Genomic DNA, 54,633 nt, shown 5'->3' with positions numbered 1-54,633 from the left:
TGTGAAAGGTGAGTTCGTGCCCGGTGCGCATTTGGATCTGCCGACGCACGGCTTCGGGCACCATGATCTGGTACTCGAACGGCCCGATCTGGAGCCGCACATCGTCCTCGTCGTGCCGGCAGCGGGTGAGGACGCCCGTCATCTTGGTGATCATGCGGATTCGCTCCGGGTGTCTTCTTCCGTCAACTCGTCGGGATCGGGTTCGGCGCCGAGCAGCGCTTTCATGTTCACGCCGGTGAAGGTCGCACCGCGGGCGCGGCCCATGACGCCGCTCCCGGTTGCGAAGTAATGGCACAGTGCGATCCCGAGGGCGTCGGCCACGTCGTGCGGCTCCGGCAGCTTCGCGAGGTTCAGTTCGCGCATCACCGCGTACTGCATCTGCTCCTTCACCGCGTGCCCGTGCCCCGTTACCAGTTTTTTCACCTTCGTTGGGGCGTAACTGGTCACCGGTATACTATGCTGCGCCGCAGCCAGTAGGTACACGCCGCGAGCATGGGCCATTAAGATCGCGGTTCGTGGGTGGTCGTAGTGGGCGTAGAGCTGCTCGATGGCGAGCGCGGACGGTTTCCACTCACCGAGTACTTCACTCAGGCCATCGTAAAGGGCTTTTACGCGGCGTGCCATGTCGGAAGAATCGCGCCCGTCGGCAGAACGGATAACACCGGCATCGACGACGCGCGGTCCCTTATCAGAGACCTCAAGGACGCCGTAGCCAGTTGTTTGCAACCCGGGGTCGATCCCCAGGATGCGGCGCGGCTCGGGTACGTCGGGAGGGGGCGTGAGCATTGGAACGCTTCCGGTGCGGGTGAGCTATTCCCGCAAATAGCCGAGAGAGCGAATCCCGGAAATGTCAGAGTACCGTATTCCGGCAGTGGGTGTCACGAGTTCGCCAGCGGAACCGCCCCGGTTCCTCCTGAAGCCAAGTGGGGGCGCCTGGAACGCCGGTTCCAGAGCGAAAAGAACACGCGAAGCGGAGACCCACCCCCGGCCCCTCCCTGAAGAGAGGGGAGGAAAGCACAGGCGAACGCGAAACGTAGCGTGTTCGTTTCGCACCGGGACCAACGTTCTCGGCGCCACCCCTCCCTTCAGGGAGGGGCCGGGGGTGGGTTGATTTGCCTACCCGACGCGCCACGTGGTTCCGCCGGCGCGGTCTTCGAGCGTGACGCCCAACTCGCCGAGGCGCTTGCGGATCAGGTCCGTCTGGTCGAACAGCGCCTTCTTGAGCGGGTTGTCCTTCGCGGCTTCCTTCGCGCTCGCGCGGAGATTCGCGCGCAGGTCGAGGAGCAGTTGCATCAGCCCGCCGACGAGTTCGTTCCCGCCATCGAGGGTTTTGGTTTCCGCGGTGAAGGTGAGTCCGAGGACCTGAGCGATTTCCTTAACGAGGGTCGCCCCCTCCGTGAACTCGGCTTTCGCTTGTGGGTTGTTGGTGGCGGGGTCTTCGAGTTTGGTTGTGTCAGCGAGCCGGTTCAAAGACGTGACCAACTCGAACAGTACCCCGGTGACGCCACCCGTATTGAGGTCGTCGTCCATGAAATCGCGGAAGCGTTGGGCGAACTCTGCGAGTGCCGGCTGTACGAACTTCCGGTTGGCGTCGAACAGAACTGGCGCGGGGAGGCTGGCGAACGGTTGCCCGGTGACGCGCTGAACTCGCTCCGCGAACCGAGCGAAGGTCTCATACGCCGTCTTAACAGAGAGCATACCGTCGGGCAGGGGGCGGATATGCTTCTTCGTTTGCTCGTCGATCGGCCAATCGCCCATCTCGATCGGCGAGCGGTAGTGTGTGCCGAGGAGGAAGAACCGGATCGCGTCGCCGGTGATGTGGGGGAGTGCTTCGGCCACGTTGACGACGTTTCCGACCGAGCCGGCCATCTTGTCCTTGCCGAGCCGGAGCAGCCCGTTGTGCATCCAGACGCGCGCGAAGGGCTTGCCGGTCCAGCTCTCGCTCTGGGCCAGTTCGTTCTCGTGGTGCGGGAACTGCAAATCCAGCCCGCCGCCGTGGATGTCGAGCGTCTCGCCGAGTTCCTTGATCGCCATGCAGGTGCATTCGATGTGCCACCCCGGGCGGCCCCGGCCGCACTTGAAGGGGCTGTCGAACTGCACTTCCGCGGGCTCGCCCGGCTTCGACTTCCACAGCGCGAAGTCGCCGGGGTTGCGCTTCTTGGGGTTCGGCTCCAGCCGCGCGCCGGCCTCCATCTGCTCGGGGTCGCGGTTCGTCAGCTTGCCGTAGTCCGCGTCCTTCGACACGTCGAAGTACACGCCGTCATCGACCTCGTAGGCGTGGTCCTTCTTGATGAGGTCCTGAATGACCTGGATCATCCCGCCGATGTGCTGCGTGGCGCGGGGGAACACGTCGATGCCGTCCGGCGAGCTGACGGCGATGTTCAGCGCCTTCAAGCACGCGAAGTAGTCCTCGGTCATCTTCGCGGCGAGCTCGGGGACCGTGGTCTTCTGCTCCTGAGCGCGGCCGATCAGCTTGTCGTCCACGTCTGTGATGTTGACGACCCACTTCACCTTGTATCCGAGGTAGGTGAGGTAGCGTTTCACGGTGTCGAAGATGACCGGACCGACCATGTGGCCGATGTGCGACGGCTTGTAGACCGTCGGGCCGCAGACGTACATCGTGACCGTGTCGCCGGGCTGCTTGTGGAACGGCTCCTTTTTACGGGTCAGCGTGCTGTACACTTGCAGAGCCATTCCAGAAATCCTTTCACCGCAAAGAACGCAGAGGGCGCAGGTGAAGACAGAAGGTGAGCGCTTCACGCTTCCCGATCTTCTTCGCGCCCGCTGCGGCGAATCATGCCTGTTCGATGAGAACGACCGCGTGGCACCCGATGGCCTCGCCGCGGCCGATGTGCCCGACCTTCTCGCCCGTTTTCGCTTTGACGTTGACGCGGTCGGCGGACAAGCCGAGCAGGTGCGCGAGGCCGTCCTTGATCGCCGCCTTCACGGGTCCGAGTTTCGGCTCCTGCGCGAAGACCGTCACGTCCAGGTTGACGGGTTTCCAACCCAACTGGTTCAGGCGCTTGAGCGTTTCGGTGAGGAAGAACTTCGAGTCCGCGTTCTTCCACTGGGCGTCGGTGTCGGGGTAGGCGTCGCCGATGTCGCCCAGACCGGCTGCGCCCAGAAGTGCGTCGGTGACGGCGTGCAGGACCGCGTCCGCGTCGGAGTGCCCGACAAGACCTTTGGTGTGCGGAATGACGACCCCGCCGAGGATCAGCGGGCGGTTTTCCGCGAGCCGGTGTGTGTCGTGACCGCTGCCGACGCGAATGTTCACCTGTCCGCCTCACCAACCCGGGTCCGTTCCGGAGAATTGTACCGCCGGGGCCGTTTTTCGCACAACCTTGACTGCCGGTCGGGGTTCGGACTTGGGGTGAAGAAAAAATGAGCAAGAGGTGTCAGGATTGTGCGACCCCGTTCGTGTGGGTGTTAGTGAGGCTCGCGGCATGTTGCTCGAAGCGGACGTCGTGGTTCAGGTGCTCCTGCGCGAGCGGTTGCGCATAACCGCACTCGCCGCGGGCGTGCTGCGCGACACCCACGGCGCCGACGACATTTTCCAGCAGGTGGTCCTGGCGGCCCTCGAACATCGTTCTGAGTTCCGTGACTCCGGGCACCTGCTCGCTTGGTCTTTGCGCGCCGCCCGCCACCGGGCCGTGGATGCCTGCCGTCTTCGGCAGACCCGCGTGTTGCCCGATGAGGTGCTCGATCTGCTCGAGTCCCCGGATACGGATGTGACGGACGGATCTTGGTCGGATCGGGTCGAGGCATTGCATCGGTGCCTCGCTGAGCTGACGCCGTCCGCCCGAGGGCTGTTGCAGTTGCGCTACGGTGAGGGGCTGTCGGCCGTCGATGTCGCGCGCCGGCTGAGTCGTACCGCGGACGCAGTGTATCAGTCGCTGTCGCGGCTGCATCGCGGGTTACGAGAGTGTGTTGAGAAGCGGCTGGTAGGAGGGGCTGTCCGGGGGACGTAATGAGTTCGTCACCAGAACCGCGCCTGACGGAGTTGTTTGTCCGCTATTGGGACGACACGCTGACGCCCGCCGAGGCCGACGAACTGGAGCGCCTGCTGGCGACCGACGCAGGCGCGCGAGACGGGTTCCAGTTCCTGTGCGTGCAAGCGGTGGCCGTTGCGGAGCTGCCGGCTGTTGGTCGTGTCGGGCAGGAACCGCCGGCCCGGCGCCGTCTGTCGCGGCGCGGGTTGCTGGCCGCGGGGCTGGCCGCCAGTGTCGCCGGTGCGGCTCTGGTCACTTGGGCGTGGGGCTACACCGGGTCCGGGGCTCGTCTCACAGCGGTTCAAGGTCGCGTTACTGTACTGACGGCGGACGGGTCCCGCGTGCCGGCGCTTGGCCGCGTGCCGGCCGGGGCGACTGTTTCGACCCAGGGTCCCGGCTCGCTTGCTGTGCTCTCGTTCTCCAACGGGACCACCGTCGCTCTGTTGGGCGACTCGGCGCTGACCGTGGGTGACGGCGAGCTGCGGCTCCATCAGGGCACCGCGAGTGCGGATCTGCGCCCCCAGTACCCAGGGGACGGTCTGCGGTTGGTCACGACTTTGGTGTCTCTGGTAGCGGTGGGCGGAACGGTCGTCACGCTCGGGCAAGGAGAGCGGGCCGCCGAGGTTGAGGTACACAAAGGCCGGGCGAGCGTGGCCGCCCCGAGCGGTGAGCCGCTCGCGGTGGTCGGCGGCGGCGAGATGCTCACCGTTGGCGCCAACGGGGCGACGCGGCAAGAGCCGATCCGTCGGCCCTCCGAGGAGTTCGCCTTAAATCTTGCGGAGCCGCTCCCGCTCGGCTGGCAGGTCGGGCACCGTGAAGTCGGCCCGGATGGCGCGGTGCTGCGCCCGGACGCTTGGCCCGACCCGTACCACGGCAACGCGGTTCTGTTTCAGATCCGCTCGGATCACCAGTGGGCCCGCGGGCTCTTTGCTGTGACCGGCGGGTCGGTGTTCGAGGTGCGGTACCGGACCCGCGGGGCGGCCCCGCGGGGGCAGGTGTGCGTGTGCGTCCGGACCGAGCATTCGCACGCGTCCGATACGGGCGTGCTCGAGTACAACGGCGGCTTCGAGGCGACCGACGGGCGGTGGCGCTGGCTCCGGGTTCGCGCCGGCGACATGTTGGACAACCGGCACGCGCCCCAGTTCGCCGCCCCGTGGATCGGGTTCCTGTTGATTGTGAACACGTTTGATACTGATGTCGGCCTCGAGATCGCGGAACTCCGGGTGACTCGCCCCGGGGGCCGCTGATCGGCCGGCTCCCGCGGCCCGGGTGACTCGCCCCGGGCCGCGGCTCGCTCGCCCGCGTCTGTTGTTTTGCTCGTCGGCTCATTCTCTCTCCACTCGCCGGAGGTCTCTCCCATGCGGCGCGTTCGTCCCGGTTTTACGCTCATTGAGTTGCTGGTCGTCATCGCGATCATCGCCATCCTGATCGGGCTCCTGCTGCCCGCGGTGCAAAAGGTGCGCGAGGCCGCCGCCCGCACCCAGTCCGCGAACAACCTCAAGCAGATCGGGTTGGCCCTCCACTCCGCTCACGACACCTTCGGGGCCTATCCTCCGGTGCTGGTGAACCAGTGGGCGTCGTTCAACAGCGGCCCCCCGGGCCAGGTCCACTACAGCGGCCCGTACGTGCCCGACAGCGCGAGCACCGCGGGGAGCGACAAGACCACCTTCTTCTACGCGCTGCTGCCGTACATCGAGCAGGCGGCGCTGCACAGCTCGATCAACGGCTACCAGTGGTTTTTGATGGGCACGCGAAAGGACGACGCGAGCAAGTTGGTCGGCTCCTCGACCCCGAAGACGTATATCGCGCCGGCCGACGTCAGCGCCTACCAGTACGTGAACTGGGCCTGGCCGTACACCGGCAACGGTACGACGTACCAGATGGGCTTGGTGAGTTACGCGCCGAACGTCCGCGTGTTCGGTCAGGCCACCGGCAACGGCGGGTTCAGCGTGTGGGACGTGGCCTGGAACAACGCGGGGGGCGGCACCCGGCGCGTGGGCGGCATCACCGACGGCACCTCCAACACCATCGCCGTCGTCGAGAAGCAGATGGTCTCCGGCAACACCCAAATGTCCTACAAGGACTGGGCGGTCAACGACAGCGGTGGGACCAGCAACGGCCCGTTCGGGGTCCAAATGTGGGCCACCACCGACTGCCCGCCCGAGGGGCTGCCGTTCTTCGGGTGCAACTGCAACGATCCGACCCAGAGTTGGGACGACAACTTCGGGCAGTGGTGGCTCGGCAACTGCCGCATGGTGAGCGGTGATTCGAACGAGTACTTCCAGACCCCGAGGAACCGGTTGGTTCCGGCCCAGCAGCAGGTCTACAACCTCTACCCGTTCTACGCGGGCGGGCTACAGGCCGTGATGTGCGACGGCAGCGTCCGCACCATTAACACTTCCGTGTCCGTGCAGTCTTGGAGCGCCGCGGTCACCCCGGCGGGCGGTGAGGCCATCAGCCTGCCCTGATGCACGCCGGCCCCGGCCGACCGGCCGTGGCCGTTCGCATCACGGGTCCCAACATCCGGAGGTTACCATGCGGCGGATCGTGCGGCTTGGGGCGGGAGTGCTGTTGGCCGCGTGCGGGGTGCTGATGACCTCGTGCGGCGGGTACGTGCGCGAGGAGCGGCTCCCGGAAACCGGGGCGACTCTCGAAGGGACGGTGACCTATGGGACCGAAAAGGTTCCGGCCGCCCTCGTCATCGTCGCGGGGGCTGGTGGGTCGGCCACCGGCCACGTCGATGAGGCGACCGGGCGGTACAAGGTCGAAAACGCTCCCCTCGGAGAGGTGAAACTGGCAGTTAACACGGCACCGGTTCGGGGTGAGATGCAGGGCAAACTGATGTCCGGCTACTACAAGGGACCGGAGGCCAAAGGCAAGGGTGTCACGGCCCCGCCCAAGATCGTTGACGTGCCGGCGAAGTTCGCGAACCCGGCGACATCCGGGCTCTCGACCACCATCAACGTTGGAGCGAACACTTACGAGATTAAGCTTCCCCGGTGAGTCTGCGGGTCGGTCCGTGCAGTCACCTGTCACCCGCTTCGCCCCAGATGCGGCGAAGCGGGTCGCGTCTTCTGGAGCACTTTATCCAACGAAGTAGGTGTACAGCGATAGGCTGAGAGAAGCGACGGCCATCAGCCACGCGACGAGGAGCAACTTTGTGTTGCGGCGTTGTCGGGCGCGGAGCAGTTTCGCCGCAGCTTCTATTTCTGCCTTCAGGGCCGCAGTCGTGAGGGACTCGGCCCGGAGCTCGCGGACGGTTGCCGCGAGCTGGTCCAATTGGGCTTCCAGGCGAACGACCTTTGCTCGGAGGTCGCGAATGACCGCGTCGGTCTCCTCCGGGCTGTCGAAGTCGTCGCCATCGTTTTCGTCGTCGAAACGGCTCATGGCTTGACTCTTTGGGCGTTCAGCCGCCGATGGCGTGCATGGTGCGGCCGGGCTTCACGAAGGTCGCGGTGTTGATCTCGTGGCCCCGCCATTTGGCCCACACGCTCGTGCGCAGGGCGTTTGCAATTCCCGACTCATCTATTGTAGCCTGCCGTAAAAATCCTTTCACGTCAGTTTCATCGAGCGCGAACAGACAGTTGCGTAACTTGCCGTCGGCGGTGAGCCGGAGGCGGTTGCACGACGCGCAGAACGGTCGCGATACCGACGCGATTATCCCCACCGTTCCACCGCCATCGCTGTAGGCGTAGTCCAGTGACGGGGAAGATGGGTCGTGATTCGCCGGTACTAACTCGCCCACCCCGCGCTGAACGCGATCGAGGATTTCGGACGCGAAGAGCACCTTCTCGCGCTCCCACGCCTCGGCCCCGATAGGCATGTACTCGATGAACCGCAACTCGAAGCCGTTGGCCCGGCAGTAACGGGCGAGCGGGACGACGTCGTGTTCCGCGAACCCGCGGACGGCCACCGCGTTCACCTTGATGGGAGAGAACCCCGCCCGTTTGGCTCCTTCGAGACCGGCGAGTACCCGTTCGAGCCCGTCACGCCGGGTCAGAGAGCGGAACCGCGCCGGATCGAGGGTGTCGAGCGAGACGTTGAGTCGCCGCAATCCCGCATCGAACAGCTCCTGGGAGTGCTCAGCGAGCAAAATGCCGTTGGTTGTGAGGCCAATGTCGGTGAGCCCGGGAACGGCCGTCAGCAGCCGCACGAGTTTGTAAAGCTCTTTCCGCATCAGGGGTTCGCCGCCAGTGAGCCGAACCTTGTTCACACCCAGCGGGACGGCCACGCGAACCAACGCCGCGATCTCTTCGAAGGTCAGTAGCTCCGAGCGGTCTTGGAACGTCACGTCCTCGGGCATGCAGTAGGTGCAGCGCAGGTTACACCGGTCCGTGACGGAAATGCGCAGGTTGTTATGGGTGCGGCCGAACGAGTCGCGAAGCGCGGAGCCCGGTGCGGGCGGTGTGGGGCGGGACACCGGCTCCGGATCGGAAGCGAGTCGTAACGGGTGTCGCGCGCTCACGTCTTCGTTCCGTTCTTGCTCTCGGTCCCGGGCTTCATGCCGAAGCCTAGCTGTTCCAAACCTGGATTGCGGGCTCGGCGAGGTTGTGGTGGTTGAAGCCCAGGACGCTCAGCGTGGCCGTGCCCAACAATATTGAGGTCGCGAGCGTCACCGGGTGTTCGATCCATCGCGCCGCGATCACGCGCAGAATATGCCCGTGTGCGAAGCAGATGACGTTGCCGTGAAGGCCCTTCAACTTGGTCACGAGGCGATCGACGCGGGCCTTAACCTCGTCGGGGCTTTCACCGCCGGGTGCGCCGTCGCGGAACAGGTTCCACCCGGGCCGGCGCGCGGCAATTTCCTTACTCTTTAGCCCTTCAAATTCCCCGTAATGCCACTCCAGCAAATCCGGGTCCGTGCTGGGCGAAAATCCCGCGAGTTCCGCGGTTCGGCGGGCGCGTGACAGAGGGCTTGTGAACTGGTGATCGAATGTGATGCCTCTGAGCCGTTCGCCGAGCTTCCGGGCCGATTCTTCGCCCGGACCGGTGAGCGGCAGGTCGGTGCGCCCGGTGTGCTGTCCGGACTTCGACCATTCGGTTTCGCCGTGGCGCGCGAGGTAGATCGTAGGCAGGTCGTTCATGGGGTGGCCGTCCGTCATTTTGATTGGTGGACCCATTCCCCGGTTCCGTCCGGCGCGTTCTCTTTCTTCCAGATCGGTACCAGTTCCTTCAGCGTATCGATTACGTAGCGGCAGGCGTCGAACGCGTCCCCGCGGTGCGGGCAGCTCGCCGCGACCGCCACGCTCACCTCTCCCACTTCGAGCCGGCCGAGCCGGTGGGTGATTGCGAGTTCGCCGATCGGCCACCGCTCTCGGGCCGCCGCTTCGATCTCGGCCAGTTTCTTTTCCGCCATCGGCGCGTAGGCTTCGTACTCCAGAAACACTGTGACCCGCGCACCGGTGAGGTCGCGCACGGTCCCGAGAAACAGCACGACCGCCCCGCAGTGCGGGCGGCGGACACTCTCGGTCAGTGCGTGGTAGTCGATCGGGTCGTGCGTGAGCCGGAACATATTGGAAGTGTAGCGTCTTACCGGCCCCCGATGAACGCATTCTTCGGGATGAACAGCTTGTGCCCGCTCGGCTCGATGATCGTGACTCCTTCTGGGTCCCAAACGGTCGTGCAGTGGGTGAAGTAGTTCGGGTCACTGGAAGGGTTGTGGAACTCGTACTCGGTCCAGTGTCCGTACAGTAGGTCACCGTGAAAGTGGGATACAACGCCGATGCCACAGTGCCGGAACCGGTTCGGTTCGTTCCACCACGACGAACGGTCAACGACGAACACCACGTATGGGTCGTTGCTTCCGAAATTCACGTGGCTCGGCTGTTCCCAGCGGGCACGGACGTGACTGATTGGGATCTGGAGTAGCGCCACGGATAAGAGGCATGCCGCCCCGAACAGCGGAACGAGGCAGCAGCGCCAACACGAGCGGCTTGTACGGCTCTCATCCGCCGCTGACGGGGGGGATGACGGCGCATTCGTCGGCTGGGGCGAGGACATGTTCGTCGTCCGTGGTGTCGTGGTTCACAGCGACGGCTGAGCGCGCGAGCAGGCTTCGCGCGAGCGGCAGCCGGTTCCCCAATTCGAGCCGGAGGGCACCAACAGTTGCCCCGTCCGGCAGGACCACCGTCACGGTGTCCGTGCCGGCAAGGTCGCGGAGGGCGGCAAACAGCTTTATCGTAAGTGTCATGGTGACGGCCCGTGCGCACCGTGGCTAATCGCTCACCAGCCCGCCGAGTGGTTTGCGGAACCGCTCTTCCAACTCGGGAAGCAAGCCGTAGGCGTAGGCGAGGTACTGGATCGGGTGCAGGGTGCGCTTACCGCTGCCCTGTTCCATCTGCATCCGGCAGGCGCTGCATTCGGTCGAGCCGAACAGGACGCGCGGGCGGTTCAACTCGGTCAGCATACCGGCTCCGGCCACGAGTGAGGTGTCGAAGTTCTCGGCCTTGAGCCCCCAGGTGCCGGCCATTCCGGAGCAGCCAGCGTCGATCGTATGCACTTTCACCCCGGGAATGAGTTCCAGCAGCCCCGGTCCGCGGACCGCTCCGCGCAGCGCTTTCATGTGGCACGGGATGTGATGCCCCAGTGTAACGTCGAGCGGTTGGAAGTCGGTGCGCAGTTTCTTCGCGGCGTGTAGCTCGCCCAGGTAGGTCGTGAGTTCGACCGTGTGTGCGGCCACGGCAATTGCATCGGGATCGTCGAGGATGTCCTGGTAGTCCTGGGTCAGCATGAGCGCGGAGGTCGGCTCCAGGCACACGATGCGGAACCCGTGTCGGGTGAGGTCCGCGAACACGCGAATGTTGCGCAGCGCGCGCTCGCGGGCGGTGTCGAGGTCCCCCTTTGCGAGCGGAGCGACCCCGCTTCCCACCTGGCGCGATGGCACGTGAACCTCGATCCCGTGGTGCTGTAGCACCCGGACGGCAGCCACGCCAATGAGGGGGTCGTTGTACGCCGCGAACACGTCCGCGAAGAGCGCCACGCGGGGCGTTCCGGGCCGCGCGGGAGTGACGCTCGGGCGGCGCATGAGCCCGAGCCCGCGGGCGCGACGGAAGAACGTTCTCAGGTGGAACGCCGGCAGCCGGCGCCGGCGCGAGACGCCGAGGAGCTTCTCCAGCAGCCACCGGGCGGAGCGGCGGCCGAGCAGGGCGTTGACGAGCGGGGCGAAGTTGCTGCCGAGGGCCGCGAGCACTTCGGTGCGGGCGAGCACCCAATCCCCGCGCTCCAGTCCGTGTTCCGCGTGGCGTTGGGCTTTGGCTTCGAGCATGAGTTTCGGAACGTTGACTTTGGCCGGGCACTCGTCGCGGCACATCTTGCAGTTGACGCACAACTCTGCGACGGTCCGCACCTCGTCGGGGGTGGCGGCGGTCGGGTCTCCCAGCACGCGGAGCATATTTGCCATGCCCCGTGGGGTCGCGTGCTCGTCGCCGGAGGAGCGGAACGCGGGGCACATGCGTTCCGGGGGCGTGCGGGTGCGACAGTCGCCGCACCCGTTGCACCGGGTCGCCTCGGCTTCTGGCGCGGCCGTCCAGAGGAGCAGCGGGGTGCGGGGCGGGGGCTCGGGGGCGAGGGGCACGGAACCGGTCTCGGCTTCCGGCTCGGCTCGTCCGTCTTGTGCCCCCTCTTCTTCTTGCCGTTCGTGCCGGTGCGGCTTTCGGAGGGGCCAGGCCTCGCGGCTCGGGTCCGGCCCGACGATCTTCCCCGGGTTGAGGATGCCTTTGGGGTCGAAGATCCGCTTGAGTTCACGGAACACCGGCATCAGTGTGCCGAACTGCCGCTCCACCCACGGGGTGCGGGCGATGCCGGTGCCGTGCTGCGAGCTGACGGTGCCGCCAAGCGCGAGCGCGAGCGCGTGAACCGATTCCGCGAGCGGCCAGAGCTTTGCCCGGTCGGTCGGTTCGCCGAGGTCGAGCAGCGGGCGCGTGTGAACTTGGCCGGTCAGCGCGTGGACCAAGAACGTGCCGCTTAGCTCGAATCGCTTCAGAATGTCCTGGACGCGGGTCAGGAATTCGGGCAACGCCTCGGCCGGTACGCCCACGTCTTCGATGCACGCGACCGGGTGGGGGCCGCTTTGGGAGCGCAGGCCCGAGACGGCCGCGTCGCGGATGTTTCGGATGTGAGCGACCCCTTCGGGGGCGCAGGTCGGTTCCGCGAGCACGCGGAGGATGTGCTCGCGTTGAAGCGATTCGATCGCACCCCACGCGCGCTCCGTGGCGCGGTGCTCGCTGTCGGCCTCGAATCCGACCAGTAGCGCCGCCCCGACGGTCGGAATGCCGTACCCGCGCGTCAGAGCGAGGAGGCGCCGCTCGAGTAGGTCGCACAGCACCGGGCTGTATTGGCGCAGGGCGAGGCCGGCGCGAACAGCGGCGTCGAGGGTCGGAAACCCGATGAGGCTGAGGCACGTGCCACCCGCGACCGGGACCGTGCGGAGGGTCGCTTCGGTAACGACCGCAAGTGTACCTTCCGATCCCACGAGCAACTTTGTGAGGTCCGGACCGGCCCCACCGAGCACCCCGTGAAGCTGATACGCGCACCGATCGAACGCCGTTCGCACTCGGGCCGTCGCAATGCGTTCGGCGTGCTGGGTGAGGAGTTCGGTTACGGCGCGGGAAATCGCTCGTTGGCGCAGTGGAGCGGTTTCTCCTGGGCTGCCTGTGGTGGGAGCGGGAAAGTGTGACTCTGGCGGTGATTGCGGTCCGGGTTCGCTGACGGGAGAACTTCCGATTTGGTCCCGTTCGCCGTTGTTCCACACCACACCCAGACCCGCAACGTGGTCCCGCGTGTATCCGTGAAGGAACGCGTTTGCGCCGCTCGCGTTCGTTGCGATCATGCCCCCGATGGTGCAGGTCGCGGCACTGGCAGGGTTGGGCGCGAACCGCCGGCCGACCTGTGCCAGCTCGGTGTTCAGGTCTGCAAGAACGGCACCGGCCTGAACGGTTACGGTGTCGGGGCCGATCGCGAGCACCTTGCGGAAGTGGCGGCTCAGGTCCAGCACCACTCCCCACGTCAGGGATTCGCCGCTCAATCCCGTTCCGGCGCCGCGTGGGGCGAGTGGGATCGCGTGCTCGTGACAGTACCGCACGAGGTTTGCGATGCTTTCCACGTCTTCCGGGACCGCGACGAGGGCCGGTTCTGTGTGGAACGGGCTGGCGTCGGTGGCGTAAAGGCCGCGCGTGAGCCGGTCGAAGTGGAGCCGTCCGCGGAACGAGCCGCGGAGGTCGTCAATGATCTGGGTTTCGTCGAGCACGGCGTGCGGTGGACCGTGAGAGTGGGCAGACACAGGGTAGCAGAATTTCCGACGGAGGGCTGCCCACTGCTGGGGGGCCGGCTCGCTATTTCCCGCCGAACACCAGTGACATCATTTCCGCGCGGGTGGCAGGGCTGTCGAGGAACCCGCCGCGCATCGAGCTGGTGATGGTCATCGCGCCGGGCTTCCGCACCCCGCGAATGGTCATGCACGAGTGGCTCGCCTCGATCACCACGCCCACGCCGCGGGCCTTCAGGTGCGTCATCACAAGGTCGGCAATGTTCTCGGTCATGCGCTCCTGAACCTGCGGGCGCCGCGCGACGGCGTCCACCACGCGGGCGAGTTTCGAGAGGCCGACGATCTGGCCGTTGGGGAGGTAGGCGATGTGGGCCTTCCCGAAGAACGGCAGCAGGTGGTGTTCGCAGCACGACGCGAATTCGATGTCTTTGACCAGCACCATCTCGTCGTGCTTCTGCGTGAACGTTTTCTGGAGGTAGACCGCGGGGTCGGTTTGCAGCCCCGCGAACACCTCGGCGTACATCCGGGCCACGCGGTCCGGGGTTTCGAGCAGCCCCTCACGGTCCGGGTCCTCGCCGACGGCGAGCAGGATCTCGCGCACCGCGCTGCGGAGCCGGGCGTGATCGACTTTCAGCGGCGTGATGGCGTTGGAGCTGCGCGGCGCCTCGTCGGCGTCGTCGGGCGGGGGCGTGTGTCGGCTGATCTTGCTCAAGCGGCGGCTCCGGGGAGGGCGAACCGTACCGATTCGCGGGAGTATTGTAGGTGGTTTTGGTGGGCGGCGAGGTGTCGGAAGGTGTGCGGGCGCGTCGCGGGCTGGCCGCGCGTGCCGTTTTCGTTCGGGCGAAATCGGCCGCCACTTCCGGTCGCAGCGCGGCAACGATTTCTTGACCCGGCGGGCGGTATAATACCGTATCGCACGATCCACCTCTCCAGGCCCTTCGGAACGAGGGTTTCAAACATGGCCCTAACCGCACAGCAGATCGCTGAGCAACGCAAGGACGTTGAAGAGCTCATTGCCGGTCCGGACGTCGGGTTTGCGAAGGCTCTCTTCTTTGGCAAGTTCAAGGCGAGTTTGCTTTACCCGTACCCCGTGCTCCCGCCCCACCATCGGGCGGCGGCGGACGAGATGGCCGCGAAGGTGCGCGTCTACGCCGAGTCGCACATCGATCACATGCGCATCGACCGCGAGGCGCGCATTCCGGATACCGTTGTTCAGGGGTTAGCGGACCTCGGCCTGTACAAGCTCACCATCCCGGCCGAGTACGGCGGGCTGGGGTTCGGTCAGCAGCAATATCTGAAGACGATGGAGGTGCTGGGCGGGCACGACGCGAGCGTCGCGGTGTTCGTCAACGCGCACCACTCGATCGGTGTGCGCGCGCTGTGCCTGTTCGGGTCGAAGGAGCAGCAGGCGCGCTGGCTCCCGGGGCTGTACGACGGCTCGAAACTGTGTGCCTTCGCGCTGACGGAACCGGAAGCGGGATCGGACGCCGGGAACGTTCAGACCACCGCGACACCGACCGAGGACGGTTCGGCGTACGTTCTGAACGGGACCAAGCACTACATCACCAATGGGGGGATCGCTCACGTCCTCACCGTCATGGCCCGGACCCCGGACCCGTCGAGCCCGAAAGGCAAGGTTAGCGCCTTTCTGGTGACGCCCGACATGCCGGGCTTTGAGGTCGTCGAGGCGCGAGCCGAGAAGTGCGGCATTCGTGGCACCGCGACCGGTAAGATCCGGTTCACGAACATGCGCGTGCCAAAGGAGAACGTACTCGGTCAACTCGGCCGCGGGCTCCAAGCGGCCTTGACCGTGCTGAATTACGGCCGCGTAACCTTCGGCGCGACCTGCACCGGCCACGCGAAGGCCTGCATTCAGGCGATGACAACGCACGCCAAAAAGCGGGTGCAGTTCCAGCAATCGCTGGCAGAATTTCAGCTCGTGCAGAAAAAGGTCGCGTTCGCGGCGGCGCACTGTTTTGCGATGGAGGCTGCGACCGCCGAGTGCGCGGCGTTCATCGACCGCGGTGCGCCGGACTACATGTTGGAGACAGCCATCCTGAAGGTGTTCGCGACGGAGCACCTGTGGACGATCGTGAACGACACACTCCAGGTGTACGGCGGAAAGGGGTATTTCTGCGACCAGCCGGTCGAGCGGTGGATGCGTGACGCTCGCATCAACACCATCGGCGAAGGCGCCAACGATGTGCTGAAAGCGTTCATTGCGGTGGTGGGGTGTCGCGGCCCGGGGGTGTACCTGAAGGGGCTCCAAGACGACATGCTCGGCGGTCGGTGGAGCTTGCGTAAGTTGGGACAGTCGCTCGGGGTGGTCGGGCAACTCGCGGCGCCGTGGCTTACGACCGGCACTCCGGAAGTCCCGGTGACCGCACCGGAACTGAAGGACGACGCGTACACGCTGGCCCGGCTCGTGCGCGAGTTCGGGTTGAAGCTCCCGCACGTGTTCATGGCCGCGAAGACCGAGGAGAACTTTGCGGTGTCGGAGCTGGTTCACGAGCGCATCGCAGACATTGCCATTGATCTTTATGTGAGCGCGTGCGTGCTGGCCCGGCTCGATTCCCTGCTCGGACTAGCGGGTGAGAACGGCCCGGTGGAGGCCGATCCCCACGCGGACCCGGTTGCCGGAAAGTACTTCCTGAAGCTGGCGTTCCGCCGCATCCGCGAGCGGTTCGCCGCGCTCGACGATAACGACGACGCTTCGCTTTTGGAGAGCGCCCGGGCGACGATTGTGAAGTTCTGAGGGGTGCTCCCGAGTGCGGCATTTCGTGAACTAGGATTGCGCTGGTGCGAGCGCGCTGAGCTGTGCGGATTAAGGCGCTAAGGGCCTTAGCACGGTCGCTACCGAAGTGCTCGCCAGAACCGCCTTTGCAAAGGTTGTGGTACGCCCCCTCGGTTTGAAAGCCGGCGGGGCGCGTCGTCGGTTATATGACTGGGATGCCGATGGAACCGAAGCTTCAAGAGTTGCTGCAAGCCGTCATTGCCAAGACGCCCAAGGGTGAGCTGAAGTGGCGCTCGCATTCGGACGAGTCGTTTCGGGTGGCAGTCGGTTCGGGCCACGTTCACATCAGTCGCAGCCCTGGGCGGACCGAAGGTGAAAGCGACGCGCCGGTCGCGCGGACGTATTTAGCTCAAGTCACCGACGCCCAACGGCGTGTTGTGACCGAGACGCAGGCCACGACCGGTCACGAGGGCGATGGCGCATTACTTGCGGAGTTGTTTGAGGTTGCCCGAAAGTCTGCGTTGAAGACGGAGAGCGTGCTCAACGAAATGTTGGACGTGCTGCGCGGCACTGCGGCACCGTGATTGGCTTCTTCGGACCCGGTACCCGATTCGTTTCACTTCTCTCGCATGACGCGCCGGATTGTCGGCGCGTCTGTGCATGTTAAGCCAATTTGTTGTCGGATTGTTGCCGCGTCTCGCTGTCGAACAGCCGGTTGCCGCCGCGCTTCGGGTTCGTCGATGGTCCGCTCGATTGGAGCGGCATTTAGATTGTCCTGCGCGGAACGTTTGATTTCGCTTGACCGGCTCGTCGGCGGAGTTTAGAAATTGATTGCACGGGTCCATTTCAATTGTTCTTGCCGCTCATTACTCCAGTCACTCCCGAGCGGCACCTTCTCCCGAGGCGCTTATGTCCGCTTTCTCTCTCCCCAGACCGAAGCGTGGGTTCACGCTGATCGAGCTGCTGGTGGTGATCGCAATCATCGCGATCCTGATCGGCCTGCTGCTGCCCGCCGTCCAGAAGGTGCGCGAGGCCGCCGCGCGCATGAAGTGCTCCAACAACCTCAAGCAGCTCGGACTGGCGCTGCACAGCTTCCACGATGCCAACGGGCGGTTCCCGGCGGCCGGTGTCCTCACGATGGCCAAGCCGGTGCCCGCGTCGAACGCGCCGCCCAACCACCACACCTGGCTGACCTACTTGCTCCCGTATGTTGAGCAAGACAATTTGTTCAAGCAGACGAACATTAACGCCCCGGCCTGGGGGCAGGCCATCGTATCGACCGACGTGTCGTTGTTGCGATGCCCGTCGGATCCCGGCTACGGCAAATCCGACGAGACGCACAATATCGCCGTCACGAACTACGCCGGGAGTGAGGGCTACCACTGGTGGTCGACCGCGGTTTTCGACCCGGGTACCGGTAAGACGGGGGATTACTCCGGGCTGTTCACGGTCAACCGGACCTTTAAGTTTGCTGACGTTACCGACGGCACGTCGAACGTTGTGGCTATTGCGGAAGTGACGAGCTACGGCTTCAAGAACGGGCCGTTCAACAAGCAGGGCGGTGGCATTCTCCGTGCCCGCGGGAGCGAAGCGGTACACCGGGCTGCGTTCGTCTTCACGGGGTATGCCGGAACCTCCAAGTTCCCTCCGTTTATGGGGCCGGACGGGTCCGCCACCCCGAGCGTGGATGGGCAATGGGTTAGCGGGTTGACCGCACCGTACAGCTTCCCGCCGACGTACTTGACCGCCTGGGGTATCAACTGCGACTGGCCCGGGGCTCATTCGATGCACGGGAGTTCGGTTCAAGCGGCCCGCGCGGACGGTTCGGTTGGCACCTACACGACCAGCATGTCTTGGCCGATTTGGGTGGCGGTCAACGGTGTCGGTGACGGCGCCGTTGTCACCGAGTGATGCCTGTGTTTGCCACCTCGGACGAGGAGGCGAAAGGCCCGGTCTGTTGGGTGTGTTGACTTCGCTCGGGTTCGTTGCCGTTTGTCGGAACGGACCCGCTCCTTTCCCAGTTGAATTGAACAGAGGCCGGCTTCCGATGAAGAAATCCTTTGCTCTCCTTGTTTTTAGTGTGATGTTGGCGGCTGTCGGGTGCGAGGGGAAGACCCTTCCGAGCGGTCCCGTTGATACGTCCGACCCCAACAAGACTTACGGGGGTATGGCTCCCTTGCCGAAGGGCGGGAAAGACCCCGTCAAGCCGGGTGGGATGCCGAAAGCTCCTTGAGGCGAATGAGGAGCTTCTGCCTTCTCATTTTGCTTGGATCTGATCGAACGTGTGAGTCAACGGGGGCGGAAACGCGGCGCACTGATAGTGCCGTGTTTCCGCCCCTGCCGCGTTTTTCACACCATTTCGCTTGGCGCTAATTGCTCTCTGCGGCGCTCATGTCGCTCGAGCCGTGCGGTTGCCGCCTCTCCCCGTCTGCGGTAGCCTCAACATATCGCCAGGTTCCCGCCAACGGAGCATCTCCTAATGCCTCGCTTCCTTCTCGCGTTGCCGTTGTTTGCGGCGACAGCGTTCGCGCTCGCCGTGCCGCCGGAAGGGGCCGGCACTCAACCCAGCAAGAAGGGGGCATCCGGCGATGATGACGCCGCGGTTGCGCAGGTTAAGGCCGCCGACAAGGGGCTGAAGGTCGAGGTGTGGGCGTCCGCGCCGACGATGGCGAACCCGGTGTCATTCTGCTTCGACGAAAAAGGCAAGTGTTACGTTGCGGAGACCACACGGTTCGAGAACGGAGTTCCGGACACCCGCGGCCACATGAAGTGGCTGGACGAGGACCTCGCGAACCGCAGCATTGATGACCTGCTGAAGATGTACAACAAGCACAACTACAAGGGTTACGAGAAGTACAGCGACCAAGTGCGCGTTGTGTGGTCCAGCAACGGTCGCGGTCCGGCGGATAAGAGCGAGGTGTTTTCCGGCGGCTACAACCGGCCGCAGGACGGGCTCGCCGCCGGCGTGCTCGCCCGCAAAGGGAGCGTGTACTTCACCTGCATCCCGGATCTTTACCAGTTGAAGGACACCAACGGGGACGGGAAGGCGGACGAGAAGAAGTCGCTGTTCACTGGTTTCGGTCCGACGGTGCAGTTCCTCGGCCACGACCTTCACGGCCTTCGCATGGGGCCGGACGGCAAACTGTACTTCAGTGTGGGCGACCGCGGGTTCATGGTAACCACCAAGGAAGGAAAGAAGCTCGAGTACCCAAATACGGGTGCTGTTCTGCGGTGCGACCCGGATGGCGCGAACCTCGAAGTGGTTCACAGCGGACTGCGCAACCCGCAGGAGGTCGCCTTCGACGACTTCGGCAACCTGTTCACTTACGACAACAACTGCGACAGCGGCGACCGCGCGCGGTGGGTCCACATTGTTGAGGGCGGCGACAGCGGGTGGCGCGGCGGGTTCCAGTACAGCACCGGGTACCACACTCCGGAAGTGCCGCAGGGCAACCGTGGTGCGTGGAACACCGAGAAACTCTGGCACACGCAGCACGAGGGACAACCCGCCTGGATCGTGCCGCCGCTGTTGCACTTCGGTAACGGACCCGCCGGCATCACGCACTACCCGGGCATCGGGCTGAACGACAAGTACAAGGATCACTTCTTTGCCTGCGACTTCACGTCCAGCGCGGGTAGCAGTGTGATCTGGGCGGTGTCTGTGAAGCCGAAGGGCGCGAGCTTCGAGGTACAAAAGCCGGAGCCGTTCTTGCGCGGGATGGTGCCGACCGACTGCGAGTTCGGCCCGGACGGCGCGTTCTACTGGTCGGACTGGGTCGGCGGGTGGGCGCCACAGAACCGCGGGCGCATCTTCCGTGTGACAGACGCCGAGGCGATGAAGAACCCGCAGGTGGCCCAGGCCCAGAAACTGCTTGCGGAAGGGTTCGAGAAGAAAACCGTTGCGGAACTTGCGAAGCTGCTGGAGTTCCCGCACCAGCAAGTCCGGCAGGAGGCTCAGTTCGAGTTGGCTGCGCGGAAACCAGAAGAGGCGCTGAAGTCGTTCGAGGGTGTTCTCAAGGACGGGAAGAATCGACTCGCACGGTTGCATGCCGTTTGGGGTCTCGGGCAGATTTCCCACAAGAGCAGTGAGGCCGTTCGGTCACTAGTCGAGGCGCTGGGCGACTCGGACGGCGAGGTGCGCCGGGCCGCGGTCGAGCAGATCGGGAAAGTGTCGAGCCCGTCCGTCGCGAAGGTGCAGGCTCTGTTGACGGACCCTGACGACCGGGTGAAAGCGGCTGCGGCGGTCGCGTTCGGGAAAATCAGCCGGCCGAAATTAAGTGTGCTCCCGACCGGCGAACTTAGCACGTTCACCCCGCTGTTCGACCTGCTTCGCGCGAACAACGACAAAGACCCGTATCTGCGCAACGCCGCGGTGATCGGGTTGGTGAAGCTTACGACTAACCCGGTTGATCTCGTCAACGTGTGGAAGCAGGCTAAGCAGACGGATCAAGCGAAGTACGATGTGCCCGCCGTGCGCATGGGTGTGGTCCTTGCCCTGCGCAAGCTCAAGAGCGAGAAGGTTGCCGAGTTCGTGGCGGACGCGGACGCGAAGATTGTCGCGGAAGTGGCCCGCGCGGCCTACGACGAACGTATTGAGGGCGCTATTCCGTCGCTTGCAAAGCTTGTGGAAAAGAGCGGGCCGGATGCGATCGCCTTCCGTGCCCTGGCTGCGAATTACTTCGTCGGGACGCCCGAGTGCGCCGCCCGCGTCGCGAACTTCGCCGCGCGTCAGAGTGAGCCGGACTACGTTCGCGCGTTCGCACTGAAGTTGCTCGGCGACTGGTCGAAGCCGCCGCGCCGCGATCCGATCACCGGGCTGACGCTCGACCTCGCGCCGCGTGACACCAAGATCGCGGCCGGGGCGCTGCTCAAGGCCGGCGTCGCGGTGTTCGCGGGCAGCACGGTTGTGCGGTCCGAAGCGGCGCAGGTGGCAGCGAAGCTGAACTTGAAGGAGTTCGGCCCCGCGATGGCCGCTATCGTGAAGGACGTGAAGAGCCCGCTGCCGACGCGAGTGGAGGCGCTCTACGCCGTCGATGCACTCAAGGCGACCGAGGCCCGCGACCTGGCAGCGTTCGCCCTTGCGAGCGACGAACCGCGACTCCGCGCCGCCGGGCGCAGCGTGAAGGCGCGCCTCGCTCCCGCCGAGGTTCTGAAGGAACTACCCGCGCTGCTTGAGAACCCGAACGTCTCGGTCGCCGAGAAGCAAGGGGCGTTCGCAATTCTGGCCGCGCAGAAAACGTCCGACGACGCCGACCAGTTGCTCGGTCTGTGGCTCGATCGCCTGAATGACGCCAAGGTTCCCGGGGCGCTCGCGCTGGACGTAGTCGAAGCCGCCGAGACTCGCGCGAACGCACCGAAGTTGAAGCTGTCGGTCCCGTTGAAAGAAAAGGTGGAAGCTTACCGCCGCGTCCAGAATCGGCTCGCGAATGATCCTAAGGGCGACAAGCTCGCGGCTTACGCCGACGCGCTTGAAGGCGGCGATGCGGATAAAGGGCGGAGCCTGTTCCTGAACAACTCTGCGGTGTACTGCCAGCGGTGCCACCGGCTCGACGGGCAGGGCGGCGACGTCGGCCCCGCACTGAACGGTCTTGCAGCGGACGCCGAGAAGACCCGGCGCTACCTGCTCGAAGCGGTCGTGGCTCCCAATGCGAAGATCGCAAAGGGCTACGACACCGTGATCTTGTTGCTCGCCGACGACACCACCGTCTCGGGTGTGGTGAAGAGCGAGGACAAAAAGGAGATCAAGCTCGTCACCGCGGAGAACAAAGAGCGCACGATCGCGGTTGAGGACATCCAGCGCCGGCGCACCGGCCCGAGCGCGATGCCGGACGATTTACACAAGAAGCTGAGCCGGCGCGAGCTGCGGGATCTGGTCGAGTTCCTGACGAGCTTGAAGGACCCGTTGAAGAAGTAATAATGGTGTCAGCGAGCGGGGAGGCTGATGCCTCCCCGCTCCGTTTCCGGAGGCGAGATATGCCCGTCGTGATTTACGATCCGGTGTACGAGAAGCACGTTCGGGCCGAGCGCGAGCGCCTGTTTCCCAACCCCCGCGACGAAGTCTGGGACGGAGTCCTGGTCATGGCCCCACTCGCAAATAATGAGCACCAACTGCTTGTGATGCGCTTCACACTCGCGTTCAGTCACGCTGTTGACTTTGATGCTGGTGATGTTGTTCTTCCCGGTTGTAACGTGAGCGATCGCGATGCGGGCTGGACCGACAACTATCGCGAGCCGGACGCGGCAGTCTATCTTGCGTCGAATTCAGCAAAGAATAGCGACACGCACTGGGTTGGTGGGCCTGATTTGGCGGTCGAGGTTGCCAGCCCGGGGGAGAACCCACGGCTCAAACTCGATTTCTACGCGCAGATCAACACCCGTGAGCTGCTCATCGTCGAACGCGATCCGTGGGCCGTTGAGCGTTACCAGTTGCAGGGCGGGAAGCTGGTGCTGGTAGAAACCGCCGATGCCGCGAACGGCACCGTGCTGACCAGTTCGGTGCTTCCGCTGACGTTCGAATTGCGTGCCGGTGCGACGCGCCCGGTGATCCGCATTGCGCACATCCAGACCGGGCAGATCTGGACTGCGTGATCGAATGTTTCCCAGCCAACTGCGATGTCCTTTCGCTCGACTCGCTCGACGGTGATGGCTCATCCAGGCGGTTGCTATAACCCGTCGTGATGCTTCTGCTGCTCAGGTGGAACCCGTACACGATTGGCGATTCGACGAGTGTGTCATCTTCCCAGACGTTTCCTGTGATCGGGACCGGCGGTCGTAACTTCTCGTGCGATACGGTGACGACGAGTACGCGGTCGGTGGCTGAGAGCATGAACATGAAACGTCCCTGCGGAACCGCTCTTCAGCGCAACCGTAGGGACTCGATATGCTCGGACGTGCCTTCGTGTAACAGTCACTTCACCTTCTTGTGGACCGCGACCACGACTCCGCTGCCCGCGGTGCTCTCAAATTTGGTGGGGCGCTCCTTGCCCGGTTCGCCGAACGCGACCGTCAGCGTGTCCCCTTCGAGCTTCGCGATCCCGTGGAGCGTTTTCCCGTCGTAGGTGCCGCCCTTCACCACCATGTCAATCGTGGCCGGGTTCTTGCTCAGATCGAGTACGTAGGTGCCGCTGGTCGGCGCGGCCTTCGAGCCTGTTGCCGGCGTTAGCGTGTACTTGCCGTCGGCGTGCTCGCGGACCGCGCCTTTGAGTGCGTCCACGGCCTTGCCGTCGCGGGTCACCAACTCCACGACCCACTTGCCGGTCGTCGGGTCCTTCTTGTCGTCCGCGGCGGTCGAGAGTCCAACGACGGCGGCCACCAACGTGAGCGCGAGCAGCGTGCGCATGGTCACCCCTTAGATAGAGCGGGACGCCCGCGCGACTCGCGGGCTTGTGGTGGTATAGCGGAACCGGGGGCGGTCACCAGGACTCTTCAGGCGCATCGAAATCGGCGTGGAAGGCCGACCACTCGGGTAACCCGAGACGCGAAGCGGACCAGCGGTAGTAAACCGCCGACAGGCTCCCAAACAGAATCGCACCCGACACACCCACCAGAGGCAACGGCCACGCGAGCGGCTTTCCGACCAAGAGACGAAAGACAATGACTGCGGCGTTCAGACCGATTCCGAGCGGGAGGCCGGTAAGAAACGCGACCGGCAGGAACGCGAGGAAGTGAGGAGGTGCGATGAGAAATCCCGCGCGCCAAGACAGACGCCAGAGGAGAGGCGCTGCGGTATGAGCTGCGATCTGCTGCCCTTGGAGGTATTCGACCGCGGTGTCGATTTTCTCACGCTCGGTCACGACGGGCTTCGGCAGCGAGGGTGATGAGCGTTAGTTCGGGACGGCTGCCGACACGGAGCGGCGCACTCGTGGTGCCGAGCCCGCGCGACACGTACACCTGCGTCGTGGGGGCCTGAACGAACCCCTTGAGGTACTTTTGGCCGTAGTGGCTCGGGACGAACGGCGCTTCGCCGGTGGGGAAGACCACTTGCCCACCGTGTGTGTGTCCGCTCAGCATCAACCCGACGCGCGTGTCTTTCATCTTCTCCGCCACGTCGGGGTTGTGGCTCAGGAGCAGAACTGCGTCGGTGTCGCGTGCGTCGCCGAGAGCTGCCCTCACATCGACTTGGCCCATCCACTTGTCATCGACCCCGGCGAGGCAAACCCGTGCGCCCCGACGTTCGAGCCACACGTGGCGGTTCGTGAGTTCGTGGATGCCTGCGGCGGCGAACCCGTTTCGCGTCTCGGTGAGGCCGTGCCAGTAGTCGTGATTGCCCAGCACACCGTACACGCCGAGCGGCGCTTTGAGCGCCGCGAGCGCCTCGAAGCACGGGCCGATGTATTTGCCGTCCTTAAGTGAATAGTCGCCGCCGAGCAGGATCAGATCGGGTTCGAGGCTGAGTGCGGTGCGGACGATCGTGTGGACGTATTCGAGCGAGGTGAACGGTCCGTGGTGGATGTCGGTAAGAAACGCGACCGTTGTGCCCTCGAACTCCGTTGGCAAGTTCCGAAGTGGTACCGTGTGTCGAGTGATTTGGAGCCAACCGGATTCGAACAGCCCGTAAGCGGCCCCGGCGGTCACACCGGGGGCGAGTGACGCAATGGCCGCTTTGATGAAGAATCGACGATCCATCACGCACGTACTCGGGTAGCTGGGAACCGAGTCCATCACTTCTTACAAAGCATAAGCCGGTGAGGGGGCGTAAATCTAGAGCGGGATTTGCGTGATGCAAGGAAAATTGAGGCGAATCGTCAGAAATGCTGGCGCTGCAACCGGCGCGCTAAGTAAAGTTGACGCACTTCCCTGACTAACCCGCGAACTGCCAGTGGACGTATCGGTTCAGCAGCAGAAATTGGACGAACGCAAATCCTGCGACAGTGACGGGCAGAATTCGTCGTCGGTTGCGGAGTAGATCGGCCAGTTCGATCCAGGCCGGCAACGACGCGAGAACGATTCGGTGCCCGCTGAGCAACGAGCCGGACACAAAGAGTTGGGCGACCGGGATCAGAGCGAGCACACCCCAGAACGCGCCTCGCTTGTGCCACGCACGAACGCCGAGAGCCGCGACGCCGAGAGCCGCGACTGCCTCACCCCAGTGCGGAAGCACCGGATCGTAGATCGACTCCAGCGTTCGGAACGGGTTCTTCCAAGACAGTTCCGGGCGGCCCCATTTGGCCTGTGCCTTTAGCCCCGCGAACGGATCTCCAACGACCCACCACAACGCACCCCAGAACAGCGCGATCCCACCGAGACTACCGACCACCACGGCGAAGGTACGCGGGCGTTCGTAGCGCTCACGGCTCAGCGCCCAATCGACTACGGCAGCGACCGCAAGTGCCCCGCCCGTCATGCGAGCGAGCGAGCCGCCGAGCGCGGCGAGACCCGCGCAGAAAGGGGAGTTCCGTTGCCACGCAGCGAGAGCGAGCGCGGTGAAGAGCAACCCGAACGATTCGTTGTACGGGGCAGAAAAGAAGAGCGCGGTTGGGAACGCGAGCAGCAACGCCAAGGCGCGCCAGCCCGCAGTTCGGCAGCCGAGTTGGCGTGCCGTAACTTGTGCGAACACGGCGGCCCCTGCCGCCCCCGTTGCGTTAGCGACGATGAGACCGGCCCAAAAAAGGTTCAAACCCAGCGCGTGGGCTGTTCCCATGCAAACGGGCATTGCGGGGAAAAACGCAACACCGAGCCGGCCGCCGGAGTCGGCCGCGTTCGCGTACCCGTTGTCAGCAACGTTCGCGAGCCAGCAGGCATCGAACCGGTACCACGGTTCAATGAGGCGGGCGGAGCTTTGGGCACAGAGGTCGCGAGTACGGGTCGGGGTTGCGCTGTGTTCGTAAGGGTCGGGTGGGCTCGCAGCGAGTGCCAGGCCGAGAAGGACCGTCGCGAGGCGGACCGCCAGCGCAGCGAGGAAGAGTGGAAGAAAGTGTGGCGTGTGAGTCATCGCGCGGGAAGTGTACCACAGCGCGGGCGGTCAAAGTGAAACAGAAAGCGACTCGCGGCCGTGTTCCCCTACTCAGAGGTGCAACACGGCCGCGAGTCGCTTTCGTAGTCGGGGCGGCGGGATTTGAACCCACGACCTCCTGCTCCCAAGGCAGGCGCGCTAGCCAGACTGCGCTACGCCCCGTTCGATTGCGGCTTCCGAACCCGAACGCCGCAATCACATGCTATCGGTTCGCCGTCATACGAAAAAGGGCAAAGGTGTCACTTCACCAACTCGAACGACTTCAGGAACTCGTCCGCCTCTTTGCCCGTCGCTTGCTCTTTCGGCCCGATCACGAACACTTGGTAGAGCCGGGCGTCGACCATGATGATCCGGACGCGGAGCGTCAGCGATTCTTTTTCGGCGATCAGGTCGCGAGCGGGGTAGTCCTTACCGTTCGCCTTGAAGGACGTCTCGCTGGACGAAACGATCTTCGCCTTGAAATTGTCGACGAGGCCCTTCTCGCCGCCTTCCAACAGTTTCTTCCCCGGGCTGCCTTTCACCACATCCGCCGGCAGGTCGGTGTAGATCACCGCGAACCCGACTTTGTCTTTGTCTTTGTCCTTCTCCGCGATGGTGATGTACAGGTCGAGCCCGCCGGCCTTTTGCGGCACCACCTTCGGCTCGAGCGGGAACTTGGCGCTGAACTTCCCGTCCTTGGAATCGAACTTCTTGTCCTGTCCAGTCAGCGCGCCGGCCCCTAACACCAGCACGGTCACGGCCAACACCGTTTTAAGGCTCATAGCGAGCTCCCAGGTCACTTGGTCAGGTCGAGCGAATCGAGGAACGCGGCGGCGTCTTTTCCGCCGACGAACTCGGCGGTTCCGATGACGGCCACTTGGTACAGGCGGTTGTCGCGCAGGACCGCGCGGACCTTGATCCGCTGCTGGTCCTTGTCTCTGTCTACGGTAACTTCCCGACCGGGCAACTTGTCAGGGCCGAACTCGATTTCCTTTTCGCTCACGGTTCCTTTGGCCTTGAGCGCGTCCCGCACGCCGTCGAACAGGGTCTTTCGGTTCTCGGCCTTGGCCGCAGCGACCGGGAAGTCGGTGTAGCTCACGAGGTACACGTTCGCGTCGCTCGCCGCGTAGGTCGCGACGTTGATCTTCAGGTCGCCCAGCGCGCTCCGGGCCGTTTGGTTTGTGACCTTCGGGGTGCCCGGGAACTTCGCCGTGTACCGCCCCTCGGTTGAGGTGTACGGCTGCCCCGCGGGCTGGGCCTGTAGGAGCACGGCGGACAGGGCGAGGGCCGCGAGCGCGCTGGCGCAGCGGAAACTGGTTCGGCGGTGGATCACTTGGTCAGCTCGAACGAGTTAATGAACTTGTCCGCGGTTTCGGAAGTCACCACTTCCTTCGATCCCTGGACCATCACCTGGTACAGGCGCCGCTCGACGATCACCATTCTATTGCGGAGGAACCCGTTAGGGGTTTCCAGCACGACATCCCGGCCCGTGAACTTCGCATCGCCGAGCGAGAGCGTGACCTCTTTGTCTTCGAGCACTTTCCCGTTCTCACCCTTGACCGCGTCGCGGACCTTCTCGAGTCGCGGCCCCGGGGGCCGCTTCGAAACCTCTTCGGACGCGTCGATGTGGCTGACGGCGAAGCTGATGTCGCCCTTGAGTTCCACGGAGTCGATGGTGAGCTTGAGGGTGTCCTTGCCGGACGCCACGTCCGTCGTTGCCGTCTTCGGGGTGCCGGGGAACTGGATCTTGTACCGCCCGTCACTGGACGCGAAAGGCTTGAAGTCCTGCCCGTGTGCGGCGAGGGGGAGAGCCAGCAGTAACGCCATGAGCGCGAACGTCCGTGCCCGCATAGGTCCGCCTCCGAGGAATGAGACGCCAGAGCCTAGACGATGCGCGGCGCGTGAGGCAAGAGCAGCGGGAGGGAGGAGGGAAAAGCGGTGAGGCGAGAAGAAGCTCGAAGCCGGGCGGGTCGCTTTGCCGTGCAACCGGTGACGGAACAGTTCGGCGATGAAGGGTGCGGTTCGCGCTGTCGTCTGTAGCCGGGGTGCGGCGGGCGTCGTTCAAACGCTGAGGGGCAGGGCACCAAGTTCGGTGCCCTGCCCCTCAGCGTCGTTCTTGGCTCTCTGGCAATTACTTTTGCAGTGCCTGGATGATCCGCTCGAAGTCGTCGTTGGAATCGAACCCGATCACGATTTGGCCCTTGTCCTTGGCCTTCACCTTGATCTCGATCTTCACCGCCAGCCGCTGACGGAGGTCGTCTTCGAGCCCCTTCACGTGGGCGGTCTTCTCGGCCGGTTCCTTTTTCTCGGCCGGCGCTGCGGCCGCCAGTTCGGTGCCCGCGGCGGCGAGCTTGTGCTGCTTGACCAGCAACTCAAGGGCGTGAACCGAATAGTTCTTCATGATCGCGTCCTTCGCGAACGCGAGCTGCTGCTCCAGGTCCGTGACGCCCTTCAGCACCTTGGCGTGACCCATCGTGAGCTGCCCGTTGCGAACGGCGGCCTGCACGTCCGGGTGCAGGTTCAGCAGGCCGAGCAGGTTCGTGACCGTGGTGCGATCGAGGCCCAGGCGCCCGGCGAGCTGGTCCTGGGTCATCTTGAACTTGTCCATGTACTCCTTGAACCCCTGGGCCTTTTCCAGCGGGTTTAGGTCGGTGCGCTGGATGTTCTCCACGAGCGCCGCCTCGAAGACCTGTTGGTCCTCGAAGTGGACGACGTGAACCGGCACCTCGGCGAGCCCGGCGCTGCGGGCGGCCCGTAGCCGCCGCTCGCCCGCGATGAGCTGGTACTCTTCGCCGGTGGCCCGCACCACCAGCGGCTGAAGGACGCCGTGCGTTTTGATGCTGGCCGCGAGTGACGCCAGCTCTTCGTCGTCGAACTGCTTGCGCGGCTGGTACGGGTTGAACGCGATCTTCCCGACCGGCAGCTTCGCGACCGGGGCGTCGGAGCTTGGCGCCGAGATGTCGCCGAGGAGGGCGTTGAGGCCGCGGGCGAGGCGGGGAGGAGCTTTGACGGTCGCTTCCATGCGTTGAACTCCCGTGAGGGTTAAATCGGGCGGGTTCATAGCAACCTCCGTCGCGGTGGGAAGTGGAACTGGACCGACCGCGAGATCGTGCTCCGCTGGCGCGTGGGAGCCGGAGGGTGAAGCGATACTATTCGGGCGCGGCTTTCGGAGCCAAGTTCGTGCGGTGGCAAGCGGAATCGCCACGAAAGCGGACCCATCGGGCAACAGACCATACGGCTGAAGCATCAAGTCGTGGGCCGGGAGCGATCCATGAGGAACGTCGGCTGACATGAGAGCGTTTCCTCCATTCGGCAACAAGTCAGGTCGCCGGTTCTTTCAGGTCCAACCGTCGCATTTGAGCAGATGGGCGCCGGGCTGATGTTCCACGTGGAACATTCGCTGGTGCCGCCCCAGGCGGCAAATGGCGCCAGATCGGATCGACCGTTGTGATCGGCACATTCTGACAGCTGCCGACGTTCCACGTGGAACATCGATCCGCGTTGGAGCGTCCAGCAAGTGTGACCGCCTTGGCGATCGTTTTGTCGCGTGCCATGACTGGTCAGATTGATCGTTACAGGCGGTAAAGTCTTCCCCGTCGATGCAACTGAACCGGCCGTGCAAACACGTGCAACGGCGCGTGTCTGCACGCTGCTTTTCAGCCTGAAACGCAGCGAGATTCGATTCTGCGCGGCCGTGAAGAAAGTGGCCTTGTCGGTTGCGAGAAAACCGGACTACCATCCGCCCCGCTAGGCCAACGGACCGGAACCCGAAGGCCGAGCACGAGCCCGCTCAGGACCGGAACCCTGAGCGGACTCGTTACGGGATCAGCAACTGATCCCGCCGGAGAAGAGGTGTTGAGATCGACCCTCTGCGAGCGCGGGTGACGCGCGTGCGGTGTGGCGCCTCAGGCGTCGCCCGAGCAGGGGTCGGCACACTCCACACCAACCGGATCGCGTGGACGACTCACTCCGCGGACCGCGGGCAGGAACGCCCGCACGCGGACCGTGAACGATTCGCGCTCGTTACTACCGACGGTTGTTTAGGAGCGTTGCGCATGGATGCGACTCGTGGCCCGATTCTGTTTCGCTGCGACGGCACCTCGGCCCGCGGGTGGGAGCCGTTCTATCAGTGCCTGTCGCTCGCCGCGGCCCTCCAGCGCCGCCGCCGTGGCACCCACTTCCTCAGCTACCTCGATCCGCTCTCGCTCGCGACCGTCGTCAACCGTGGGAACAACGACTGGATCCCTGCCGAGCAGCCGCTCGGTTCCGACGGCGACCTGGCGGCTACCATCGCCCAGGTGCGCAAGATGAACGCCGCGGCGGTGGTGGTGGCGGGCGACGGCTACGACGCCGACTACCTTCGTGAGCTGAAGAAGACCGGCGCGCTGGTGATGGCGTTCGACTCGTCCGCGGACATGCGGTTCCCGGCCGATCTGGTCGTGAACCCGCTCCTGCACCCCGGACGTAAGGCGTTCCGGATGGAGCCCGGATGTCAGCTCCTGGTGGGCCACCGCTACGCCCTCTGCCGCGGGGTGTTTCGCCGGCAGCGCACGATCCGTGCGACGGAGCCGCCGATGCCGTTCCGCGCACTCGTGGCGATGGGCGATGACGACGCGGCGGGCGAGGCACTGACCCGGGTACAGCAACTCCTTCAGATGCCGAAGGTCGCGAAGGTCACGGTGACGGCCCGCACTCACCACTCGCGCTACGACGAACTGCTGGCCCTCGCGGACGACAGCAACGGGAAGATGGAAGTCGTCACCGAGACGAAGGAGCTGATGACACGCCTGGTGCGGGCTCACTTCGCGCTGACGAGCGGCGACGTCTGGTCGCCGGAACTGTGTGTGGTCGGCATCCCGCAACTCATCCTGAGCCAGACGAAGCAGCAGGCGGGTACGGCCAAGAAGCTCGACGAGGACGGCGTTGCCACCTACCTCGGCGCGGCGACGAACGTGACCTTCGAGCAACTTCAAGAGGCGGTGGACCTGCTCCACGACGACCCGATGGAGCGGAAGGGGATGACGCGGTGCGCCCGCAACACGTTCGACGGCCGCGGGCCGGACCGGATCGTGAACGGCTTGGAGATCATGCTGCACAGCCCGTCCCGGAAGCGGGCCGCGTCGTTCGCCCCGACACACGGGCTGAAGATCGCTGCGTAAGCCGTTGGCTGTTGAAGTGCTGGTGAAGGCGGTCCCGGTTCGTTACGCTTCAGTGCGTGCGAACCGGGACCGCTTCGTTTCGGGGCCACACATCGAGGACTCGGAATGCGCCGGAACGCCCTCTCGCGGATCGAGTTCGTAGTCGCGCTGCTGATGTGCGCTGTGTTCGGTGCGTTAGTAGTGTCGCTTCTCGCCCGTGTGCGAGAGGCGGCGGCGCGGACATCGTGCCAGAACAACCTCCGGCAACTCGCGCTTGGGGTGTTCAACTACGACGGTGTCAACGCCCAACTTCCACCTCTCGTCGATGCAGATGCCGGACTGATGTCCGTGTTCGCACAACCCTCCAAGCATGGACGCGAATGTATGCTCCTCCGCACTCAAGCGCGGAACGGTATCATGCCGCTTCGTCGGTCTCTTTTCCCTTCACTGGTAAGTTTGGAGAAAATTGTCTCAAAACGGTGGCGACGCGAATCAGGCCTGGAGCGTTTTCCTCGATCCCGCCGACCCGGCGCCGCAGGGACAGCGCGACATTCCGGTGACGCTGACCGACGGATCAACAGGCTACTACGCGACCGGGAACTATGCCGCGAACGGTTTGCTCGCGTGGGGCAAGAAGTCCAGCGTGAAGTCACTCGAAGAATGGCCGGCGCCTGCAATCCTGTTTGCCGAGCGCCCGCAAGCGTGCCACACGGCAAACGGCGAAGTGATTCACAACCTGTGGGGTGTCGGGTTCTACAGCCCGAACATGCCGGCGTTCGCTGCGCTCACCCCAACTGACCCGCCTGGGCTTCAATCGACGGGCCAAATTGCTCCGGCCACCGGCGGCCAGTTCCGCATCGGCCGCGCCGACGGCGTTCCGCAATCCGCCGACTTCCCGGCTCCGATTCAGTTCTTGCGTTCCGGGCAGCCCTGCGACCCACGCCTGCCCGGAACGCCGCATCGCACCGGAATGCCGACCGCAATGAGCGACGGGAGCGTTCGTGTTTTCGCGCGCGAGGTAGACCCAGGAGTATTCTGGAGCGCGTGCGCCGGACCACCCCCGGCACCGTGACAGGTGCGTTCAGCACATCAATGGCAGCATCAGTTCGGGGAACGCGATGAAACGCTTTGCTGTTATTGGGTCACTGTTTGTCGTTGCCGGCGCCCTGGCGGCGTTGTTTTGCGTGTGCGAGCTGCCGAGTGCTTGTGGCCCGGTTGACCGTGTTCGCGTGTGGGTGGTGTTCATGACAGGGCCGATGTACGCGACCCTGTCCGATTCGCCTTCGTTGGCCGGCGTGGAACTCTTCGGCTGGTGCGGGCTTCTGCTCAGTTTGAGTCACCCGCTACGGCCGACGCCGTGGACGGGCGTTTTGGCGACGTTCGGGTTGTTTTTCTGGTTCGGTGCTGGGTTCCTCACGGTACTTGTTTGGACGGCGGTGTAGCCGATCTGCCCCTCCGCTCCTCCGCACATCCACGCCGCTCCGGGTATCTGGTATCCTCACACCACCACTGAGGTGAGGAAACGGACATGTCCAAAGACGAAGTCGCCGACGCGCTCGACGAGATCGGAACCCTGCTCGAACTCAAGGGCGAGAACGCGTTCCGTACTAACGCCTACCACAACGCCGCCCGCGTCGTTCAGCAACTCCCCGGCGACCTCAAGCAACTGGTTGCGGACGGCAAGCTCGGCGCGGTTCGCGGGATCGGCGAAGCGCTGTCGCTCAAGATCACCACGCTGGTGACCACCGGCAAGCTCCCGTACCTCGAAGACCTCCGCGCTACGATTCCCGCCGGGATGGTTGAACTGCTCCGGCTCCCGGGTCTCGGCCCGAAGAAGGTGAAGGCGCTTCACGACCTCCTGGGAATCGACAGCATCGAGAAGCTGAAGGCCGCTTGCGAGAGCGGCGAGGTGGCGAAGCAGAAGGGCTTTGGCGCGAAGACGCAGGACAAGATTCTCGAAGGCATCCGGTTCCGCGATCAGGTCGGGCACCGCGTCCGAATCGATTACGCGTTGCCGCTCGGCACCGCGCTCCTCGAGCAGATTCGCGAGTTCCCGGGCGTCATCCGCTCCGAACTGTGCGGCAGCCTCAGACGCCGGAAGGAGACCGTTGCGGACCTCGACATCCTCGTGAGCAGCGCCGACGCACAGCCCATCATGGACCGGTTCGTGAAGCTGCCCGAAGTGCTCCAGGTGCTCGGACAGGGGCCGACGAAATCGAGCGTGCTCGCGGCGCTCCATGTCCACGGTACGAAGGTGACCATGCAGGCCGACCTCCGCGTGGTCGAAGACGACCAATTTCCGTTCGCGCTCCACTACTTCACCGGGAGCAAGGAGCACAACATTCGGATGCGCCAGCGGGCCATCGATCGCGGCCTGACGCTCAACGAGTACGCGCTGGCGAACGGCTCGCGCTCGGTGCCCTGCAAAACCGAAGAGGACATCTTCGCGGCGCTGGGCCTCCCTTACATCGAACCCGAACTGCGCGAGGACACGGGCGAGATCGAAGCCGGCGAGGTCAAGAAACTGCCGGCGCTTGTCGCCGATCGCGACATCCGTGGCGTGTTCCACAACCACACCACGTACAGCGACGGCATGGCTTCGCTCGAGGAAATGGCCCTCGCGTGTAAGAAGCTGGGCTGGGAATACTTCGGGGTCGCGGACCACTCGCAGTCGCTCACGATCGCGCGCGGGCTACCGCCCGGTGCGGTGCGGAAGCAGTGGGCCGAGATCGATCGGCTCAACGCACAGCTCAGCGGCGTTCGCATCATCAAAGGGAGCGAGGTCGACATCCTCGAAGACGGGTCGCTCGACTACAGCGACGAACTGCTCGCGGGGTTCGATTACGTGGTCGCCAGCGTTCACTCGCTGTTCAACATGCCCGAGGCCGACATGACCGCCCGCGTGTGCAAGGCCCTTTCACACCCGGCAGTGACGATGCTGGGGCACGCGACCGGCCGCCTGCTCCTGAAGCGTGAGGGGTACAAGATCAACCTGGACGAGGTCATCAAGACCGCGGCCACGTTCGGAAAGATGATCGAGATCAACGCGCAGCCGTCACGCCTGGACCTCGACTGGAAGTACGTGAAGCAGGCCCGAGCGATGGGCGTCCCGATCGTCATCAACCCGGACGCTCACAGCCCGTGGGAACTGGGACTGTACACCTTCGGGGTTCAGGTCGCCCGGCGCGGGTGGCTGACGAAAGACGATGTGTTTAACACCCGCGGACTGGAAGACGTGATGAAGGAACTGGTCCGCCGGAAGAGCGTGAAGTGATCTCACTGGAAGCCGCAAGTGACACCGAAGCCCGAATCGCATCCGCTCTGGGCCGAGTTGCGCGCGAACCCGGACGACACGCTGAAACTCGCGCTGGCCGACTACCTGGAGGAGAACGGTGACCCGAATACGGGGTACGCCTTGCGTTGGTGTGTCGCTCACGACCGCTGGCCGCGGGTGACCAAGTCGCTGATCATGTGGCTCACCGATCCGACGGAAAAGCACGCCGGCAAGAAGCGCGATGTAGCCCGGGCGCTCTTGCCGGTAGTGTTCTTCGTAGTGCTGAAGCAGGCTCAGACGCAGGCAGACTTGAAGTTCGTGAGGACCGGCTACGCGTACTCGACACTTGCAATTGCAATGGAAGTGTTGGGCGAAGTTCTCGCTGATTTGCGCCGAATGATTACGACCGAAAGGGCGAGAACGGATCGCTAGGCCGCGGGGCGAAGTAAGTCGTCCGGATCGATCCCCAGCTCGCGCAACTTCGCCGCGAGCGCGTCGCGTGCGGCGCGGGCCTCCTCGGCACGGCCGCGCTCTTCCGACAGCCAGCGGAGGGCGTTGAGCGCGCGCTCCCGTTCGCTCTCGAACGCCAGCGTGGTTTGACGCAACTCTTCCTGCATTTCGCCGACCCGCTGTTCGCGCGTGCGGAACTCGCGGCCGTCCGGTGTGAACAGCGTCAACTCGCCGTGGCCCTCCTCGAACCGCACGCCCAGGCGCGGGCTGGCGTAACCCCCGAGCGGGTAAACCAACTCGAACCGGCCCTCGTTGCGGACCCAACCGATACCCGAACCGCCGTGCGGATCGAGCAGGTAGTATTCTTCCACGCCATACCGGTCGTAGAAGCGTTGCTTTTCTGCCATGTCCGCCCGGGTGTCGTTCGGCGAGCGCAGCTCAAAGACGACGTGCGGCGCCAGCCCGTCTTCTTCCCACTGCCGGTACGCATCGCGGAACACCGGCGCACGGTCGAACACAATGAGCACATCCGGCGCCCGGTGCGTCGCCAAATCGTCTTCGGTCGGGTACCAGAACAGCTCGCTGGCGACGAACACCCGTTGACCGGCGAACAGTTCGCGCAGCTCCCCGACGAGCTTCATGCGCCACTCGGCCCGGAGCATGGCGTCGGGTGTCGGCGTCCGGTCGGGTCTCATGAATCACCTCGCGGGTTGTGCGGACGGCGGACATTACCGAACTTCCCTGAATCAAGTCCAGAGCGATTGCGGAAGACGTTGGAACAGGAAGTGCATTCCTTACGGTTGCGAACCGACCCCCTTCAGCGGAGCCGGCCGATGACCGATGCGCTGTACTGGTATGCCTCAATTTTCCTTTGGCTGTTTCTGACCGGCGTGGGACTACCGCCGGCACCGGAAGAGGCTGGCATTCTGTACGCCGCAAGCGTGAACGCGCTACACCCGGAAGTGTTGTGGCCGTTCGCTTGGGCCGCATGTGGCTTGGGCATCCTCGCGGCGGATTGCGTGCTGTACGGCGTCGGCTGGAAGTGGGGACCGCGCCTCTTCGAGTACCGGTGGGTTCAGAAAGTGCTCAGTAGCGAGCGTCGTCAGCGAATCGAGGGGCACTTCTCCCAGCACGGGATGAAGTTACTGATCCTCGCGCGATTCTTGCCCCCGGTCCGAACGGGCGTCTTCCTAATTGCAGGAGCGACGCGGTACTCGTTCGTAAAGTTCCTGATCGCGGATCTGGTGTACGCCGTGGTCGGCGTTGGCGCGTTCTTCTTCTTCGGCGCGTGGTTACTCACGCTGATTCACCGCTACCAAAGTACAGCGCTGACGATCGGGGCCATTGCGGTGATGTGCTACGGGCTTTACATGTACTACCGGCTGCTGCGCCGGCGCGAACTGCGAAACGGTCCGCAAGCACCGGCGTCGATTCTTCAAGGACCCGAAGGTTCGGTGCCGGCGGGCGAACCGGCTACGAACACCGCCGCTGCCTCTGCGGCCCAGCACGAAGCGAATGTCGTTCTCGGGAAGAGCTGAACGGCTTACTTCGCGCGGTACTTGGGGTTTGCTTCCAGATACGCCTTCACGCGCTCGGTGCGGGTGATCGCGTCGGCGAAGAACTGCACCGCCTGAACGAGCCGCTCATCAGGCTCGGCACAAGAGAACCGCAAGAAGCCCTGGCCCGCCGCGCCGAAGCACTCTCCGCCGAGGCACGCGACGCCGCGCTTGTCGTCCGCCCCTTCAAGAAGATACATCGCCAACCCGTGTGAGGTGATCCCGAGCCGGTCGCAGATCGGTTTCACGTTCGGGAACACATAGAACGTCCCTTCGGGCATTAGCACCGTCACGTCAGGTAGTTTGCGAAGCTCGTTGACCAGTAGCACCACCTTCGCATGGAACTTGACCATCACGTCGTCACGCTCAGCGGCGTCGTGTTCCAGCGCGGCCTTTCCGGCCATCTGCACGATCGGCGGCACACACGAGAGCGACGTGTTGATCATCTTGCTGACCACTTGAGCCGTGGCGGCCGAGGTCACCATGTACCCACACCGCCACCCGCTCATGCTGTAGCTCTTCGAAAACGTATACGCCCCCACGCACTGCTCCAGCATTCCGGGCTCCGCAAGGATGCTGTGGTGCTTACCCAGAACCGACGGACCCGCGGTGTTCCACACCATGTGGCAGTACGGCTCGTCGGAGAAGACCGCGATGTTGGTACCGCGGACGATGTTCGCGATGGTCTTCAGGTCGTCCGCGGTCGCCACGCCCCCGGTCGGGTTGTGGGGGAAGTTGAGGAAGAGGGCACGGGCGCGGGGCTCGCTCTTGACGAACTTCTCAATCGCGCCGAGGTCCGGGCGAAACTGATTCTCTTGCTTGAGTGGAACGTAGACCGGCTTCGCACCCCGACGGATGATGTTAGGCTCGAACGTCGGGAACGCCGGCTGGAACACGAGGACCGCGTCGCCCGGTTCGAGGAACGCTTCGCAGAAGTACGTCTCAAACACTTTCGCACCCGGACCGACCACCACGTTATCCGCGGTCGCCGGCACCCCGAATTCCTTTTTCACGGTCGCCGCGATGGTTTCGCGAAACTCGGGCAGGCCCGCCGAAGGGCAGTAGCGCGTGAGGCCGGCGTCGATGGCCGCGTGCGCGGCTTTCAGTGCGCTCGCGGTCGTTGGGAACGGCGAATCACCGATTTGCAGAGCAATCACGTCCTTCCCGCTGGTCATCAGCTTACGGGCGACTGCAAGCACATCGAACGCGGTCTCGGTAGTCAGCCCTCTGGCAAACGACGACAAGCTGGGAACGGTGCGGTCCATCTGGGGGTCTCGTGAATTAAGGTCGGGAGAGGGTGTTGTCATCAAACGGATGCCGGTTCCCTCCGGCCAGCAAACTCGCGCATTGCCGAATCCGTGAACTAAATTCCGGACGATGCCCGTTTCGCCGACCGACACCGAGAATCAGGTGCGCAATGAACGACGCGGTGAGCACGAAGAGCGGCGAGCGGGAAGACGAACTCGAAGTCGGCGAACCGATCGAGGACGAGGTGGCTTCGTCGCCAGTTAAGAAGAAGATCCGAGCCCGAGTTGTTCCATTCGACGGGCGCCCACCACACCGCACCCAGCACGACCGAGATCAGCACGACGCCCGCACGGAACAGACAGACTCGAGCAACACGTCGGGCGGTCAAATGGTCCTAACTACCGCAAAATACATGCCCCGGCAGTCTGTTGAGCCGGAGTCGCGTCGCGAACACCGGAGCAAGAAGGGGTAACCGTCGGAATCGGCAAGCAGTCTTGAAGGAAAGGTGCTTAACAGTGGGAAATGGGGCGGAACGCTTGCGATGGTGATTGCAGCGATTTGGTTCATGGCTGGGGCGGCGAACGACACCATTTTCATCTACCCGCCGATCTTGTTTGTCATCGGCTTGGTGGCGTTCGTGAAAGACGTGTCGGGCAGCGAGTAGCGCAGCAATTCGTACCACACGAGCAACGCCCAGGACCCCCGTTTACGATTCGAGTCCTGAGCGGCAACGTCCGTTACTGCTTCGCGCTGATCGCCTTCGCCAGCGGGTTGATGATCTGGGGCACGACGTAGGTGCTCACCAGCTCGTCGAGAACGCGGCGCTGGTTGTGATAGCTTTCAGCAAACGTCTTGAACGGTTGCTTCCCCCAGAACTGCCGCACCGTGAAATACACCGTGACTGGCGACTCCGGGAAACTGTTGGTCCGCACTTGGTATGCGTTCGTGCGGGTCTCGATGCTGAGCCGGGCCTGCAACTGACACCCTTCGTCCAGCGCGAGCATCATGGTGGGCTGGTAGTGCAGCACCCGCGCCGCGGGTACTTGGACAAGCGACTCGAGGGGCGTCCCAACCGTTAGCGCCTCGGCAACGACCTCGTCGTGGTTCCCTTGATACAGGAAGTCGAAGTAGTAGAGCACATCGACCGACTCGGTTTGCAGCGGCCCGAGGTCGAGGTGGCCGGCGGCCATTTCCAACACCCGTTCGTTGTGAGCGTCGGCATCCTCCAGGGCAGGGGGATTCACGAATCCGGTACTCAGCCGCCGGTGGTCAAGTGAAGCCCACCGATAGCTGCCGGAGTCCCGTTCTTCTTCGAGCATGTATTCGGTGTCGCTGCGTTTCTCGAACTCCGTCATCTTGGGCGACACCTTTTGGAGCGCCTCGAAGAAGTGGAGCACCGTTTCGCGCGCGCTGGGCATTTCGAGCTTACCGTGAACGTAGGTCGAAACGCCGAAGTCGTCGCACAACGAGGCGTAGGAGTTCATCAGTAGGTCCTTTCTCTCGGATCGGCGCGCGGAGAGGCGTCCAGGCTTACGGTACAGGCGCGGCCGGCGTAACAGGTCTGGAGTATTGTTCGGCGCAGGCTGTCCGGATGCAAGCCCGGTAAACGGGCCGGATTGCAGAGGCCGGACAACCTGTTCGCGGTGCAGAAGTCGAGATCAGATAGACAGGCAGAAAGCGAGATGGGTTCGCAGGCGCCAGGAGGTTACCGCCGGGAGTGAGGCGAGAGGCATTCAGGGCTCAGCACTCACTCCCATACGCTTGCGGTTCAACTGTCAAACTTGATTACGCAGCAACACGGACCTTCGAGACCGGGGCCGGCACTTTCAGGGTCGTCTTCAACGTCCAGCGGCCGGCATCCGGGGCGCCGCTCCATTGTTGGAGTTGAATCGTCGTGACGTGTTCGCGTTCTTCTTCGTCGAGCACTTCCGTGAACGCTTCGGCGTACATCTGGCGAACCTGGGTGGACGAACGCCCGACGACGAGAAGAGCATCGCCGCGGTCGTCGAACACCGCAACCGCGCGCCAGCCCTGAGCCTTGGATTCAGTAGTAACGAGCATGGTGTAACCCTCCCTGGCTGAGTGTGATGGGCGTCGCTGATCCGTCAGCGGCGTGAGGAATAGATTGCCGGGTCAGGGGGCTCACGTCAAGAAAAAACCAAGCAATCGGTAAAAATTACCTCAAGTCTCTGCTCGTAACTGACGGTGGGTGCAATCGTTGTGCGGGCCAGAAAAATGAGTGCTGGTAGGCGCTGCACTCGCGAAAGGTGATTCGTCCGCGACGGCTTCTCCGCCGACGGCCAGTTCGACACGAAATTACGTGTTTGCCAGAACCTCTTCAACCGCCTTTCTACCTCAATCGCCTCTTCCTTGGCCGTATACCGCCGGGTTCGGTTCTCGAACCCGTATCAGTTAACGCGGGCACGCCCGGTGTGTGGTAGAACCACATGCACCGAGCGTGTTGTTTGTTTAAGACCGTCGGGATACGAACGAGCGGAAGCGAGAAGATCCCCAAGATGTCTTCGTCGCGAAATTGCTAACGTGACAAGAGATCTGTCGGCTCGGTCGTCAGGGCAACGCGTCCGAGGTTTCTGGGTAAGCCAGAAGTTACGGGCTGTTCGGATCAGTAGCGGTCACCACCGCCACCGTAACCCCCGCCGTAACCGCCGCCGCCGCCCCCACCGTAACCCCCACCGCCGCCACCATAACCGCCACCGCCACCGCGACGGCCGCCCCCACCACCACCGCCGTAACCACCACCGCCGCCCCCGCGACCACCGCCACCGCCCTCACGCGGCTTCGCGATGTTCACGGTCAGCGGGCGGCCGTTCATAAGCTGATTGTTGAGCGCGGCGATGGCAGCCTGGGCTTCTTGCTCGTTGGCCATTTCCACGAAGCCGAACCCGCGACTGCGGCCCGTTTCGCGATCCATCACGATCTGTGCGCGGATCACCGCGCCGTACTGCTGGAACATTTCGGACAGTTCGCTGTCCGTCGTTGCCCAAGGCAAGTTACCGACGTAGATGTTCGTAGCCATGCGAAACCGAAGCCACCATGCGCCCGTGCTTACGCTGCGCCATGCGGCCCTGCTCAGACACGGAGCAGGCACAAACCGCGAGGAGCCAAGCACGCATTCTCCCAGCAAAAGCCGGAATAATCGTCACAATATAATCCGCGTGGACGGCGCTGCAAGGACTTTTTTTGACAGAAGAAAGAAAAGGTGAAAGTGCCGGCCGTCGCGAGAGGAACGAACAACGAACTGTGAGCGGCCATTCAAGAGAATTTCCCGGCACATTGTTCGAGCTGAGAGTCGTCCCCCTAACGGGGTAACGATCGCGTGCAGCCTGTCCGCTGCACGCCCAGCCCGACAACGCCCGGGAAACTTAATACAGGTTCGCTAGGCTCCGAAATCAGACGCGATCAATCAACCACCGCAAGCAGGTCGTCCTCAGTGCAGATGAGGTACTCTTTGCCGTCAATGGTGACCTCGCTGCCCGCGTAACTGGTGAACAGGACGCGGTCGCCGACTTTCACCTGGAACGGGGCTCGGCTGCCGCCTTCGAGCGGCTTCCCCTCGCCGACCGCCAGCACCTTACCCTGCTTCGGCTTCTCTTTGGCGCTGTCCGGCAGGATGATCCCGCCCGCCGTCTTGTCGTCGGCTTCCAGGCGCTCGACCACGATCTTGTCGTTCAGGGGCACAATCTTCAGGGCCATCGTTCGGCTCTCCTCGTGGCAACAGACAGAAACGGTCAGGGTGCGGTACCCGGCGGGGGCGCGCTGGCCTTGTCCTCGGGCTTCTCTTTCGGTTCGGGCCGCGGGCCGTACACCTTCACCAGGGCTCGCTCCAGGGTGTGCAGCACTACGTTACCGTTTACCGGTTTCGGGATCACGCTGTACACTTGCGCGGCGAACGCTTGACGGATCAGGTCGTTGGTCGCGTCAGCCGTCATCAGCACCGCGGGCAGCAACCGGTCGAGCGTTTGACGGATCACCGCAAACGCCTCGAGACCGGTGAGCCGGGGCATGTGCATGTCGAACAGCACCAGATGGACGAGGTCCACCTGCACCAACTCGACAGCCTGGCTGCCGTCCGCCGCGAGCACCGTGCGGAACCCGCGACGGTCAAGCATCTCGGCGAGCGCCTCACGCGTCCCGCGGTCATCATCGGCAATGAGGATCGAAAACCGGGTTTCACACGGCGCGTACTCTGCCTTCGGCGGTTCGGTTTTCGTCGGTTCGCCCTCGGCGGGGCGGGGTACGGGCAGCATGGCTTGCACCTCCCTGCACGCGCACCAACCGGGGCTGACGGCAACGACGCATGGAAGGAATAGTGGGATTCGAAAGCTGCAAACGAGGTGCCGAAGCCGACGGGAGAGAACAGCCTCAGCAGTAACCGCTGAAAGATACGTTAGATGCGCGCGAGAAGTCAAGCCAGAGACGGGTAAACGGAGCGCGAGTAACTGCCAGGACTTCCGCCCCTGCTGACACGATGACAGGGCAGGACGGGCAACCCGAATTGGAGATACAGAATCCGCGTCTGCGAACGGTTCATCCGTTGCTCGGGTTGCCTGCACCAGTTACTATTGCCGCAATCTTATTAATGACCAGACGAACCTGATCAGCCGGACCACTGTCGCGGTACTTTGCCTTCCCGACCGCCAGCGGCCAACTGTAGCGACAGTCACGAACGCTTCAGCGAGTAAATTGATGCCCACTTCGCCCGACGTTGCCCCGTTCGCAACAGCTCTTGCCGATTTGTCCAGTGACTTACGTCACGGAACGTGTTGCTTGGTGGTGGCTGACAAAGGGTGGACGCTGCCGCTGTACATCGGATTGAAACAGCGCTTGCAGGCCGCCAACACCCGGATCGGATATCTGGACGGTCGAATCAAGGATAAAGATGCGATAGGAGCAGAAGGGGGAGTGATGTTGGCTGCACTCGCCCAAATGCGTTGGGCGGCACGTGCGCCTGAAGCAGAGGATGTGGTATTTGCCCTTCCTCACCTCGACATTATGACGGCTGTCGAGGGCGGGTGGACATCAGTCTCGCGCGAAGTCATCCCCTTACTCTATGAGAACGTCCGTTCCGTTTGGCTCGGGTTCCAGGACCCATCCGTGACCCTACCCGCGCTCGTCGAGAAAGTATTCACCAAACGGTACGTCATTGAGGTACCGTTCCGAACGCTTGAAACCGCGGTCACGGTTACTGCCAAAGAAGCCAAAGAAGAACCCGACGCTTCAACGCCGGCAGACGCGGCACTCCAACCGATTCCCCAAGCAGAAGACTCGGCGGATCGACCGGAGTCCGCGCCGCGTCGTGACCCCAATGCCGTCAGTTACTCGTGGGAACCCGGAACGGGCCGTGCGTCATGCGACGACCCGCCCACGAACGCTCCCGAACCCCCTGATTCGCCTACTTCTTCAACCGCTCAGGACTGAAGTCCGCGTCCGTCAGGTTCGCCGGCAGTTTGATGTTCTCGAACAGGTAGTACTCGTTTTCCTTCCCACTCCCGTCGGTCGCGATGATGAGGACCGGCAACCCGCGGGACGGCGAGTTTTCCTTCAGGTCAAAGAAGTACGTTCGCGTGCCGCCGTTTGCCAAAATCGGATCTTCACCCGACCGCAGGTTGTGGGCGATTGCCGTCAGTGGGTAGGAATACTCATCACGTTTAGCAGGCCCGTGAAACGTGAGGGCGTCTGCGGGCAACTTCCCGTCGTCAATCTTCGCCACCGTGTCGCCCAACCGCGTGAGGTGACGGCCGAACCCGGTGTCGCGGATGCTGTACCGCGACTTCTCTTTGACCATTGCGCTGTCGGGCGACACCGGCGGCGCGAGCCGACCCGCCTTCAGCAGCGGGTGGTCGTCCTTGCCGACCTTGACGTAGATCTTATCCTCATGCTTACTCGGGTTGTAGACGATCTCGCGGCCCTTTCCCTTTTCGCTCAGTACGCGGGTGAACACGGCCATCGGCTCGCGTCGGTACTGGAACAGCACCATTTCGTTGATCGGTGTGCCCTGCGGGCTGATTTCTCGCTTGGTCAACGTCCCTTCAAAGGTGTCCACCGCTTTCCACGCGGCGTTTGCTGTGGCGAGAACGGCTTTCACCTCCGAAAGTCCTTTTGCGGACTCGGGCGCTTTTTCGGAATCAGGTGACTTCGGCGCGTTGGCGTGTTTGGGCGCGAACGGCGATGGCATCGCTCCCGGCTTCGGTTCCGGACGCTTACGCAGCGGTGGAAAGCCGTTCGGGTCGTCGAGTTCGTTCGGCGGGTCAGCTTTGGCCGTTGATTCTGAGAGCGTGCCGCGCGGCGGCACAACGGGGTGATCATCGGCCCCGGAACTCGTAACCGGGGCCGGTGCCCCGAGTGCGAGAGGGGACTGACTTGCGAGCGGTTTAGACACGAACGGGCGCTCCCGTTCGCCCTCGCGAGCGAACGGGCCTTGTGCGCGCGAGTGGTATTTGGTGCAACCCACCAACAGGGTTACAAGCGTACAGAACGCGAACGTGCGGATCATGGGTGCATCCTGCGGGCCAAGCAACCTTCACCCGGCACCATACCGCGGTCGAGTGTCACGAGACAAGGTGAGGGCGAGTGACACTCGTGACAGCGGATCGGAACGGACCCGAAGAGAGCGAACCACCGGAGGATTTGGCCGCAAACGCCACAGCTTGATTTCGTTTGCGAGTTTGACCCGTCAGAGTTGTTTCGCTGATTTTCCTCAGTTGCAGTTTTTTACCCTGAACTCGCAGAGCGTCGACTTCCCTACGGCTTACTTCTTGTACACGGCCTTCGGGTCAAAGATCCGCTCGGCGATCACTTTCAGCTCGTCACCGTCGAGCTGGCGGAAGAAACAGCTCTTGTAACCTTCGTGACAGGCGGCCCCGCCGAGCTGGGTCACTTTAAGCAGGACAGTGTCGGCGTCACAATCGACGAAGATGCTCTTCACCTCCTGGACGTGCCCGCTCTCCTCACCCTTACGCCACAATTTGTTACGGCTGCGGCTGAAATAGACCGCCCGACCCGTGCGAACCGTCTCCTCGAAGGCTTCGCGGTTCATCCACGCGAGCATCAGCACTTCACCCGTGTCTGCATCCTGGGCCACCGCGGGTACCAAGCCGCCAGCCTTATCAAAGTCCAGTGTGGTGTTCATGAAGCTGTTGTATCAGATCCGCCGTCTCACGTGTCGCTTCGCGGCGATCCACAGCCGTTAACCGGGATAAACGGCACGTCTGCTCGCCGGCGCTGCGTTTTGGTTGATGTCCTTCGCGGTCGCTGATTCCTCAACCGCCCCATTCGTCCGAGCCGCGAGCGTTTTCGTCGAACGCCAACGACACCACGGGGTTGGCGAGTGCCACAAGACCCCAGACGCCGAACACGACCGGAACGAACGCGAACACACACGCGAACGGGAACAGCACCACCGACGAGATGCCACCGATCGATGCGATCAGCGCCCAACCGTAGCCGGAGAGCGAACGCATCTTGCGCCCGCCAACAACCATTACCACCGCGTAAGGGATTGCGCTCAGCCCAGAAAGGACTGCGAGCACGATTCCCATTGCCTCGTCGTCATTAGCATTCGGATTGTTTTTGGCGCCGGCACTCACCAGCAGCCAGAACATGGCCCCGCCCATCAGCACCAGCGCGCCGATCCACCCGCACAGTTCCAACCAGAGCCCCGGGGAGTAGACCACTTCCTTCGCCTCTTGCCGGTCATCCCGGCGGCGCCGGCGCCGCCCGGGGCGATCGTCGTCGGGGGCATCACGGTCGTACCGGCGCTGTTGGTCCGCCTCAAATGCGGCGGGAGAGACCTCCCCGGGCACGAACTCGGTCGCGCAATGCGGGCACCGCACGGTCCAATCGCGGTAGCTGTGGTCTACCTCTAACGCGCGACCACACGACGGACAGCTTACGGTGGGCATGTGTTAAAGCTGTAAGTGTCAGTAAGAGATGAGGCTGAACACTTCGTACCCCGCGAGCGGGGTGCGACCGTTCAGAAACGACAACTCGATCAGGAACGCACAGCCGGCCACAACCCCACCGGCCTGTTCCACGAGTTTGCACGCGGCGGCCATCGTACCGCCGGTCGCGAGCACGTCATCCACGAGCAGCACCCGCGCGCCGGGGGCGATGGCGTCCGTGTGGACATGCAACTCGGCCGAACCGTACTCGAGGTCGTATCTGAAACTGTGAGTCGCTCCGGGCAGTTTCCCGGGCTTGCGCAGCGGCACGAGCGGTTTCTTCAGCGCCAGCGCCATCGGCGCCGCGAACAGGAACCCGCGGGCCTCGGCCGCTGCCAGCACGTCGATCCGATCGGCGGGGTAGTGCCCGGCCAACCGCTCGATCGCGAACGCGAACGCCGCGGGGGCACCGAGCAGCGGCATGATGTCCTTGAACAGGATGCCGGGCTTCGGGAAGTCCGGTACGTCGCGGATGTAGGCGGTCAGATCCATCGCGGGCTCCGGGGCGTTCCACGTTCCGGGCTCTGGTGCGGGCACCCGGAGCGAGCGGGGCGGAACTCCGTCTTGTCTTAGCGTGTCGCACCGAAACGGGAAGAACCGCTTGCCGGCACGGGGGCAGAGATATGAGCGTAACGATCCGCCGGGCGACGGCTCACGACGAAGCGGTGCTGGTCGCCTTTAACACACTCATCGCATGGGAAACGGAGCACAAGCGGCTCGACCCGGCGGTGCTCACGGCCGGCGTGCGTGCGGTGCTCGCGGACCCGGCGCGCGGGTTCTACACGGTTGCCGAGCTGAACGGCGAGGTCGTCGGCCAGATGATGATCACGTTCGAGTGGAGCGACTGGCGCAACGGCTGGTTCTGGTGGATCCAGAGCGTTTACGTGAGCGAGCCGGCACGGCGCAGCGGCGTGTTTCGAGCGCTGTACCGCACGATCGAGCGGCACGCAGCGGCCGACCCGACGGTGATCGGGCTGCGGCTGTATTTCGAGCGCGACAACACGCGCGCACAGGCCACGTATCGCGCGATCGGAATGGCCGATACCGCTTACGGGCTGATGGAAGTCTACCCCCTACCGGGGCGCGACTCGCACGTGAGCTGAGGCATGGCGCCGCTGTTCCCCGAGAGCTGGTTCGCGGCCGGCGTGGCGTGCGCCGAGAGCGCCGAATACTTCGCCCGGTGCGCAGGCCAGGCGCCTCAGCGCCCGACGCGGTTCTGGCGCTGGGCGGCATTTCGCGACTGGTCCGAGGAGCGCGAGGAACTGACCGCCGAACAGTGCCGGTCGGTGTACGCGCTCGGCGAAGCGGACCCCGACACAAACTTGGGAACGGCGCTGATGTGCCACGCGCTGCTCCGCCGACGGTGCCCGCCCGAGTTGCGCGCCCGGGCGAGGGAGAGCGATCGGGCCGCCGTCCGCCGCACGGCGGCCCTTCGCTGAACTCACCACGCGAGCCGGTATCGCCCGAGTTGCGCTCGCAGCTTGTCGATGTCCCACACGCGCACGGCTCGTTCCTGGGTGATCTGGACGAGCAATCGGTTGTCCACAGGGTGAAATTGAAGTCCATTCACCGGGCCGGCCAAATCGGGCACCGTAAACAGTAGCTCGAACCGCTCGCCCACCCGCTTCCACAACTTCACCGTGCGGTCGCGCCCGCTGGTCGCGAGCAACTCGTTGCTGTGGTTCAAACACACCGCCGTCACCTCATCCGCATGGGCCGATAGGGCTGGCAGTTCCTGGCGGTCCGACGGGCGAATCATCCGCACCTTGCCGCTCTGCGTTCCTCCGGCGATGAGTTGATCGTCAGGGGCAACCGCCAGCGCGCGAACCGGGTCGCCCGGGTTGGGCACGCTGAACAACCACGAACCCTTTTGCGGATCGAGCACATGAACCGTTCCGCTGCGCCCGCCCGTCGCCACCACTTGGCGCCCGACGGCGAGTGCGTCCAGGCTCCCCAGCCCGCTTGTGTTGCGCTCGAGCCAGTTACTCCAGGTGGTGCGCGTCTGCCCCTTCGCGTCGAACGAATGAACCCCACTCCCCCCGACGATCGCCCACATCGGGGCCGATTTGTCGCCACTATCAGGGCCGAACCGCGGGCACCACGCAATATCGCTGGTGAACCCCGGCGTGGGGACGGCTGCGGAAGGTCTCCAGCGAATGATTCCGGGTGTTTGCGTGGTCACCGCCACCCATCCGGCCGGCGCGAGTGCCACCCCGGCGCGACCGTTGCCACCGCGCGAGGTGAACCAGAACGCTTGGCTCGGGCCGCCGGCCGCTCCGAGCAGCAACTCGCGGCGTGCGCCGACGGGTTCCGTCAGGGCGACGATTTGCCCTCCCGTGCCGAACGTTGCCGCCGCAACCGGGGGCGAATTGACGCAGGCGAACTGCTGCGCTGACCCAGTCTGGAACGCCCACCGCGCGATGTGCTCGTTGCCCGTCGCAAGGAGTGTGTTGCCGTCGGCCGACCACGCCACCGCGATCGGCCCCGTGCCCTTCACCAGGACGGTTCCGATGAGACGGCCCGACGCCAGCTCCCACACCCGTAGCGTGCGGTCCGTGTCGCCCGAAGAGGTTGCAACGAACGCGCCCGACGGATGCACCGCGATCGTGCGGACGTAGTCCTGGTGAATGCCCCGGCGCAGCTCAGGGGTGACGAACCGGTCGAGCGGCGTCAAATCGGCTGACGTGTGCATGTCCAGATTGTGACGGGTGCCCACAAGCAACACGCCGGAGTTAGAGACTGCGAGCCGCCAAACCTCGTCGTTCGGGGCCGCGTGGACCAGTTTGTGGTCCGCGCCCCAGCGGCGCAACTCGTTCCCGTCGCCGGTGATCAGCCCTCCTCCGCTCATCACCGCAAACGAGTTGATCGGAGCGCTTCCGGACGGCTCCAGCTTGGTGATCAACTTACCGGTGACCGCATCCCACGCGAACACCGGCCTTTCGGGCCGGCACAGCCCGTACACGATTTTGCCGTCCGGCGACACCTCGAGTTGCTCAACCGTGCGCGCGGACGCCTTCCACCGCAGCGGTTCGCTCCCGGGGCGATCGAGATCGAACCGGATGACCTCGGAGTTGCGGGTGCCCACAAACAATTTTGTTCCGTCCGGGCTGAACACAAGCGCGCGGATGCTATCGGGCACGGGGGTGTTGTTGGAATCGACCGCCGCTCCGGCCGTGAACGACAGCTCACGAACCAAGGTGCCGGTCGCCGGAGCAATGAGCCGGACGTGCGCTTTGAGGGGCGCGCGAGCGAGGTACTCGCCGATCGCGACCAATCCGCTTTTGGGATCCGTGGCGATCGCCGACGCGTCAAAATTCTTCTGTACGGAGTCGAGTGGTTTCAGATCAGCGGCGAGCAGCGCGACCGCCCCGGTGGTGCGCAGCTCGCCGAGCACTCGCGCGTCGCCGCCGGCAAGAGCGACCCCCGTCAGTAACTCCGCGCGGTTCTGGCGCGCCCAGGACGGCGGCCGGCTGGCGGCCCGGACCGTTTGCAGCGCGACCAGCTCGCGCACCGCGGCGATGTCTCGCGCCCGTTGCATCTCCCGGCCCTCGGCCTCCTTATTTTGCCGGGCGATCCGGGCGAGTTCCTCGCGTGCGGTTGCCTCGTCCTCCCGCGCCTTGGAGGTCTCAGCGAGTGCCCGGGCTTCGGCCTCGCGCGCCGCGCTGGTGTTGATCCGTTCGATCGCCCACGCCGCGGCCGAGGGCACCACGAACAGCATCGCGGCGAGGGCCGCGGCGGCCGGGCGCCGCCGCGCCCATCGGTACGCGCGCGCGGGGATGCCAATGGGGCGCACGCTCACCGGAAGCCCGTCGACAAAGCGGCGCAGGTCGGCCGCGAGCGCCGCGGCTGTCGGGTAGCGGTGCTGCGGTTCTTTTTCCAGGCACTTGAGGCAGATCAGCTCAAGGTCACGGGGGACCGCGGGAGCCAGGTCACGGAGCGCCGGCGCGGGCGTACTGAGCACCTGCTGAACGACTGCGAACGCGTCATCGCCGCGGAACAACAGGCGCCCGGTCAGGCACTCGAACAGCACCGCTCCGAGGGAGTAGATGTCGGCCGCCGGACCGACGTACGCGCCCCCGCCGGCCTGCTCCGGCGCCATGTACGCGGGCGTTCCCCGGAGCTCCTGGGTCCGCGTCAGGTCGAACGCGAGCCGCTTTGCCAGTCCGAAATCGGTCACCTTAGGGCAAAAGTCGGAAAGTGATGATGCTGCCGGACCTAAAGCGTCAGCCCCGGTGCTGCCCTTCGAGCTTGTCACTTGCGCCAGCAGAACGTTAGCCGGCTTGATGTCGCGGTGAACGATGTCCGCGTCGTGCGCCGCTTTGAGCCCGTCGGCGAGAGCGGCAATCAGCAGCGCCGCCTCGGTCGGGGTGATGATCTTGCGCTCGTTGAGGTATTGCGCCAGACTGCCGCCCGCGATGTACTCCATCGTGAAGTACGGGAGCGGGGAGCCGGGCGGGCACAGCTCGTGAACCTGGATCACGTTCGGGTGCTGCACCGCGGCGACCGCCTCGGCCTCGGCCCGGAACCGGGCGACCTGTCCCGGGGACGGGATGTCGGCCGTGCGGATCATTTTGAGCGCAACGGTGCGGTTCAACTTGGTGTCGCGCGCCTTGTACACCACGCCCATTCCGCCGTGCCCGAGTTCGCGCTCGATTTCGTACCCCGGGATATGAGGAAAGCCGTTTGCGGACGGAGTCGGGACCGCACGCACCGCGCCATGAAGGGCGCGGAACAGTGACTCGGCTTCGGGCGCCGTCTCGCTGCCGTGCGGCGTCCATTCGATACCGTGCGTGGGAACCGGCCCGTTCGACAATTGTGGTTGGTTCTGGGGAGCTTCGGCCGACACGGTACGCTCCGTATGTGAGAGAGCGGAATCACGAACGGCGACGAAAGAGCCAAAACAGCGCGGACGCGCCGAGCAACCCGCCGATCCCGAGGGCCAAGCCCAACGGCCTGTTAACGGACGGAGTTGCGAACTCCACAGACGCCCCTGCTTCGGCGGTCGGGGCGACTACAAACGTTACCCTCGCGGTGTGCCCGGCGGAGTTGGCAACGAGCTTGTACTCACCCGGCGGTGGCGGGGGGAACGAGCACACGCCGTGCTCGTCGGCGGTGCCGGAAGCGACCTCGGCACCGGCCGCGTTCGTGACGGTTACGGTCGCACGCTCGGCCGGCAGGTCGTCTTCAAAATACACTATTACACGAACCACCTCGGGCCGAACCTCGACGCTCGCGCTCATCGCGTGCGCGTGGGCCGTCCCCGGGCAGAGAAGCGCCCCCAAGAGGCCGAGGGCGATCGGGTGGGAACGCGAACCAGAAAGTCGCATCGGCGGCTCCGAACGGTGGTCCGGCCATTTTACCAGAGCGGGAGCGGGAATGCCCATTTGGGAAGCCGTATTGTTGGGCATCATTCAGGGGCTCACGGAGTTCCTGCCGATCAGCAGCACCGCGCACCTCCTCGTCGCGCGCAACCTGCTGGGCCACGAGAAGCCCGAAGACGCGTTTACGGTTGTGATTCAGCTCGGAACGCTGGTCGCGGTGTTCGTGTACTTCCGCTCGGACATCGCGAAGATGTTGCGGGGGCTTGTGGCGGACGTTCGGGTGCGGCGGTTCGCCAGCACACCAGAATCGCGCCTCGGATGGTTCATCGTGCTCGGCAGCGTGCCCGTTGTGGTAGCGGGGTTCACGCTGAAGAAGTGGCTCAAGGCGACGTTTTTTAACCCGACATCGATCGCGATCGTGGCAATCGCGTTCGCCCTCCTGATGGCCCTGTCCGAGTGGTGGGCGGCGCGGCGGGCGCGCCGCGGGCAACCGCCCCGCGCCGAGACGGAAATCACCTGGCTTGACGCGCTCTGGATCGGCGCGTTTCAGGCGCTCGCGCTGATGCCGGGCGGGTCGCGGTCCGGGACGACCATCACCGCCGGGCTGTTCGCGGGGCTGAGCCGTCCCGCCGCAGCGCGGTTCTCGTTCCTGTTGTCGCTGCCAGCGATTCTCGGGGCCGGCCTGAAGGAAATGTACGACGAGCGGGCAACGCTGCTCGCCAGCGAACAGCTCCGGGCCCTGGTCGTCGGGCTGCTGGTGTCGGCTGTGGTGGGCTATTTCGCGATTGCGTTTCTACTCAGCTTTCTGAAACGTTACAGTACGAGTGCGTTTGTGGTGTACCGGCTTTTACTCGGCGTCGGTATTCTCGGACTCATTGCCGCGGGTGTACTGAAATGAGGCCGGCATGGAAATTGACTTGAACGCGGACCTTGGCGAAGGGGTCGGCCTCGATGCCGAACTGATGCCGCTCATCACATCCGCCAACGTGTGCTGCGGGCTGCACGCGGGCGGGCCGAGCGAGATCGCCACGACGCTCGCACTCGCGGGCCAGCACGGCGTGGCGGTCGGGGCGCACCCCGGGTACGCGGATCGTGCCAATTTCGGACGGATCGAGCAGTCCCTTCTGCCGGACGACGTGGCCGCACTGTGCCTGTACCAGCTCGGGGCACTCCTCGCGCTGACGCCCAAGGTGCGCTACGTGAAGCCGCACGGCGCCCTTTACAACCAAGCCTGCCGCGACCGGACCCTGGCGCACACGGTCGTTGAGGTCGCGGCGAGTTACGACCTCGCTGTGGTGGGCCTGCCGGGCTCGCAACTCGAAGCCGCAACGAAGACACTGAACAGCCGGTTCATACCCGAGGGTTTTGCGGACCGCCGTTACCGGCCGGACGGCTCGCTCGTGCCACGCACGGAACCCGACGCGTTCGTTCACGACCCCGCCGAGGCCGTTTCCCAAGTTGAATGGCTGGTTCGCGCGAAGGGCGTGCGCACGATCTGTGTTCACGGCGACAACCCGGAAGCGGTAACGTTCACACGAGCGGTGCGGGCCGCGCTTCTGGGGCGCGGGTTCACGCTGAAGGCCTTCGCATGAGTCTGTCGGTTCGTGAGTCCGGCTCCCAGTCGCTTTTGGTCGATTTCGGGCGCGAGCGGAGCCGCGCACTGGGGGTGCCAGTCGGCGGCGCCGCCGACCGTGCCGCACTTGCCCTCGGGAACGCACTCGTCGGAAACGCCCCGCACACCGTGGCACTGGAAGTTGCGCTGGCGGGGCCGGTTCTCGAAGCCCTTCACCCGACCGCGTGCGCAATCTTCGGGGCGCCGTTTCAAAGCACTGTGAACGGTCGGTCACTCAACCCGGGAATGACCTTCCAACTCGATCCGGGAGACGTATTGCGGGTCGGCGGAACGGCGGCGGGCGCGCGGGCGTACTTGTGCGTGGCCGGCGGTTTTGAAGCGAACGAGGTGCTCGGCAGCCGCTCCGCGCTGGAACCGCTTCGCGCCGGGACTGTACTGACGTGCGCCGCGAGCCGTTGTGAGCCGCGCGGTTTTCCGTTCGCGTGGTTAGGGGAAGCGTATCTCTCACCTCCCTTCAGTGCCGGGGAAGGCGACCAGTGCCTTCGTACCCTCGATGGACCGCAGCGCGATTGGTTTATTGACGACCTGTTCTTCACGCAGACCTACGACGTGTTGCCCGCGAGCAACCGCATGGGCGTGCGGTTCCGCGGGGCGTCGCTTGCGCGGAGGCCGGGAGAACTAGTTTCGGAAGCCGTCGCGCCCGGGGCCGTGCAGGTAACCAACGACGGTTTACCCGTTGTGCTCGGTGCGGACGGTCAGACGATCGGTGGGTACCCGAAGGTGGCTCACGTGATCCGTGCCGATCTCGACCGCCTCGCGCAACTCCGGCCCGGAGATCGGGTGCGATTCGTTCGCGTCTCGTCCGCCGAGGCCGAGGACGCGGCCCGGGAACGCGCGGCGCTTCTGCGCGGGTGGCTCAAACGGCTGACCATCGCGGAGCGGCGGCCCGTTTTCGGTTGACCTTGCTCCGCCTCGCGACCCTCGCTATCCGGCCCACTTTCAACGCACGGAGGAGCGAGACCATGCGAAAAGCGACGCTGTTCAGCGCGGCGAGTGCCGTGATCGGGTACGCGGCGGTTCATTTCGCCTTTTTCGCCACCCCGGAGCCGACACCCGCTCCGGAGGTGCCGGTTGCCGAAACCTCTGCGGAACCGACACGTCTCGCGGATGTGGTCGAGGTAACGGATACTGACGTACTGCTCGAAGCCCGGGCAAAAGAGCCCGAGGGCGTCCCCTTCGATCCACAAGTCGTACCCACCTCGTTCGCGGCACCCGTGAAAGAGGTTCCGCCGATTCCGCCGGCCGATGAAGCGGAAAATTTCGGCGGCGCATCGGCCGATATCGAAGTCGCGCCGTTGCCGCACGCGGTTCGGATTCGTTCGTAACCCGGCCCGATCCCGCCCGTCGCTGAGACCGGGTACCTCTTCCAACCGCAGCCCCTAGAATGGCCCGGTGTCGGAACCGGTTCACCTTCATGCACAGGGGCCACCCTCATGCGTATGATGTTCGCTTCCGCGCTGGTCGCGCTGTTTGCGGTTAGCGCTCTCGCCGAGGACAAGGGCGTCGCGGTCGAGTGGGGCGGGTTAAAGTCCACCACTCCGGCCGGGTGGAAGGAAGAGACCCCGTCGAACGCGATGCGGCTGGCGCAGTTCAAACTGGCGAAGGAGAAGGGGGACGCCGAGGACGCCGAACTGGCCCTGTTCAAATCCCCCGGCGGCGGCACCGTGGACGCGAACCTCGAGCGGCAGGTGAAGAAATTCGAGCTGGCGAAGGACGCCAAGCCGGCCGTGTCGAAGATCAAGGTCGGCAAGAGCGAAGCGACGTACCAGGACATCACCGGCACGCTGCTCAAGAAGTTCCCGCCGTTCGACCCGAACGCCAAGGTCACGAAGGTCGAGAACTACCGCCAGATCTATGTCATCTTTGAAGGCAAGGACGCGGTCTACTCGCTCACCCTTCTGGGGCCGGCCAAGACCGTCGAGAAGCACAAGAAAGAATTCGACGAATGGGTAAAGAACTTCAAGTAAGTCTCCGCGTGAAGTAAGTGCCGCTCGTGCGGTGGGCAGAGACCTCAACCTCAACGGGTTGTGCTTTCCCACCGCACACCGTTACGCCGTCCGCAACTCATGCACTTTTTCGACTACCACCTGCCCGAACACCTGATCGCACAGCACCCGGCGGCGGAGCGCGCCGCCG

Annotated in this window: 57 protein-coding genes, 1 tRNA gene and 1 pseudogene (1 of these 59 only partly in view); 25 read left to right on the top strand and 34 right to left on the bottom strand. The window is 64.3% G+C overall.

Annotated features, from left to right (window positions below; translation table 11 throughout):
• The 4 genes from ruvA to ispF form a co-directional block, all read right to left on the bottom strand.
• A protein-coding gene (gene ruvA, locus R5W23_RS09565) for a Holliday junction branch migration protein RuvA (RefSeq protein ID WP_320686135.1) crosses the window boundary here: on the bottom strand, positions 1-154 show its beginning. The gene continues 590 nt to the left of window position 1, outside the view; the window shows 154 of its 744 coding nt (coding positions 1-154); its start codon is at positions 152-154; its stop codon lies beyond the left edge, outside the window.
• Positions 151-786 carry a crossover junction endodeoxyribonuclease RuvC gene (gene ruvC, locus R5W23_RS09560; RefSeq protein ID WP_320686134.1) on the bottom strand — a complete coding sequence of 212 codons (636 nt, stop codon included), beginning with the start codon at positions 784-786 and terminating at the stop codon, positions 151-153. The genes ruvA and ruvC overlap by 4 nt, the downstream gene beginning before the upstream one ends.
• A 330-nt stretch (positions 787-1,116) precedes the next feature.
• The gene (gene cysS, locus R5W23_RS09555; RefSeq protein ID WP_320686133.1) at positions 1,117-2,694 is read right to left on the bottom strand and encodes a cysteine--tRNA ligase; all 1,578 of its coding nucleotides are present in this window, start codon (positions 2,692-2,694) and stop codon (positions 1,117-1,119) included.
• Between the two features lie 100 nt (positions 2,695-2,794).
• Positions 2,795-3,274: a 2-C-methyl-D-erythritol 2,4-cyclodiphosphate synthase gene (gene ispF / locus R5W23_RS09550; RefSeq protein WP_320686132.1), complete on the bottom strand. Its 480-nt coding sequence runs from the start codon at positions 3,272-3,274 to the stop codon at positions 2,795-2,797.
• 169 nt (positions 3,275-3,443) lie between these two features.
• Here ispF and R5W23_RS09545 point away from each other — a divergent pair, with 169 nt between their 5' ends.
• The 4 genes from R5W23_RS09545 to R5W23_RS09530 all read left to right on the top strand — a co-directional run bounded on the left by R5W23_RS09545 (position 3,444) and on the right by R5W23_RS09530 (position 6,992).
• Positions 3,444-3,968, top strand: a complete 525-nt coding sequence (locus tag R5W23_RS09545; RefSeq protein WP_320686131.1) for a sigma-70 family RNA polymerase sigma factor — start codon at positions 3,444-3,446, stop codon at positions 3,966-3,968.
• Positions 3,968-5,236, top strand: coding sequence for a FecR domain-containing protein (locus R5W23_RS09540; RefSeq protein WP_320686130.1), 1,269 nt, complete (start codon positions 3,968-3,970; stop codon positions 5,234-5,236). The genes R5W23_RS09545 and R5W23_RS09540 overlap by 1 nt, the downstream gene beginning before the upstream one ends.
• A 111-nt stretch (positions 5,237-5,347) precedes the next feature.
• A complete protein-coding gene (locus tag R5W23_RS09535; protein WP_320686129.1) occupies positions 5,348-6,457 on the top strand; it encodes a DUF1559 family PulG-like putative transporter in 1,110 nt (369 codons plus the stop codon).
• Between the two features lie 67 nt (positions 6,458-6,524).
• The gene (locus R5W23_RS09530) at positions 6,525-6,992 is read left to right on the top strand and encodes a hypothetical protein (protein ID WP_320686128.1); all 468 of its coding nucleotides are present in this window, start codon (positions 6,525-6,527) and stop codon (positions 6,990-6,992) included.
• An 81-nt stretch (positions 6,993-7,073) separates the two neighbouring features.
• On the opposite strand, the gene R5W23_RS09525 is transcribed toward R5W23_RS09530, so the two are convergent.
• The 8 genes from R5W23_RS09525 to folE all read right to left on the bottom strand — a co-directional run bounded on the left by R5W23_RS09525 (position 7,074) and on the right by folE (position 13,963).
• A complete protein-coding gene (locus R5W23_RS09525; protein WP_320686127.1) occupies positions 7,074-7,376 on the bottom strand; it encodes a hypothetical protein in 303 nt (100 codons plus the stop codon).
• A 19-nt stretch (positions 7,377-7,395) separates the two neighbouring features.
• Positions 7,396-8,409, bottom strand: coding sequence for a GTP 3',8-cyclase MoaA (gene moaA, locus R5W23_RS09520; protein ID WP_407936112.1), 1,014 nt, complete (start codon positions 8,407-8,409; stop codon positions 7,396-7,398).
• A gap of 91 nt (positions 8,410-8,500) precedes the next feature.
• Positions 8,501-9,073 carry a histidine phosphatase family protein gene (locus R5W23_RS09515; RefSeq protein ID WP_261189196.1) on the bottom strand — a complete coding sequence of 191 codons (573 nt, stop codon included), beginning with the start codon at positions 9,071-9,073 and terminating at the stop codon, positions 8,501-8,503.
• Between the two features lie 14 nt (positions 9,074-9,087).
• Positions 9,088-9,501, bottom strand: a complete 414-nt coding sequence (locus R5W23_RS09510) for a molybdenum cofactor biosynthesis protein MoaE (protein WP_261189195.1) — start codon at positions 9,499-9,501, stop codon at positions 9,088-9,090.
• Between the two features lie 17 nt (positions 9,502-9,518).
• Positions 9,519-9,803: a hypothetical protein gene (locus tag R5W23_RS09505; protein WP_261189194.1), complete on the bottom strand. Its 285-nt coding sequence runs from the start codon at positions 9,801-9,803 to the stop codon at positions 9,519-9,521.
• A gap of 130 nt (positions 9,804-9,933) precedes the next feature.
• Positions 9,934-10,179, bottom strand: coding sequence for a MoaD/ThiS family protein (locus R5W23_RS09500; protein ID WP_320686125.1), 246 nt, complete (start codon positions 10,177-10,179; stop codon positions 9,934-9,936).
• Positions 10,180-10,203: 24 nt separating this feature from the next.
• Entirely contained in the window at positions 10,204-13,233 is a 3,030-nt protein-coding gene (locus R5W23_RS09495; protein WP_320686124.1) for an FAD-linked oxidase C-terminal domain-containing protein, read from the bottom strand.
• A gap of 85 nt (positions 13,234-13,318) precedes the next feature.
• Complete coding sequence (gene folE, locus R5W23_RS09490; RefSeq protein WP_261189191.1) at positions 13,319-13,963, bottom strand: GTP cyclohydrolase I FolE; 645 nt, start codon at positions 13,961-13,963, stop codon at positions 13,319-13,321.
• 246 nt (positions 13,964-14,209) lie between these two features.
• On the opposite strand from folE, the gene R5W23_RS09485 reads away from it, so the two are divergent.
• From R5W23_RS09485 to R5W23_RS09465, 5 genes are all read left to right on the top strand, one after another.
• The gene (locus R5W23_RS09485) at positions 14,210-16,006 is read left to right on the top strand and encodes an acyl-CoA dehydrogenase family protein (RefSeq protein ID WP_320686123.1); all 1,797 of its coding nucleotides are present in this window, start codon (positions 14,210-14,212) and stop codon (positions 16,004-16,006) included.
• A gap of 200 nt (positions 16,007-16,206) precedes the next feature.
• Positions 16,207-16,569: a hypothetical protein gene (locus tag R5W23_RS09480; RefSeq protein ID WP_261189189.1), complete on the top strand. Its 363-nt coding sequence runs from the start codon at positions 16,207-16,209 to the stop codon at positions 16,567-16,569.
• A 325-nt stretch (positions 16,570-16,894) separates the two neighbouring features.
• Positions 16,895-17,896 carry a DUF1559 domain-containing protein gene (locus R5W23_RS09475; protein ID WP_320686122.1) on the top strand — a complete coding sequence of 334 codons (1,002 nt, stop codon included), beginning with the start codon at positions 16,895-16,897 and terminating at the stop codon, positions 17,894-17,896.
• 568 nt (positions 17,897-18,464) lie between these two features.
• Entirely contained in the window at positions 18,465-21,899 is a 3,435-nt protein-coding gene (locus tag R5W23_RS09470; RefSeq protein WP_320686121.1) for a PVC-type heme-binding CxxCH protein, read from the top strand.
• A 59-nt stretch (positions 21,900-21,958) separates the two neighbouring features.
• Positions 21,959-22,573, top strand: a complete 615-nt coding sequence (locus tag R5W23_RS09465; RefSeq protein ID WP_320686120.1) for a Uma2 family endonuclease — start codon at positions 21,959-21,961, stop codon at positions 22,571-22,573.
• 319 nt (positions 22,574-22,892) lie between these two features.
• On the opposite strand, the gene R5W23_RS09460 is transcribed toward R5W23_RS09465, so the two are convergent.
• The 9 genes from R5W23_RS09460 to R5W23_RS09420 all read right to left on the bottom strand — a co-directional run bounded on the left by R5W23_RS09460 (position 22,893) and on the right by R5W23_RS09420 (position 28,938).
• Complete coding sequence (locus tag R5W23_RS09460) at positions 22,893-23,324, bottom strand: TIGR03067 domain-containing protein (protein WP_320686119.1); 432 nt, start codon at positions 23,322-23,324, stop codon at positions 22,893-22,895.
• 73 nt (positions 23,325-23,397) lie between these two features.
• Positions 23,398-23,778: a DUF6404 family protein gene (locus R5W23_RS09455; protein ID WP_320686118.1), complete on the bottom strand. Its 381-nt coding sequence runs from the start codon at positions 23,776-23,778 to the stop codon at positions 23,398-23,400.
• Positions 23,765-24,610: a metallophosphoesterase gene (locus R5W23_RS09450; RefSeq protein WP_320686117.1), complete on the bottom strand. Its 846-nt coding sequence runs from the start codon at positions 24,608-24,610 to the stop codon at positions 23,765-23,767. The genes R5W23_RS09455 and R5W23_RS09450 overlap by 14 nt, the downstream gene beginning before the upstream one ends.
• 175 nt (positions 24,611-24,785) lie before the next feature.
• Entirely contained in the window at positions 24,786-25,478 is a 693-nt protein-coding gene (locus R5W23_RS09445) for a hypothetical protein (RefSeq protein WP_320686116.1), read from the bottom strand.
• 546 nt (positions 25,479-26,024) lie between these two features.
• Positions 26,025-26,099 (bottom strand) — tRNA-Pro (locus tag R5W23_RS09440).
• A gap of 77 nt (positions 26,100-26,176) precedes the next feature.
• Positions 26,177-26,698, bottom strand: a complete 522-nt coding sequence (locus R5W23_RS09435; protein ID WP_261186927.1) for a hypothetical protein — start codon at positions 26,696-26,698, stop codon at positions 26,177-26,179.
• Between the two features lie 14 nt (positions 26,699-26,712).
• Positions 26,713-27,249 (bottom strand): hypothetical protein, encoded by a 537-nt coding sequence (locus tag R5W23_RS09430; RefSeq protein ID WP_261186926.1) that lies wholly within the window; start codon positions 27,247-27,249, stop codon positions 26,713-26,715.
• Positions 27,246-27,767: a hypothetical protein gene (locus R5W23_RS09425; protein ID WP_261186925.1), complete on the bottom strand. Its 522-nt coding sequence runs from the start codon at positions 27,765-27,767 to the stop codon at positions 27,246-27,248. Before R5W23_RS09425 ends, R5W23_RS09430 begins: the two co-directional genes overlap by 4 nt.
• Before the next feature lie 280 nt (positions 27,768-28,047).
• Positions 28,048-28,938, bottom strand: coding sequence for a ParB/RepB/Spo0J family partition protein (locus R5W23_RS09420; protein WP_261186924.1), 891 nt, complete (start codon positions 28,936-28,938; stop codon positions 28,048-28,050).
• A gap of 1,033 nt (positions 28,939-29,971) precedes the next feature.
• On the opposite strand from R5W23_RS09420, the gene R5W23_RS09415 reads away from it, so the two are divergent.
• The 6 genes and pseudogenes from R5W23_RS09415 to R5W23_RS09395 all read left to right on the top strand — a co-directional run bounded on the left by R5W23_RS09415 (position 29,972) and on the right by R5W23_RS09395 (position 34,760).
• Positions 29,972-31,075 (top strand): PseG/SpsG family protein, encoded by a 1,104-nt coding sequence (locus tag R5W23_RS09415; RefSeq protein WP_320686115.1) that lies wholly within the window; start codon positions 29,972-29,974, stop codon positions 31,073-31,075.
• A gap of 105 nt (positions 31,076-31,180) precedes the next feature.
• Positions 31,181-31,360, top strand: a pseudogene (locus tag R5W23_RS32610) (DUF1559 family PulG-like putative transporter); the annotation flags it as partial.
• Positions 31,361-31,520: 160 nt separating this feature from the next.
• Positions 31,521-32,126 (top strand): hypothetical protein, encoded by a 606-nt coding sequence (locus R5W23_RS09410; RefSeq protein ID WP_320686114.1) that lies wholly within the window; start codon positions 31,521-31,523, stop codon positions 32,124-32,126.
• Between the two features lie 46 nt (positions 32,127-32,172).
• Positions 32,173-32,496, top strand: a complete 324-nt coding sequence (locus R5W23_RS09405) for a hypothetical protein (protein ID WP_320686113.1) — start codon at positions 32,173-32,175, stop codon at positions 32,494-32,496.
• Between the two features lie 86 nt (positions 32,497-32,582).
• Positions 32,583-34,328: a DNA polymerase/3'-5' exonuclease PolX gene (gene polX, locus R5W23_RS09400; protein WP_320686112.1), complete on the top strand. Its 1,746-nt coding sequence runs from the start codon at positions 32,583-32,585 to the stop codon at positions 34,326-34,328.
• Positions 34,329-34,346: 18 nt separating this feature from the next.
• The gene (locus R5W23_RS09395; protein WP_320686111.1) at positions 34,347-34,760 is read left to right on the top strand and encodes a hypothetical protein; all 414 of its coding nucleotides are present in this window, start codon (positions 34,347-34,349) and stop codon (positions 34,758-34,760) included.
• Here the strand turns inward: R5W23_RS09395 and R5W23_RS09390 are convergent.
• Positions 34,757-35,473, bottom strand: coding sequence for a Uma2 family endonuclease (locus R5W23_RS09390; protein WP_320686110.1), 717 nt, complete (start codon positions 35,471-35,473; stop codon positions 34,757-34,759). The two genes, R5W23_RS09395 and R5W23_RS09390, sit on opposite strands and share 4 nt — an antisense overlap.
• Before the next feature lie 138 nt (positions 35,474-35,611).
• Between R5W23_RS09390 and R5W23_RS09385 the strand changes: the two genes are divergently transcribed.
• Positions 35,612-36,316 carry a DedA family protein gene (locus R5W23_RS09385; protein WP_320686109.1) on the top strand — a complete coding sequence of 235 codons (705 nt, stop codon included), beginning with the start codon at positions 35,612-35,614 and terminating at the stop codon, positions 36,314-36,316.
• A 5-nt stretch (positions 36,317-36,321) separates the two neighbouring features.
• Here R5W23_RS09385 and R5W23_RS09380 read toward each other — a convergent pair whose 3' ends face one another.
• Positions 36,322-37,599: a pyridoxal phosphate-dependent aminotransferase gene (locus R5W23_RS09380; RefSeq protein WP_320686108.1), complete on the bottom strand. Its 1,278-nt coding sequence runs from the start codon at positions 37,597-37,599 to the stop codon at positions 36,322-36,324.
• 524 nt (positions 37,600-38,123) lie between these two features.
• On the opposite strand from R5W23_RS09380, the gene R5W23_RS09375 reads away from it, so the two are divergent.
• On the top strand, positions 38,124-38,246 hold the full coding sequence (locus tag R5W23_RS09375) for a hypothetical protein (RefSeq protein ID WP_320686107.1): 123 nt from the start codon (positions 38,124-38,126) through the stop codon (positions 38,244-38,246).
• A gap of 73 nt (positions 38,247-38,319) precedes the next feature.
• On the opposite strand, the gene R5W23_RS09370 is transcribed toward R5W23_RS09375, so the two are convergent.
• From R5W23_RS09370 to R5W23_RS09350, 5 genes are all read right to left on the bottom strand, one after another.
• Positions 38,320-39,066, bottom strand: coding sequence for a hypothetical protein (locus R5W23_RS09370; RefSeq protein WP_261186914.1), 747 nt, complete (start codon positions 39,064-39,066; stop codon positions 38,320-38,322).
• A 301-nt stretch (positions 39,067-39,367) separates the two neighbouring features.
• Entirely contained in the window at positions 39,368-39,643 is a 276-nt protein-coding gene (locus R5W23_RS09365) for a hypothetical protein (RefSeq protein ID WP_261186913.1), read from the bottom strand.
• Between the two features lie 562 nt (positions 39,644-40,205).
• Complete coding sequence (locus R5W23_RS09360) at positions 40,206-40,619, bottom strand: RNA recognition motif domain-containing protein (RefSeq protein ID WP_320686106.1); 414 nt, start codon at positions 40,617-40,619, stop codon at positions 40,206-40,208.
• Between the two features lie 383 nt (positions 40,620-41,002).
• Positions 41,003-41,296: a co-chaperone GroES gene (gene groES, locus R5W23_RS09355; RefSeq protein ID WP_010037711.1), complete on the bottom strand. Its 294-nt coding sequence runs from the start codon at positions 41,294-41,296 to the stop codon at positions 41,003-41,005.
• Between the two features lie 35 nt (positions 41,297-41,331).
• The gene (locus R5W23_RS09350; protein ID WP_320686105.1) at positions 41,332-41,850 is read right to left on the bottom strand and encodes a response regulator; all 519 of its coding nucleotides are present in this window, start codon (positions 41,848-41,850) and stop codon (positions 41,332-41,334) included.
• Positions 41,851-42,370: 520 nt separating this feature from the next.
• Here R5W23_RS09350 and R5W23_RS09345 point away from each other — a divergent pair.
• Positions 42,371-43,021, top strand: a complete 651-nt coding sequence (locus tag R5W23_RS09345) for a hypothetical protein (protein WP_320686104.1) — start codon at positions 42,371-42,373, stop codon at positions 43,019-43,021.
• Here R5W23_RS09345 and R5W23_RS09340 read toward each other — a convergent pair.
• The 4 genes from R5W23_RS09340 to R5W23_RS09325 all read right to left on the bottom strand — a co-directional run bounded on the left by R5W23_RS09340 (position 42,996) and on the right by R5W23_RS09325 (position 46,035).
• A complete protein-coding gene (locus tag R5W23_RS09340; protein ID WP_320686103.1) occupies positions 42,996-44,096 on the bottom strand; it encodes a DUF1571 domain-containing protein in 1,101 nt (366 codons plus the stop codon). The two genes, R5W23_RS09345 and R5W23_RS09340, sit on opposite strands and share 26 nt — an antisense overlap.
• 255 nt (positions 44,097-44,351) lie before the next feature.
• Complete coding sequence (gene hisI, locus R5W23_RS09335) at positions 44,352-44,732, bottom strand: phosphoribosyl-AMP cyclohydrolase (protein WP_320686102.1); 381 nt, start codon at positions 44,730-44,732, stop codon at positions 44,352-44,354.
• A 130-nt stretch (positions 44,733-44,862) separates the two neighbouring features.
• The gene (locus R5W23_RS09330; RefSeq protein ID WP_320686101.1) at positions 44,863-45,435 is read right to left on the bottom strand and encodes a hypothetical protein; all 573 of its coding nucleotides are present in this window, start codon (positions 45,433-45,435) and stop codon (positions 44,863-44,865) included.
• 87 nt (positions 45,436-45,522) lie between these two features.
• A complete protein-coding gene (locus tag R5W23_RS09325) occupies positions 45,523-46,035 on the bottom strand; it encodes an adenine phosphoribosyltransferase (protein ID WP_320686100.1) in 513 nt (170 codons plus the stop codon).
• A 131-nt stretch (positions 46,036-46,166) separates the two neighbouring features.
• On the opposite strand from R5W23_RS09325, the gene R5W23_RS09320 reads away from it, so the two are divergent.
• Both R5W23_RS09320 and R5W23_RS09315 read left to right on the top strand, forming a co-directional pair.
• Positions 46,167-46,646: a GNAT family N-acetyltransferase gene (locus R5W23_RS09320; protein ID WP_320686099.1), complete on the top strand. Its 480-nt coding sequence runs from the start codon at positions 46,167-46,169 to the stop codon at positions 46,644-46,646.
• 3 nt (positions 46,647-46,649) lie between these two features.
• On the top strand, positions 46,650-46,982 hold the full coding sequence (locus R5W23_RS09315; RefSeq protein WP_320686098.1) for a hypothetical protein: 333 nt from the start codon (positions 46,650-46,652) through the stop codon (positions 46,980-46,982).
• Between the two features lie 2 nt (positions 46,983-46,984).
• On the opposite strand, the gene R5W23_RS09310 is transcribed toward R5W23_RS09315, so the two are convergent.
• Together R5W23_RS09310 and R5W23_RS09305 are read right to left on the bottom strand one after the other, a co-directional pair.
• Positions 46,985-50,389 carry a WD40 repeat domain-containing serine/threonine-protein kinase gene (locus R5W23_RS09310; RefSeq protein WP_320686097.1) on the bottom strand — a complete coding sequence of 1,135 codons (3,405 nt, stop codon included), beginning with the start codon at positions 50,387-50,389 and terminating at the stop codon, positions 46,985-46,987.
• Positions 50,390-50,417: 28 nt separating this feature from the next.
• On the bottom strand, positions 50,418-50,870 hold the full coding sequence (locus R5W23_RS09305; protein ID WP_320686096.1) for a carboxypeptidase-like regulatory domain-containing protein: 453 nt from the start codon (positions 50,868-50,870) through the stop codon (positions 50,418-50,420).
• A 49-nt stretch (positions 50,871-50,919) separates the two neighbouring features.
• On the opposite strand from R5W23_RS09305, the gene uppP reads away from it, so the two are divergent.
• From uppP to R5W23_RS09280, 5 genes are all read left to right on the top strand, one after another.
• On the top strand, positions 50,920-51,762 hold the full coding sequence (gene uppP / locus R5W23_RS09300) for an undecaprenyl-diphosphatase UppP (RefSeq protein WP_320686095.1): 843 nt from the start codon (positions 50,920-50,922) through the stop codon (positions 51,760-51,762).
• 7 nt (positions 51,763-51,769) lie between these two features.
• A complete protein-coding gene (locus R5W23_RS09295) occupies positions 51,770-52,456 on the top strand; it encodes a 5-oxoprolinase subunit PxpA (protein ID WP_320686094.1) in 687 nt (228 codons plus the stop codon).
• Positions 52,453-53,397 (top strand): 5-oxoprolinase subunit C family protein, encoded by a 945-nt coding sequence (locus R5W23_RS09290; RefSeq protein ID WP_320686093.1) that lies wholly within the window; start codon positions 52,453-52,455, stop codon positions 53,395-53,397. The genes R5W23_RS09295 and R5W23_RS09290 overlap by 4 nt, the downstream gene beginning before the upstream one ends.
• 98 nt (positions 53,398-53,495) lie before the next feature.
• The gene (locus R5W23_RS09285) at positions 53,496-53,822 is read left to right on the top strand and encodes a hypothetical protein (RefSeq protein WP_320686092.1); all 327 of its coding nucleotides are present in this window, start codon (positions 53,496-53,498) and stop codon (positions 53,820-53,822) included.
• 108 nt (positions 53,823-53,930) lie between these two features.
• Complete coding sequence (locus R5W23_RS09280) at positions 53,931-54,464, top strand: hypothetical protein (protein WP_261186897.1); 534 nt, start codon at positions 53,931-53,933, stop codon at positions 54,462-54,464.
• Positions 54,465-54,633 lie beyond the last annotated feature (169 nt).

This window comes from Gemmata algarum, assembly GCF_034097035.1.
In the GTDB taxonomy this organism is placed as follows: Bacteria; Planctomycetota; Planctomycetia; order Gemmatales; family Gemmataceae; genus Gemmata; species Gemmata algarum.
The sequence above is the reverse complement of the archived record's forward strand: the minus strand, read 5'-3'. Positions and strand labels throughout refer to the sequence as shown.

What these genes read in the sequence shown, in the direction of transcription:
- R5W23_RS09530 (WP_320686128.1), top strand. Translation starts at nt 6,525, where the DNA reads ATGCGGCGGATCGTGCGGCTTGGGGCGGGAGTGCTGTTGGCCGCGTGC.
- R5W23_RS09425 (WP_261186925.1), bottom strand. Translation starts at nt 27,767, where the DNA reads ATGCGGGCACGGACGTTCGCGCTCATGGCGTTACTGCTGGCTCTCCCC.
- R5W23_RS09280 (WP_261186897.1), top strand. Translation starts at nt 53,931, where the DNA reads ATGCGTATGATGTTCGCTTCCGCGCTGGTCGCGCTGTTTGCGGTTAGC.
- R5W23_RS09305 (WP_320686096.1), bottom strand. Translation starts at nt 50,870, where the DNA reads ATGCGACTTTCTGGTTCGCGTTCCCACCCGATCGCCCTCGGCCTCTTG.
- R5W23_RS09370 (WP_261186914.1), bottom strand. Translation starts at nt 39,066, where the DNA reads ATGAACTCCTACGCCTCGTTGTGCGACGACTTCGGCGTTTCGACCTAC.
- R5W23_RS09485 (WP_320686123.1), top strand. Translation starts at nt 14,210, where the DNA reads ATGGCCCTAACCGCACAGCAGATCGCTGAGCAACGCAAGGACGTTGAA.
- R5W23_RS09510 (WP_261189195.1), bottom strand. Translation starts at nt 9,501, where the DNA reads ATGTTCCGGCTCACGCACGACCCGATCGACTACCACGCACTGACCGAG.
- R5W23_RS09540 (WP_320686130.1), top strand. Translation starts at nt 3,968, where the DNA reads ATGAGTTCGTCACCAGAACCGCGCCTGACGGAGTTGTTTGTCCGCTAT.
- R5W23_RS09385 (WP_320686109.1), top strand. Translation starts at nt 35,612, where the DNA reads ATGACCGATGCGCTGTACTGGTATGCCTCAATTTTCCTTTGGCTGTTT.
- groES (WP_010037711.1), bottom strand. Translation starts at nt 41,296, where the DNA reads ATGGCCCTGAAGATTGTGCCCCTGAACGACAAGATCGTGGTCGAGCGC.
- R5W23_RS09475 (WP_320686122.1), top strand. Translation starts at nt 16,895, where the DNA reads ATGTCCGCTTTCTCTCTCCCCAGACCGAAGCGTGGGTTCACGCTGATC.
- R5W23_RS09320 (WP_320686099.1), top strand. Translation starts at nt 46,167, where the DNA reads ATGAGCGTAACGATCCGCCGGGCGACGGCTCACGACGAAGCGGTGCTG.
- R5W23_RS09535 (WP_320686129.1), top strand. Translation starts at nt 5,348, where the DNA reads ATGCGGCGCGTTCGTCCCGGTTTTACGCTCATTGAGTTGCTGGTCGTC.
- R5W23_RS09315 (WP_320686098.1), top strand. Translation starts at nt 46,650, where the DNA reads ATGGCGCCGCTGTTCCCCGAGAGCTGGTTCGCGGCCGGCGTGGCGTGC.
- R5W23_RS09350 (WP_320686105.1), bottom strand. Translation starts at nt 41,850, where the DNA reads ATGCTGCCCGTACCCCGCCCCGCCGAGGGCGAACCGACGAAAACCGAA.
- cysS (WP_320686133.1), bottom strand. Translation starts at nt 2,694, where the DNA reads ATGGCTCTGCAAGTGTACAGCACGCTGACCCGTAAAAAGGAGCCGTTC.
- R5W23_RS09340 (WP_320686103.1), bottom strand. Translation starts at nt 44,096, where the DNA reads ATGATCCGCACGTTCGCGTTCTGTACGCTTGTAACCCTGTTGGTGGGT.
- hisI (WP_320686102.1), bottom strand. Translation starts at nt 44,732, where the DNA reads ATGAACACCACACTGGACTTTGATAAGGCTGGCGGCTTGGTACCCGCG.
- R5W23_RS09435 (WP_261186927.1), bottom strand. Translation starts at nt 26,698, where the DNA reads ATGAGCCTTAAAACGGTGTTGGCCGTGACCGTGCTGGTGTTAGGGGCC.
- R5W23_RS09470 (WP_320686121.1), top strand. Translation starts at nt 18,465, where the DNA reads ATGCCTCGCTTCCTTCTCGCGTTGCCGTTGTTTGCGGCGACAGCGTTC.
- R5W23_RS09480 (WP_261189189.1), top strand. Translation starts at nt 16,207, where the DNA reads ATGGAACCGAAGCTTCAAGAGTTGCTGCAAGCCGTCATTGCCAAGACG.
- R5W23_RS09500 (WP_320686125.1), bottom strand. Translation starts at nt 10,179, where the DNA reads ATGACACTTACGATAAAGCTGTTTGCCGCCCTCCGCGACCTTGCCGGC.
- R5W23_RS09375 (WP_320686107.1), top strand. Translation starts at nt 38,124, where the DNA reads ATGGTGATTGCAGCGATTTGGTTCATGGCTGGGGCGGCGAACGACACC.
- R5W23_RS09380 (WP_320686108.1), bottom strand. Translation starts at nt 37,599, where the DNA reads ATGGACCGCACCGTTCCCAGCTTGTCGTCGTTTGCCAGAGGGCTGACT.
- R5W23_RS09415 (WP_320686115.1), top strand. Translation starts at nt 29,972, where the DNA reads ATGGATGCGACTCGTGGCCCGATTCTGTTTCGCTGCGACGGCACCTCG.
- R5W23_RS09515 (WP_261189196.1), bottom strand. Translation starts at nt 9,073, where the DNA reads ATGAACGACCTGCCTACGATCTACCTCGCGCGCCACGGCGAAACCGAA.
- R5W23_RS09450 (WP_320686117.1), bottom strand. Translation starts at nt 24,610, where the DNA reads ATGGATCGTCGATTCTTCATCAAAGCGGCCATTGCGTCACTCGCCCCC.
- ruvC (WP_320686134.1), bottom strand. Translation starts at nt 786, where the DNA reads ATGCTCACGCCCCCTCCCGACGTACCCGAGCCGCGCCGCATCCTGGGG.
- R5W23_RS09420 (WP_261186924.1), bottom strand. Translation starts at nt 28,938, where the DNA reads ATGGAAGCGACCGTCAAAGCTCCTCCCCGCCTCGCCCGCGGCCTCAAC.
- R5W23_RS09525 (WP_320686127.1), bottom strand. Translation starts at nt 7,376, where the DNA reads ATGAGCCGTTTCGACGACGAAAACGATGGCGACGACTTCGACAGCCCG.
- R5W23_RS09390 (WP_320686110.1), bottom strand. Translation starts at nt 35,473, where the DNA reads ATGAGACCCGACCGGACGCCGACACCCGACGCCATGCTCCGGGCCGAG.
- R5W23_RS09405 (WP_320686113.1), top strand. Translation starts at nt 32,173, where the DNA reads ATGAAACGCTTTGCTGTTATTGGGTCACTGTTTGTCGTTGCCGGCGCC.
- R5W23_RS09465 (WP_320686120.1), top strand. Translation starts at nt 21,959, where the DNA reads ATGCCCGTCGTGATTTACGATCCGGTGTACGAGAAGCACGTTCGGGCC.
- R5W23_RS09545 (WP_320686131.1), top strand. Translation starts at nt 3,444, where the DNA reads ATGTTGCTCGAAGCGGACGTCGTGGTTCAGGTGCTCCTGCGCGAGCGG.
- R5W23_RS09295 (WP_320686094.1), top strand. Translation starts at nt 51,770, where the DNA reads ATGGAAATTGACTTGAACGCGGACCTTGGCGAAGGGGTCGGCCTCGAT.
- polX (WP_320686112.1), top strand. Translation starts at nt 32,583, where the DNA reads ATGTCCAAAGACGAAGTCGCCGACGCGCTCGACGAGATCGGAACCCTG.
- R5W23_RS09325 (WP_320686100.1), bottom strand. Translation starts at nt 46,035, where the DNA reads ATGGATCTGACCGCCTACATCCGCGACGTACCGGACTTCCCGAAGCCC.
- uppP (WP_320686095.1), top strand. Translation starts at nt 50,920, where the DNA reads ATGCCCATTTGGGAAGCCGTATTGTTGGGCATCATTCAGGGGCTCACG.
- R5W23_RS09365 (WP_261186913.1), bottom strand. Translation starts at nt 39,643, where the DNA reads ATGCTCGTTACTACTGAATCCAAGGCTCAGGGCTGGCGCGCGGTTGCG.
- R5W23_RS09460 (WP_320686119.1), bottom strand. Translation starts at nt 23,324, where the DNA reads ATGCGCACGCTGCTCGCGCTCACGTTGGTGGCCGCCGTCGTTGGACTC.
- R5W23_RS09360 (WP_320686106.1), bottom strand. Translation starts at nt 40,619, where the DNA reads ATGGCTACGAACATCTACGTCGGTAACTTGCCTTGGGCAACGACGGAC.
- R5W23_RS09290 (WP_320686093.1), top strand. Translation starts at nt 52,453, where the DNA reads ATGAGTCTGTCGGTTCGTGAGTCCGGCTCCCAGTCGCTTTTGGTCGAT.